53 protein-coding genes and 2 pseudogenes (1 of these 55 running past the window's edge) are annotated in these 56438 nt (G+C 72.5%); 18 read left to right on the top strand and 37 right to left on the bottom strand.

Going from position 1 to position 56438, the window contains the following annotated elements; translation table 11 throughout:
• Positions 1-20: the final stretch of a ferredoxin gene (locus IF47_RS0120850; RefSeq protein ID WP_031510418.1), read on the top strand. Its footprint begins 181 nt before the window's first position; only the last 20 of its 201 coding nucleotides appear in the window; the start codon falls outside the window, past its left edge; the stop codon is at positions 18-20.
• A 189-nt stretch (positions 21-209) separates the two neighbouring features.
• Positions 210-1460, top strand: a complete 1251-nt coding sequence (locus IF47_RS0120845; RefSeq protein ID WP_031510416.1) for a cytochrome P450 — start codon at positions 210-212, stop codon at positions 1458-1460.
• 51 nt (positions 1461-1511) lie between these two features.
• Here the strand turns inward: IF47_RS0120845 and IF47_RS0120840 are convergent, their stop codons facing one another.
• From IF47_RS0120840 to IF47_RS0120785, 12 genes are all read right to left on the bottom strand, one after another.
• The gene (locus IF47_RS0120840; protein ID WP_031510415.1) at positions 1512-2204 is read right to left on the bottom strand and encodes a ribonuclease H family protein; all 693 of its coding nucleotides are present in this window, start codon (positions 2202-2204) and stop codon (positions 1512-1514) included.
• Positions 2205-2275: 71 nt separating this feature from the next.
• Positions 2276-2542, bottom strand: coding sequence for a hypothetical protein (locus IF47_RS0120835; protein WP_031510414.1), 267 nt, complete (start codon positions 2540-2542; stop codon positions 2276-2278).
• Between the two features lie 95 nt (positions 2543-2637).
• A complete protein-coding gene (locus IF47_RS0120830) occupies positions 2638-3453 on the bottom strand; it encodes a hypothetical protein (RefSeq protein ID WP_031510413.1) in 816 nt (271 codons plus the stop codon).
• Between the two features lie 273 nt (positions 3454-3726).
• Positions 3727-4941 (bottom strand): S8 family peptidase, encoded by a 1215-nt coding sequence (locus IF47_RS0120825; protein WP_031510412.1) that lies wholly within the window; start codon positions 4939-4941, stop codon positions 3727-3729.
• 384 nt (positions 4942-5325) lie between these two features.
• Positions 5326-5913 carry a GNAT family N-acetyltransferase gene (locus IF47_RS0120820; RefSeq protein WP_051717974.1) on the bottom strand — a complete coding sequence of 196 codons (588 nt, stop codon included), beginning with the start codon at positions 5911-5913 and terminating at the stop codon, positions 5326-5328.
• 287 nt (positions 5914-6200) lie between these two features.
• Entirely contained in the window at positions 6201-6533 is a 333-nt protein-coding gene (locus tag IF47_RS0120815; protein ID WP_031510409.1) for a TcmI family type II polyketide cyclase, read from the bottom strand.
• An 18-nt stretch (positions 6534-6551) separates the two neighbouring features.
• The gene (locus tag IF47_RS0120810) at positions 6552-7037 is read right to left on the bottom strand and encodes an SRPBCC family protein (protein ID WP_031510408.1); all 486 of its coding nucleotides are present in this window, start codon (positions 7035-7037) and stop codon (positions 6552-6554) included.
• Position 7038: 1 nt separating this feature from the next.
• The gene (locus tag IF47_RS0120805; RefSeq protein ID WP_483855128.1) at positions 7039-7257 is read right to left on the bottom strand and encodes an acyl carrier protein; all 219 of its coding nucleotides are present in this window, start codon (positions 7255-7257) and stop codon (positions 7039-7041) included.
• A gap of 127 nt (positions 7258-7384) precedes the next feature.
• Positions 7385-8644, bottom strand: a complete 1260-nt coding sequence (locus IF47_RS0120800) for a ketosynthase chain-length factor (RefSeq protein WP_031510406.1) — start codon at positions 8642-8644, stop codon at positions 7385-7387.
• Complete coding sequence (locus IF47_RS0120795; RefSeq protein WP_031510405.1) at positions 8641-9909, bottom strand: beta-ketoacyl-[acyl-carrier-protein] synthase family protein; 1269 nt, start codon at positions 9907-9909, stop codon at positions 8641-8643. Before IF47_RS0120795 ends, IF47_RS0120800 begins: the two co-directional genes overlap by 4 nt.
• Positions 9906-10325, bottom strand: a complete 420-nt coding sequence (locus IF47_RS0120790; RefSeq protein WP_031510404.1) for a cupin domain-containing protein — start codon at positions 10323-10325, stop codon at positions 9906-9908. The genes IF47_RS0120795 and IF47_RS0120790 overlap by 4 nt, the downstream gene beginning before the upstream one ends.
• A gap of 128 nt (positions 10326-10453) precedes the next feature.
• Entirely contained in the window at positions 10454-11593 is a 1140-nt protein-coding gene (locus IF47_RS0120785) for a SchA/CurD-like domain-containing protein (protein ID WP_031510403.1), read from the bottom strand.
• 374 nt (positions 11594-11967) lie between these two features.
• Here IF47_RS0120785 and IF47_RS0120780 point away from each other — a divergent pair, with 374 nt between their 5' ends.
• Positions 11968-13647, top strand: coding sequence for an FAD-dependent oxidoreductase (locus tag IF47_RS0120780; protein WP_031510402.1), 1680 nt, complete (start codon positions 11968-11970; stop codon positions 13645-13647).
• 123 nt (positions 13648-13770) lie between these two features.
• On the opposite strand, the gene gudD is transcribed toward IF47_RS0120780, so the two are convergent.
• Positions 13771-15117, bottom strand: a complete 1347-nt coding sequence (gene gudD, locus IF47_RS0120775) for a glucarate dehydratase (protein ID WP_031510401.1) — start codon at positions 15115-15117, stop codon at positions 13771-13773.
• Positions 15118-15468: 351 nt separating this feature from the next.
• On the opposite strand from gudD, the gene IF47_RS0120770 reads away from it, so the two are divergent.
• Complete coding sequence (locus IF47_RS0120770) at positions 15469-16647, top strand: spore photoproduct lyase family protein (protein ID WP_031510400.1); 1179 nt, start codon at positions 15469-15471, stop codon at positions 16645-16647.
• A 76-nt stretch (positions 16648-16723) separates the two neighbouring features.
• Positions 16724-17509: a ThuA domain-containing protein gene (locus IF47_RS0120765; protein ID WP_031510399.1), complete on the top strand. Its 786-nt coding sequence runs from the start codon at positions 16724-16726 to the stop codon at positions 17507-17509.
• Positions 17510-17654: 145 nt separating this feature from the next.
• Here the strand turns inward: IF47_RS0120765 and IF47_RS0120760 are convergent, their stop codons facing one another.
• Positions 17655-18071, bottom strand: a complete 417-nt coding sequence (locus tag IF47_RS0120760; protein ID WP_031510398.1) for a CBS domain-containing protein — start codon at positions 18069-18071, stop codon at positions 17655-17657.
• Positions 18072-18219: 148 nt separating this feature from the next.
• Between IF47_RS0120760 and IF47_RS0120755 the strand changes: the two genes are divergently transcribed.
• Positions 18220-19209 carry a magnesium and cobalt transport protein CorA gene (locus tag IF47_RS0120755; protein WP_031510397.1) on the top strand — a complete coding sequence of 330 codons (990 nt, stop codon included), beginning with the start codon at positions 18220-18222 and terminating at the stop codon, positions 19207-19209.
• Positions 19210-19324: 115 nt separating this feature from the next.
• Positions 19325-19582 (top strand): hypothetical protein, encoded by a 258-nt coding sequence (locus IF47_RS0120750; RefSeq protein ID WP_031510396.1) that lies wholly within the window; start codon positions 19325-19327, stop codon positions 19580-19582.
• Here the strand turns inward: IF47_RS0120750 and IF47_RS0120745 are convergent.
• From IF47_RS0120745 to IF47_RS0120695, 11 genes are all read right to left on the bottom strand, one after another.
• A complete protein-coding gene (locus tag IF47_RS0120745) occupies positions 19548-20357 on the bottom strand; it encodes an aminoglycoside adenylyltransferase family protein (protein ID WP_051717970.1) in 810 nt (269 codons plus the stop codon). The genes IF47_RS0120750 and IF47_RS0120745 overlap by 35 nt on opposite strands.
• Positions 20358-20377: 20 nt before the next feature.
• A complete protein-coding gene (locus IF47_RS0120740) occupies positions 20378-20977 on the bottom strand; it encodes a TetR/AcrR family transcriptional regulator (protein WP_031510394.1) in 600 nt (199 codons plus the stop codon).
• Complete coding sequence (locus tag IF47_RS0120735) at positions 20962-21738, bottom strand: enoyl-CoA hydratase family protein (RefSeq protein WP_037733030.1); 777 nt, start codon at positions 21736-21738, stop codon at positions 20962-20964. Before IF47_RS0120735 ends, IF47_RS0120740 begins: the two co-directional genes overlap by 16 nt.
• Before the next feature lie 57 nt (positions 21739-21795).
• Complete coding sequence (locus IF47_RS0120730) at positions 21796-23013, bottom strand: acyl-CoA dehydrogenase family protein (protein ID WP_031510392.1); 1218 nt, start codon at positions 23011-23013, stop codon at positions 21796-21798.
• A gap of 64 nt (positions 23014-23077) precedes the next feature.
• On the bottom strand, positions 23078-25105 hold the full coding sequence (locus IF47_RS0120725; RefSeq protein WP_031510391.1) for an ATP-binding protein: 2028 nt from the start codon (positions 25103-25105) through the stop codon (positions 23078-23080).
• 8 nt (positions 25106-25113) lie between these two features.
• Complete coding sequence (locus tag IF47_RS0120720) at positions 25114-26718, bottom strand: acyl-CoA carboxylase subunit beta (protein ID WP_031510390.1); 1605 nt, start codon at positions 26716-26718, stop codon at positions 25114-25116.
• The gene (locus tag IF47_RS0120715; RefSeq protein WP_031510389.1) at positions 26715-28442 is read right to left on the bottom strand and encodes an acyclic terpene utilization AtuA family protein; all 1728 of its coding nucleotides are present in this window, start codon (positions 28440-28442) and stop codon (positions 26715-26717) included. The genes IF47_RS0120720 and IF47_RS0120715 overlap by 4 nt, the downstream gene beginning before the upstream one ends.
• Entirely contained in the window at positions 28439-29296 is an 858-nt protein-coding gene (locus IF47_RS0120710) for a TIGR03084 family metal-binding protein (protein WP_031510388.1), read from the bottom strand. Before IF47_RS0120710 ends, IF47_RS0120715 begins: the two co-directional genes overlap by 4 nt.
• A 141-nt stretch (positions 29297-29437) precedes the next feature.
• A complete protein-coding gene (locus IF47_RS31250; RefSeq protein WP_051717969.1) occupies positions 29438-30148 on the bottom strand; it encodes a TetR/AcrR family transcriptional regulator in 711 nt (236 codons plus the stop codon).
• Positions 30149-30198: 50 nt separating this feature from the next.
• Positions 30199-30975, bottom strand: coding sequence for an SDR family NAD(P)-dependent oxidoreductase (locus IF47_RS0120700; RefSeq protein WP_031510386.1), 777 nt, complete (start codon positions 30973-30975; stop codon positions 30199-30201).
• 348 nt (positions 30976-31323) lie between these two features.
• The gene (locus IF47_RS0120695) at positions 31324-32298 is read right to left on the bottom strand and encodes a LysR family transcriptional regulator (protein ID WP_245641182.1); all 975 of its coding nucleotides are present in this window, start codon (positions 32296-32298) and stop codon (positions 31324-31326) included.
• 402 nt (positions 32299-32700) lie between these two features.
• On the opposite strand from IF47_RS0120695, the gene IF47_RS0120690 reads away from it, so the two are divergent.
• Together IF47_RS0120690 and IF47_RS0120685 are read left to right on the top strand one after the other, a co-directional pair.
• Positions 32701-33678: a winged helix-turn-helix domain-containing protein gene (locus IF47_RS0120690; protein WP_245641181.1), complete on the top strand. Its 978-nt coding sequence runs from the start codon at positions 32701-32703 to the stop codon at positions 33676-33678.
• A 145-nt stretch (positions 33679-33823) separates the two neighbouring features.
• On the top strand, positions 33824-34276 hold the full coding sequence (locus tag IF47_RS0120685; protein WP_031510383.1) for an NUDIX domain-containing protein: 453 nt from the start codon (positions 33824-33826) through the stop codon (positions 34274-34276).
• 116 nt (positions 34277-34392) lie between these two features.
• On the opposite strand, the gene IF47_RS0120680 is transcribed toward IF47_RS0120685, so the two are convergent.
• The 3 genes from IF47_RS0120680 to IF47_RS28875 form a co-directional block, all read right to left on the bottom strand.
• On the bottom strand, positions 34393-35967 hold the full coding sequence (locus tag IF47_RS0120680) for a DHA2 family efflux MFS transporter permease subunit (RefSeq protein WP_031510382.1): 1575 nt from the start codon (positions 35965-35967) through the stop codon (positions 34393-34395).
• A 212-nt stretch (positions 35968-36179) separates the two neighbouring features.
• On the bottom strand, positions 36180-36653 hold the full coding sequence (locus IF47_RS0120675; protein WP_031510381.1) for a MarR family winged helix-turn-helix transcriptional regulator: 474 nt from the start codon (positions 36651-36653) through the stop codon (positions 36180-36182).
• 259 nt (positions 36654-36912) lie between these two features.
• On the bottom strand, positions 36913-37593 hold the full coding sequence (locus IF47_RS28875; protein WP_051717967.1) for a hypothetical protein: 681 nt from the start codon (positions 37591-37593) through the stop codon (positions 36913-36915).
• A 388-nt stretch (positions 37594-37981) separates the two neighbouring features.
• Here IF47_RS28875 and IF47_RS0120660 point away from each other — a divergent pair, with 388 nt between their 5' ends.
• Positions 37982-39211, top strand: a complete 1230-nt coding sequence (locus tag IF47_RS0120660) for an FAD-dependent oxidoreductase (protein ID WP_031510379.1) — start codon at positions 37982-37984, stop codon at positions 39209-39211.
• Between the two features lie 46 nt (positions 39212-39257).
• On the opposite strand, the pseudogene IF47_RS0120655 reads toward IF47_RS0120660, so the two are convergent.
• Positions 39258-40250 (bottom strand): annotated as a pseudogene (locus tag IF47_RS0120655) (RNA polymerase sigma factor); the annotation flags it as partial.
• Between the two features lie 564 nt (positions 40251-40814).
• Between IF47_RS0120655 and IF47_RS0120650 the strand changes: the two are divergent.
• Positions 40815-41696, top strand: a complete 882-nt coding sequence (locus tag IF47_RS0120650) for an RNA polymerase sigma factor SigF (RefSeq protein ID WP_078592001.1) — start codon at positions 40815-40817, stop codon at positions 41694-41696.
• Positions 41697-41940: 244 nt separating this feature from the next.
• On the opposite strand, the gene IF47_RS31095 is transcribed toward IF47_RS0120650, so the two are convergent.
• The 4 genes from IF47_RS31095 to IF47_RS0120630 all read right to left on the bottom strand — a co-directional run bounded on the left by IF47_RS31095 (position 41941) and on the right by IF47_RS0120630 (position 45380).
• Positions 41941-42081, bottom strand: a complete 141-nt coding sequence (locus IF47_RS31095) for a DUF6126 family protein (protein ID WP_169745232.1) — start codon at positions 42079-42081, stop codon at positions 41941-41943.
• Positions 42075-42743, bottom strand: a complete 669-nt coding sequence (locus IF47_RS0120640) for a helix-turn-helix domain-containing protein (protein ID WP_031510376.1) — start codon at positions 42741-42743, stop codon at positions 42075-42077. The genes IF47_RS31095 and IF47_RS0120640 overlap by 7 nt, the downstream gene beginning before the upstream one ends.
• Before the next feature lie 305 nt (positions 42744-43048).
• Complete coding sequence (locus IF47_RS0120635; protein ID WP_031510375.1) at positions 43049-44377, bottom strand: hypothetical protein; 1329 nt, start codon at positions 44375-44377, stop codon at positions 43049-43051.
• 136 nt (positions 44378-44513) lie between these two features.
• Positions 44514-45380, bottom strand: a complete 867-nt coding sequence (locus IF47_RS0120630) for a helix-turn-helix transcriptional regulator (RefSeq protein ID WP_031510374.1) — start codon at positions 45378-45380, stop codon at positions 44514-44516.
• Positions 45381-45471: 91 nt separating this feature from the next.
• Between IF47_RS0120630 and IF47_RS0120625 the strand changes: the two genes are divergently transcribed.
• On the top strand, positions 45472-47121 hold the full coding sequence (locus tag IF47_RS0120625; protein WP_031510373.1) for an AMP-binding protein: 1650 nt from the start codon (positions 45472-45474) through the stop codon (positions 47119-47121).
• A 112-nt stretch (positions 47122-47233) separates the two neighbouring features.
• Here the strand turns inward: IF47_RS0120625 and IF47_RS0120620 are convergent, their stop codons facing one another.
• Positions 47234-48256: an EamA family transporter gene (locus IF47_RS0120620; RefSeq protein ID WP_078592000.1), complete on the bottom strand. Its 1023-nt coding sequence runs from the start codon at positions 48254-48256 to the stop codon at positions 47234-47236.
• An 80-nt stretch (positions 48257-48336) separates the two neighbouring features.
• On the opposite strand from IF47_RS0120620, the gene IF47_RS0120615 reads away from it, so the two are divergent.
• Together IF47_RS0120615 and IF47_RS0120610 are read left to right on the top strand one after the other, a co-directional pair.
• The gene (locus tag IF47_RS0120615; RefSeq protein WP_031510371.1) at positions 48337-49260 is read left to right on the top strand and encodes a LysR family transcriptional regulator; all 924 of its coding nucleotides are present in this window, start codon (positions 48337-48339) and stop codon (positions 49258-49260) included.
• Positions 49261-49385: 125 nt separating this feature from the next.
• A complete protein-coding gene (locus IF47_RS0120610; protein WP_031510370.1) occupies positions 49386-50015 on the top strand; it encodes a hypothetical protein in 630 nt (209 codons plus the stop codon).
• Between the two features lie 244 nt (positions 50016-50259).
• Here IF47_RS0120610 and IF47_RS0120605 read toward each other — a convergent pair whose 3' ends face one another.
• The gene (locus IF47_RS0120605; protein WP_031510369.1) at positions 50260-50763 is read right to left on the bottom strand and encodes a hemerythrin domain-containing protein; all 504 of its coding nucleotides are present in this window, start codon (positions 50761-50763) and stop codon (positions 50260-50262) included.
• A gap of 275 nt (positions 50764-51038) precedes the next feature.
• Here IF47_RS0120605 and IF47_RS28870 point away from each other — a divergent pair, with 275 nt between their 5' ends.
• Together IF47_RS28870 and IF47_RS0120595 are read left to right on the top strand one after the other, a co-directional pair.
• Positions 51039-51746 carry a hypothetical protein gene (locus IF47_RS28870; RefSeq protein WP_051717965.1) on the top strand — a complete coding sequence of 236 codons (708 nt, stop codon included), beginning with the start codon at positions 51039-51041 and terminating at the stop codon, positions 51744-51746.
• A gap of 174 nt (positions 51747-51920) precedes the next feature.
• Positions 51921-52391 (top strand): Zn-ribbon domain-containing OB-fold protein, encoded by a 471-nt coding sequence (locus tag IF47_RS0120595; protein ID WP_051717963.1) that lies wholly within the window; start codon positions 51921-51923, stop codon positions 52389-52391.
• Here IF47_RS0120595 and IF47_RS30825 read toward each other — a convergent pair.
• Complete coding sequence (locus IF47_RS30825; protein WP_157840012.1) at positions 52370-53023, bottom strand: hypothetical protein; 654 nt, start codon at positions 53021-53023, stop codon at positions 52370-52372. The genes IF47_RS0120595 and IF47_RS30825 overlap by 22 nt on opposite strands.
• 474 nt (positions 53024-53497) lie before the next feature.
• Between IF47_RS30825 and IF47_RS0120585 the strand changes: the two genes are divergently transcribed.
• Both IF47_RS0120585 and IF47_RS0120580 read left to right on the top strand, forming a co-directional pair.
• A complete protein-coding gene (locus tag IF47_RS0120585; protein ID WP_078592007.1) occupies positions 53498-54727 on the top strand; it encodes a sialidase family protein in 1230 nt (409 codons plus the stop codon).
• A gap of 321 nt (positions 54728-55048) precedes the next feature.
• Positions 55049-55723, top strand: coding sequence for a hypothetical protein (locus tag IF47_RS0120580; RefSeq protein ID WP_031510363.1), 675 nt, complete (start codon positions 55049-55051; stop codon positions 55721-55723).
• 477 nt (positions 55724-56200) lie between these two features.
• On the opposite strand, the pseudogene dnaK reads toward IF47_RS0120580, so the two are convergent.
• Positions 56201-56438 (bottom strand): annotated as a pseudogene (gene dnaK / locus IF47_RS28045) (molecular chaperone DnaK); the annotation flags it as partial.

Here is a 56438-nt window from a genome sequence, read left to right as displayed (position 1 = left end):
CGCTGACCGAGCGGGACTGAGCGCACCCGCGGGCGTCCTCGGCCCGCACAGGTCCGGGCGGATGTGTCCGCACCGGCGGCGCCACCTCGTGGAGTCCCACGGCCTCACGGGGCCCGCCGATCCGCGACGGGGACCGGGAGAACGGAGTTCCGACACGGCCCGGCACGACCACCGGGACGTTCCACACCGGCACCACCGGAAGGACGACCATGACGAGTACGTTGGACCCGACCGGCGAGACCGACGAGACCAGCGAGAACGGCGAGAGCACTGCCGAGGCACCCGAGTACCCGATGCCCAGGGCGCGGGGGTGCCCCTTCGACCCACCGCCCGAACTGCGCGACCTCCAGCGGGAGGGACCGCTGACGCGGGTGCGGCTGTGGGACGGCAGCACCCCGTGGCTGGTCACCCGCTACGCCGACCAGCGCGCCGTGCTCTCCGACCGCCGCGTCAGCGCCGACATGACGCACCCCTCCTACCCGCGCCAGGCCCCCGGCGGCAACGCCACCTTGAGCTTCATCGGCATGGACGACCCCGAACACGCCCGGTTGCGGCGCATGGTCGGCTCCGCCTTCGCGGTGAAGAGGGTCGAGGCGATGCGGCCCATGGTGCGGCGGATCGTCGACGGCGCCGTCGACGACCTGCTCGACGGGCCGAACCCGGCGGATCTGGTGGAGGGGTTCGCGCTGCCGGTTCCGTCACTGGTGATCTGCGAGCTGCTCGACGTCCCCTACGCGGATCACGGCTTCTTCCAGAGCAACAGCAAGACGATCATCAACCGCGACACCACCCCGGCGCAGCGGGACGAGGCGTTCCGGCGGCTCGCCGAGTACCTCGGCGGTCTCGTCGCGTCCAAGGTGGAGAACCCCGGTGACGACCTGCTGTCCCGACTCGCCCGCAAGGTCGGATCCGGCGAGTTGACCATCCGCCAGGCGACCGAGACGGCCGTGCTGTTGCTCATCGCCGGACACGAGACCACCGCCAACATGATCGCGCTCGGCACGCTGCTCCTGCTGCGCCATCCCGACCAACTGGCCCTGCTCCGCGATTCCGACGACCCCACCGTGGCGACCCGCGCGGTCGAGGAGATGCTGCGGTACCTCACCATCACACACGGCGGGCGTCGCCGCGTCGCGCTGGAGGACATGGAGATCGCCGGCCGTCGGGTGCGCGCCGGCGAGGGTCTGGTGCTGCCCAACGAGATCGCCAACCGCGACCCAGAGGCCTTCCCCGACCCCGACCGTCTCGACATCACCCGCGAGGCGCGCCACCACGTCGCGTTCGGCTTCGGCGTGCACCAGTGCCTCGGTCAGCCCCTCGCCCGGCTGGAGTTGGAGGTCGTCTACCGCACCCTCTACCGCCGCGCGCCCGGTCTGCGGTTGGCGACGGACTTCGAGAACATCCCGTTCAAGCACGACGGGTTCGTCTACGGCGTGTACGAACTGCCGGTGGCCTGGTAGCGCCCCGTCCCGATCGCCGGCCGGGGCCCGTGACGGGCCCCGGCGCACGCCTCACTCCGCTCTGTCGGTGGCGCAGGCGGGGTGGCCCCAGCCCTCGGGGTTCTTCGCGATCGTCTCGCCCTTGGCATACGGCCGGCCGCAGCGGCACCGGCCCGGGAACCTGGCCTTGACCGTGCCGCCCGAGGAACGCGGGGCCCCCGTCCGTCGCGCCGCCGGCGAACCCGGCCCGCGAGTCCTCCGTGCGGCGGCGGGGCGTGGCCCCGGCTGCGGCAGGTCGTCGCCCGTGGAGGAGCCGATCGGCCGCTGGGTGCGGGCGGTGTGGCTCGCCGCCCGGTCGGCGGCGTCGTTGAGGGCGTCCCCGTCCACCCGGTGGGCCGGGGTGTGGACGAACTCCACGTCCCGGCCGGCCAACAGCTCGTCGATGCGCATCACCAGGGGCTGGTTCGCCACCGGTGTGCCGGCCGCGGTCTTCCACCCCTTCCGGCGCCACCCCGGCAGCCAGGTGGTGACCGCCTTCATCGCGTACTGGGAGTCCATCCGCACCTCCACCGGCACGGCCGGATCGAGGGCCTCCAGCAGCTCGCGCAGCGCGGTCAGCTCCGCCACGTTGTTCGTCGCCCGACCCAACGGGCCGGCCTCCCACCGTTCCACCTCGCCGTTCTCGTCGGCGATGACCCATGCCCAGGCCGCGGGCCCGGGATTTCCCTTCGACGCGCCGTCGCACGCGGCAATGATCCGTTCCACCCCGCGATCCTGCCACCACCCCGCCGGCGCCCGGAGCACCGGTGTGGCCCGTGGCCCGGCCGGCGGTGCGATCAGGGGGTGTCGCCGCGCCAGTCCCAGAATCTCGCGTCGCCCGGACGCGGTTCGTACAGCGCGCGGCCCCCGGCCCCGAAGGCGCCGAGTTCGGTGGCCAGGGCCACGCCCCGGCGCAGCCGCGCCTCTTCCCAGCCCGTCACGTCCAGCAGCAGCCCGTCCAACGGGCCGCCCACCAGTTCCCGGTACACACGCCCCGGCCGTGGCCCCGGGTCCTCCACGTCCGCCCCGTAGACCCGGCCCCGCATGAAGTCCTCCTCGTCCATGCCCGCAGCATCCCAGCCGCCACCGACATCGCCGCCCGCGGACGGTTCGGGGCGGCCCCGAGCGCCTGCGGTCCGGGCACGCCGAAGGCGCCGTGTCACCACCGCCACCACCACCGTGGGCGGCGGCCGGTCAGCGCCTGCCAGACGGCGCACTCCGTCTGCCAGGCGTCATCGGCCTCGGCGCGTCGCGTGTCCGTGCGTCGGGCCTCGACCAGCTCGTCGATCTCCCGGCGTGCCGCCTCCTCCCTCGCCGCAGTGTCGGCCTTGAGCTGCTTGATCCGGGCGTCGATCTCGGCCGCCCGCTTCCGCCGTGCGACGTGGAAGGCCTCGTCGGCGAGCGCCTTGTCGCGGACCAGGTCGGCGAAGTGTCGGACGGCGGCCTCCCGGTGGCGGGTACGCGGATACGCCGCGGTGCGTCTGGTGCCGTCCGGTCGCGTCAGGTGGATGAAGGTGTTCTCCGAGGTGGACTCGGTCCTGACGGCGAGACCGGCCAAGGGCATCTCCCCGTCGACCGCTTCGGGTTCGGGGGCCTCCTCCCCCTCCGGGGTCTCTCTCAGGAACAGCAGGACGTGCCGGTGCAGCCGCAACGGCCCCAGCTCGCCGACCTGTTCGCCCCGTTCCGGCTTCTTCGCCAGCTCCTTCTTCTCCCGCTCCAGCGCCCGGACGCCCTCCGCTCCGCTCCTGCCGATGTCCGCGAGGCGGCGTTCGGCCATGGCCACCTTCCGACGGTGCTCGCCCTCCACCGTCCGCTTCCGCCGCCGGGCATCGTGCAGGGCCTGCCGCGCTTCGCGGTGTTCGGCGCCGAAGGCGTACCGCCACTCGCCCCACGGCGCCGGGTAGAGCAGCAGCCGGCGCACCGCCCAGAGCACGCCGCACACCGGAAGCAGCAGCGGTACGACCACGATGTCCAACGTCCACTCTCCCCTGATTTCCCCTGTTTTCCCGGGTTCTCCTCGGGCGTCGGGCAGCAGTGTCCCAGCTCGCCGGGTCCGTCCTGGTCCGCTTCGTCGAAACCGTTGTGCACGGATATGCCCGTGGCATCGCGATGGGGCCGTGGACGGGGTCGTGGATGGGATCGTGGGAGAAACGCGAGGCCGTCTCCTCCGGGCCGGTGGGCCCGGAGGAGACGGCCGTGGCGGTGCGGGACGGGGAGGTGCCCCCGCGGTGGTGTCGCGCCGTCGGGATTACGGCACGAGCCGCAGCATCCGGTTCGGGGAGCCCGTGCCGACGCCGGTCAGCGTGTTGGCGGTGGCCCCGTTCACCAGCGCGCTCGACACCGCGGAGGGCGAGGCGCCGGGGTGTCCGGCCAGGTAGACGGCGGCCGCTCCGGCGACGTGCGGGGCGGCCATCGAGGTGCCGGAGATGGTGCTGGTGGCGGTGTCACTGGTCCGCCACGCGGCCGTGATGGACGAGCCGGGAGCGAAGATGTCCAGCACCGAGCCGTAGTTGGAGTAGCTCGCCCTGGCGTCCGTGCTGGTCGTGGCGCCCACGGTGATCGCGCTCGGCACACGCGCCGGGGAGGTCGACGAGGCGTTGGTGGAGGAGTTGCCCGCCGCGACCGCGTAGGTCACGCCCGATGCGATGGAGTTGGCGACCGCGTTGTCCAGCGCGGTGCTGGCGCCGCCGCCCAGGCTCATGTTGGCCACGGCGGGCTTGGTGGCGTTCTGGGTGACCCAGTTGACGCCCGCGATGACGCCCGCGGTGGTGCCGGAACCGTTGTTGTCCAGCACGCGCACGGCGACGATCCTCGCCTTCTTGGCCACGCCGTACGTGGTGCCCGCGGCGGTGGAGGCGACGTGGGTGCCGTGGCCGTTGCCGTCCTGCGCGACGTAGTCGCCGTCCACGGCGTCGTAGCCGTTCACGGCCCGGCCGCCGAAGTCGCTGTGGCTGACGCGCACACCCGTGTCGATGACGTAGATCGTCACGCCCTGACCGGCGGAGTCCGGGTAGGTGTAGGTGCCGTTGAGCGGGGTGTCGGCCTGGTCGATCCGGTCCAGGCCCCAGGGCGCGTTGGTCTGGGTGGCGGAGATGGAGACCTTCTGGTCCTGCTCGACGGAGGCGACCGCCGGGTCGGCGGCGAGCCGCTTCGCCTCGGCCTCGGACATCTTGGCGGCGTAGCCGTTGAGCACGGTGCCGAAGGTCTGCTTCACCTCGCCGCCGTACTCGGCTATGAGGTTCTTGCCCGCTCGGGACGTGGCCTTGACGCCGGAGTCCTTCTTGAGCGTGACGATGTAGCTGCCCTTCACGGCCGCGGGGGATTCCGCGTGCAGAATCCTTCCTTCAGCGGGTGTGGGGGCGGCCTGGGCCGGCAGGGCGGCGACCGTACCGAGCAGCGCGGTGGCGGCGGCCACCGAAACGGCGCCGGCGATACGGCTCTTGAGGGAACGCGATCTTGCCATTACGAGGGATCCTCCTCATTGGCGGCGCACCCCGTGGGGCACGCACTGTGGGGGGAGTACGCGGGATCGCGTACGCGACCGGGAGTCCGCGTCCGACTCACGGCTGCACAGCAGATTGATCCAACTGCCCCCGATGCGCAAGAGAGTTGACCGCTTGTCATGTCGTGGACACAAGCTTGCAACCGAACATGCGCGGATTGTCGCCGCTCGATGGGAAAAACCCCTTCGTCTCTTCCCTGCCGGGCCGACCGGGAGAATGCGGATATCGCCCGGCACGCGTTCCCCGGGCGCCACCGCGTCGAGGCCCTGGCGGTGACTCCGCCCACGGGCGCGGTCACGGGGCGGCTCGAACCGGTCCGCCCGATGCCCCGCCACGCCCGTGTGTCAGAGCCCCGGAAGAGTTCCGAAACGGTGCGGCCGGCGGAGAGGCTCCGTGGGACGGGTCAGCCGCCAGACCACGTCGATCCCACTGTCCGAGGGAGCCGCGGGCGGAGCCGCCCGTTCGCGCCCGACCTCGACGAACCCCAGCCGTCGCGGTACGGCGCCACTGGCGGTGTTGGCCGAGTCGTGCACGATGTCCAGATGCTCCACGCCCGGCAGGGCGAACGCCTCGGCCGCCATGGCGGCGACGGCTCGTGTGGCGATGCCCCGGCCCGTGGCGGCGGAACGCAGCCAGTAACCCATGGCGCGGCCGGACGGATCGCCCGCGCGGTACGTCGAGCAACTGCCCACGAGCGCGCCGTCCACGGTGATCGCGTAGTTGTACGCGTCGCCGCTTCGCCACTTGGGATCGCACTCGGCGAGGAAGGCGCGGGTGGCTTCCGGAGCATGGTGGGCGACCCAGGGCATCCACGGTCCGAGGTGTTCGAGGGACTCCTCGATCATCCGGAACAGTGGCTCGAAGTCGCTCTCCGCGCGCCAGCGCCGCAGGGTGAAGTCCCCACAGTCGACGGTCTCCCGAGGTCGGTCCATGGCCGTCATGGTCGTTCGGCGGACGGAACCTCCGCAATCGGATATCGCGCGCGACGAGGCGACGAGTCCCACCGTCCGCCGACCTCCGCCGGCCCCGGAGCGCCGGGGTCGCTGGTGCGGTTCGACGGGACAGACCGTCCGTAGAGCCGTCCGTGGCCGGTGTCCGACCGACGTGGGGTGAGGCACGGAGCGGGAAAACGGGGAGGGGGCGAGGAGCGTCCCGCCGCGGGGTGCCGCGGCGGAGCGGGTTCTCCTCGCCCCCTCCCCGTGCTGCTTCTCTCCGGTGGTCAGCCGTTGGGGTTGTCCCAGCGGTAGAAGCAGTGGGCCATGGCGTCCTTGGGGCTGCGCCAGGTGGCCGGGTCGTAGGCCTTGACGTGGGCGGACAGTTGATCGCTGATGGCACGGAACTCGGGGTGGTCCGTGACCTGGGCGATGGCGGGTCCGGGGGGTCGGCGGCTTTCGATGAGGTGGAAGTAGAGGTCGTCGCCGAAGTGGAAGAGACGGCGGTGGGTGACGCCCACCAGGTGGGGGAGTTCGCCTCGGTCCGATTCGGCGAAGATCTTGGCGATGTCGGGAGCCGATCCGGGGTTCATCCGGGCGACGATCAGCGCGTGGTGCACGAGGTGTTCTTTCCGGGGTCAGTCGGCGGTGGCCGCGGCGGCGGGGGCTGAGCGCTCGCGTGCGACGCTCTCGACGCGGTCGCGGATGAGCGCCATCTGGGTGCGGGAGTTGCGGTTGATGTTGTCCGTCATCCACGCGTCGTCGACGGGGGCCTCGGGCTTCATGGCGAAGTCCTGGATCCACCGCATCCGCACGCCTTCGGGGGTGTCGGTGTAGGTCCAGCGGATGTTCATGTACGCGAAGGGGCCGGTCTCGACGCGGCGGGCGGTGACGGTGCGGGTGGCACGGTCGGCGACGCGCTCGGAGACCCAGCTCCACACGGTGCCGTTGTCGTCGGGGTGCATGGTCAGGCGGAAGGTGGTGCGGTCCCCGTCCTGTTCCAGGATGTCGATGGAGGCGTACTCGCTGAACAGGTTGGGCCAGTTGGGAAGGTCGTTGGTGATGTCCCAGACCAGGTCCAGGGGGGCGTCGATGAGGATCTCGTTGTCGGTGTGGCCGGCCATGTCACGCTCCCGTGGCGAGGGTGTTGTTGACGCAGTCGAGGAAGGCGCGGGGGGTCTTGCACTGTTCGGCGTTGTCCGGGAGGTTGCGGCCGTGCCGCTTCTCCAGTTCGCCGACGATGCCCAGCAGACCGAGGGAGTCCAGGCCGAAGGCGTCGAAGGGGGTGTCGGCCCGGGCCGCGAGGTCGTCGGGGTCGACGGCCACGCCCGCGGTCTGCCGCATCAGGGCGGCCAGTTCCGCCACGCTCACCGGGCCGGTGGCCTGCGCCGCGGCGGGTCCGGCGGTTTGGACGGTGGTCTGATCGGTCATGCGGATGCACTCCTTCACTGAGGGTGGTCCGGTGGGGGGTTCAACGGGACGCCGAGGCGCCAGTGCGGAGGACGAGGGCCGCGTTGGTGCCCATCAGCCCCCGGCTGAGCACCAGGGCGGTGCGCAGGGGCGTGGGATGGGGGCGGTCGGTGATCAGGTTCAGGTCGCAGCAGGGGTCGGTGAGGTTGGGGGTGGGGGGAACGAGGTGGTGTTCCATGGCCAGGACCGCGGTGGCGACGTCCAGTACGGGAGCGGCGCAGTAGGCGCGGCCGATGCCGGTCTTGGGGGCGGTGACGGGCACGCGCCTGCCGTGCGGTCCCAGGGCGTCGACGAGGGCGGCGGCCTCGGCCCGGTCCGCATCGACGACACCGAGGGCGTCGGCGAAGACGACGTCGATCTCCTCGGGGGCGCAGTCGGCCTCGGCCAAGGCGCCGCGGATGGCGTGGGCCAGTCCCTCGCGGGTCCGGTCCCAGCGACCGCTGCCGGTGAAGGTGGCGGCGTGGCCGGCGACCGTGGCCCGCACCGGCGCTCCGCGCCGGTGGGCGGCCTCCTCGGACTCCACCACGAGCATGGCGCCGCCCTCGGCGGGGGCGAAGCCGCGGGCGCCCGGGGTGAAGGGTGTGTAGGCGCTCCGCGGGTCGTCGGCGGTGCTCAGTTCGGGGTAGCCGAGCTGGCAGACCATGGAGTAGGGGGCCAGAGGGGCCTCGGCCGCGCCGACCAGGACGGTGTCGGTGCCCCGGCCGACGGTGCGGGCGGCGTGCGCCAGGGCGTCCAGGCCGCCCGCCTCGTCGCCGGCCACCACCCCGCAGGGGCCCTTGAAGCCGCCGCGGATGGAGATCTGACCGGTGCTGGCCGCGTAGAACCAGGCGATGGACTGGTACGGGCCGACGTGGCGGGAGCCGGAGCCCCACAGCTTCTGCAACTCGCGCTGGCCGAACTCGCCGCCGCCGGAGCCCGCCGCGGTGACCACGCCCACCGAGTAGGGGGAGTCGAGGTCGGCGTGGCCCAGCCGGGCGTCCTCCAACGCCCAGACGGTGGCGACCATCGCGAAGTGGGTGAAGCGGTCGGTCTGCACCAGGTAGGTGTCCTCGATCACCTCGGCCGGGTCGAAGCCATGCACCTCTCCGGCCACCCGCAGCGGCAGGTGGGTGCAGCCCTCCCGGTCGATCCGGCCCAGGGCCGTGACGCCGTCGGCGGTGTTCTTCCAGAAGGCCTCCGTCCCGATCGCGCCCGGCGCGACCACGCCGATGCCGGTGATCGCCGCTCGCCGCTCCGGCTTCGGTTCCGGCTCCGCGTTCATCGTGTCCTCCCCTCGGGCCGGGTGAGGACGACGGCGGATTGGAAGCCGCCGAAGCCGCTGCCGACGGACAGCACGGTGTCGATGGTGTGTTCGCGTGCCTGGCGAGGGACGTAGTCCAGGTCGCATTCGGGGTCGGGGGTGTGGTAGTTGGCGGTGGGGGGCACGACCTGGTGGACCAGAGCCAGGACGCAGGCGACGAGTTCGATGGAGCCGATGGCGCCCAGCGAGTGGCCGACCATGGACTTGATCGAGCTCATCGGGGTGGAGTAGGCGTGGGTGCCCAGGGAGCGTTTGACCGCCGCGGTCTCGTGGCGGTCGTTCTGTCGGGTGCCCGAGCCGTGGGCGTTGACGTAGTCGACGTCCGTTCCGTTCCGGCGGGCCTGGTCCAGGGCGGTGTCGATGGCCCGGGCCATCTCCAGTCCCTCGGCGGTCAGTCCGGTCATGTGGTAGGCGTTGCCGAATCCGGCGTAGCCGGCGATCTCGGCGTGGATGCGCGCGCCTCGGGCCCGGGCGTGCTCCCACTCCTCCAGCACCAGGACCGCGCCGCCTTCGCCCATGACGAACCCGTCGCGGTCGGCGTCGAAGGGGCGGGAGGCGTGGGCGGGGTCGTCGTTGTTGGGGGAGGTGGCCTTGATCGCGTCGAAGCAGGCCATGGTGATCGGCGAGATCGGGGAGTCCGAGGCGCCGGTCACGCAGATGTCGGCGCGGCCGTCGGCGATGGCGTGGAAGGCGTAGCCGACCGCGTCCAGGCCGGAGGTGCAGCCGGTGGAGACCGCCTGGACCGGGCCGTGGGCGCCGATGTGCTCGGCGACGGTGGCGGCCAGGGTGCTGGGGGAGAACGCGCGGTGCAGGTGCGGTCCGGCGCGGTGGTGGTCCACCGCCCACCGGGTGCCGCGCTCGCTGACGGCCACGTAGTCGTTCTCCAGCCGGGTGGTGCCGCCGACCGCGGTGCCCAGGAACACCCCTGTCCGCCAGGGGTCCTCCCGTTCGACCTCCAGACCGGCGTCGGCCAGGGCCTCGGCGGCGGCGACCAGCGCGAACTGCACGTACCGGTCGCAGCGCTCGGTCTGTTCCACGGTCAGGCCGTGGGCGAGGGGGTCGAAGTCGCACTCGGCCGCGATCTGCGACCGCAGGCCGGCCGGGTCGAAGAGGCTGATCCGCCGGGTGGCGGTCCGGCCCGCCGAGAGCAGGTCCCAGAACGCCGGGGTGCCGATGCCGCCGGGGGCCACCACCCCCAGGCCGGTCACGGCGACCCGACGGGTCACGACCCCACCCCCGAGGGTTCCACCGAAGCGGTGGTGTCCTCGGTGTCGACGTGGCCGAGCTCCGGCCGCGGCGCCAGCGGGCCGAGGTGGAACACCAGCCGGGCCGGGGTGTCGCCGACGTTGCGGAACCGGTGCCGCACGTTGATCGGGATCAGCAGGGCCTGCTCGGGGCGGAGCGGGTGCGGCTCCCCGTCCAGGTCCACCTCCCACTGCCCGTTGACGACGTAGACGAACTCCTCGGAGTAGGGGTGGTAGTGCTCGCCGATGCGGTCTCCGGGGTCCACCAGGGCCACTCCCATGAATCCGCTGGTGGTCCCCACCGTCGCCGGCGTGAGCATGGCGCGCAGATCGCCTCCACGCCGACGGTTGGGCGGAATCTGGTCCAGGTCCACGATGCACGAACGCAGCTCGGTCATGATCAATCACTCCATGGGGGTGAGGGGCGCTGCCACGGCGGCAGGCGGTGCGGAGGGGGAACGGCCGGTGCGCCGGTGGTCGAAGGTCCGGCGCCGCACGGTCGACGGTGGGCCGTGCGCGGCGGCGGTCAGGAGACCGGCGCGCCGCGGTCGGCCAGGAGTCGCATGTCGGTGTGGGCGAGGAGGCGTAGGAGTCGGCGGTCGTCGGTGAGGGGCCCGTCGATGCCGAGGGCGTCCCGGTCGAGCAGGGACGCGGCCTCGGTGGCGGCCTCGGGGGTGGTCAGGCCCAGGGTCGCCGCGGGGACCGTCTCGGGGTCGCCGTCGATCTCCACCAGACGGACGACGAGGTCGTCGCGGTGGAAGACGGTGGCGGCCCGCAGGGGACCGTGCGGGTCGGCGGCGGCCGTCTGGTCCTGCCGCGCCAACAGGCGCGCCAAGGCCTCGCCGTGACCGGCCGCGGCCGGCCAGCACAGGGCTCGTCGGCACGTCCGGGACGAGGTCGGTCGGTCGGCGGCGACGTGGTGGACGGCCGGCAGCGCGGCCCGGGTGAAGAACTCCCGCGCCGCCTGTACCTCCGTCAGGTTCCGCTCTCGTTCCAGGTGTGGGGCGAGGGCCTCCTCCACCGCGCGCACCTCGGGCAGGGAGACGAGGTGGAGCAGGCAGGTCAGCAGGTCGCCGCGCGCCCGCCGCAGCTCGAAGGTCTGCACCACGCGGTCGCCGTGCAGGAACAGCGCGGTGCGTCCCAGCCGCACCGGGTCCTCCTCCCGAGGGACGGGCAGCGGGTGGCCGGCCAGGATCTCGGCGACCTTGGACTCGCTGCCCGGGGTGACGGTGTAGGTGAGCGCGTGCCGGACGACGCCGTCTCCGACCCGCACCGGAACCCGTGCCTCGGTCGTCTCGGTCACGTCGGAGCCGGTCTCCCGTACGATGCCGAACCGCAGCGATCGCATGTCCGTGACGCAGGCCCGCAGCGGCTTGACCAGTTCCAGGTGTTCCTCGCTGTTGACCCACGCCAGGAACGGGGGCGCGCTCTCCCACTCGCTGGTGATCAGCCACTGGGACGGGTCCTCCACCGACTGGCACACCTGGTCCCGGATGTGTCCCGGCGTGGACGCCACCTGTCGGCACATCCGCTCGTAGGCGTCGAGGAACCGTTGCCGGGCCCCGTCCTCGACCTCCAGCAGCAGCACGACCCGGAGCCTGGAGCCGTCGAACGCCGACTGTGAGACACCACCCGACACCTGCGGTCCACGGCCCGAGGCAGTCATCCGGCACACCTCTCCTTCACAAGGGGATCGAAAACTTCGAGATCTTCGGAGTCCTGGAATCTCCGGGGGCACGGGGGATCCGGGGAGCGGAGGGACCGACGCCCCTTCGCCCCGGCGCCGGCTGCCGCGATCTTGATCGTGTGACGGGTCCGGCCGCCCCGCAAATCCTGCGGATCATCCAGGTGACGGCGTGCCAAGCGCTCTCGGGGAGTCGACATGTGACGGCCCCCCAGCCGCCGGCTCCCCGACCTTCCGGCTCCCCGGCGGACTCATCCGGGTGATGTGGGGGCAAGGCCGGGCGGTGCGGTGGCATGCATCACCACCGGTGTCCGTGCTCGCGGGTGCCGGTGGATGCGATGTGTTGGAGGCCAGTGATGCACAACGAAGCCGACCTGAAAGTCCCGGTCCTCATCGTCGGCGGTTCCCTGGTGGGCCTGTCCGCCTCGCTGTTCCTGGGGCGCCTGGGCGTGCGGCACACCCTGGTGGAACGGCACTCGGGCACCTCCACCCACCCCCGCGGACGCGGCAACAACGTGCGCACCATGGAGCTGTTCCGGACCGCCGGGGTCGAGGCGGCGATCCGGGAGGCCGCCTCGGTGCTGGCCGACAACCACGGCATCTTCCAGGCTCCCTCGCTGGTGGGCGAGGAGGGCACGTGGTTGTTCCAGCAGATGGACCCGGACGGCAAGCTGGCCCGTATCAGTCCCAGTTCCTGGTGCCTGTGCAGCCAGAACGACCTGGAGCCGGTCCTGCTGGAGTCCGCCCGCGCCCTCGGCGGCGACCTGCGTTTCGCCACCGAGCTGATCTCCTTCGCGCCCGACTCCGACGGCGTCACCGCCACTGTCAAGAACCGACACACCGGCGACCACACCACCATCCGCGCCGATCACCTCATCGCCGCGGACGGCCCGCGCAGCCCCATCCGCGAGCAGTTGGGCATCGGTCACAGCGGACCGGGCGAGCTGTTCCACAACGTCAGCGTCACCTTCGACTCCCGCCGGCTGGCCGAAGTCGTCGGCGACCGCCGGTTCCTGATGTGCTACCTGACCCGTCCCGACGCCGACGGGGCCCTGCTGCCCGTCGACAACCGGGAGCGGTGGGTCTTCCACCTGCCCTGGCGCCCCGATCGCGGCGAGACCCTGGAGGACTTCACCGACGCCCGGTGCACCGACCACATCCGCCGCGCCGTCGGCGACCCCGACCTCGACATCGAGATCACCGGCCGCGCGGCCTGGCACGCCGCCGAACGCGTCGCGCTGTCCTACACCGCCGGCCGCGTCCACCTCGCCGGGGACTCCGCGCACGAGATGTCCCCCACCGGCGCGTTCGGCGCCAACACCGGCATCCAGGACGCCCACAACCTCGCCTGGAAGCTCGCCGCCGTCCACCACGGCTGGGCGGGACCGGAGCTGCTGGCCACCTATGACGCCGAGCGTCGCCCCGTCGCCCAGGCCACCGCGACCCGTGCCTCCGACCGTTCCGCCGAGCACCACCACCCCGGCTACACACCGCCCCCCGCCGCCGGCGGCGGGCCCGATGGCCCCGGAGGCCCCGGAGGCAAGCCCGGCGGGGGCGGGCCCGGGGCCGCCATCCTCGCCACCGCCCTGGCCTACCGCTACGTCCGCGGCGCCGTCCTCGGCGTCGACCCCGCCACCCCCATCCTTCCCCCCACGCCCCGACTGACCGGCGAGCCCGGCAGCCGCGCGCCCCACCTGTGGCTGGACCACGACGGCCGCCGCGTCTCCACCCTCGACCTGTACGAACGCACGCCGGTCCTCCTCAGCTCCGACACCGCTCCCGAGTGGCACACCGCGGCCCGACAGCTCGTCCAGCGCCTGTCCGTCCCCTTGGCCTCCTACCGCGTCGGCACCACCCCCGACGCCGACCTCGTCCCCGCGGACGACGCCGACTGGGCCCGGCACCACGGCGTCACCCCCCAAGGCGCCGTCCTCGTCCGCCCCGACGGGTTCGTCGCCTGGCGCTCCCCCGGCCCCGACTCCCACCCCCGCGACACCCTCCACTCCGTCCTCACCACCCTGTTCGCGCTCGCCTGAGCGGACCGGGCCCCGACGACGGCGACCGCCGCGAGACGCACGGAGGTCTCGCGAACACCGAGGACGTCGTCCGCCGGCCCCGCGCCCGGCGTACGGGCCGGGCGCGGGGCGGGGTCTTTCCGCTCAGCGGACGAGGGCCGGGCGTTTGCGGTCGAACCGCCAGCCGGGCACCAGGTACCGCATGGCCGCCGCGTCGTCCCGGCCTCCCAGGCCCAGACTCTCGTACAGCTCGTGCGCCGCCTCCACCCGTTCCATGTCGAGGTCGACGCCGAGGCCCGGTCGTCGGGGGACCTCCACCATGCCGTCCTCGATGACGAGGGGGTCGGTGGTCAGGTGCTCGCCGTCCTGCCAGATCCAGTGGGTGTCGATGGCGGTGATGTCCCCGGGTGCGGCCGCCGCGACGTGCGTGAACATGGCCAGGGACACGTCGAAGTGGTTGTTGGAGTGCGAGCCCCAGGTCAGCCCCCAGGCGTCGCAGAGCTGGGCGACTCGGACCGATCCGCCCATCGTCCAGAAGTGGGGGTCGGCCAGGGGGATGTCCACCGCGTCGCCGCGGACGGCGTGCCCGAGCTGCCGCCAGTCGGTGGCGATCATGTTCGTCGCCGTGCGCAGGCCGGTCGCGCGGCGGAACTCCGCCATGGTCTCGCGGCCCGAGTAGTCGTTCTCCGGGCCGCAGGGGTCCTCGGCGTAGGACAGGACGTCGCGCAGGGCACGGCCCAGGGCGATCGCCTCCTCCAGCGACCAGCACCCGTTGGGGTCCAGCGTGACGCGGGCGTCCGGGAAGCGTTCGGCCAGCGCTCGGACGGTCTCCGCCTCCTCGGCCCCCGGCAGGACACCGCCCTTGAGCTTGAAGTCCCGGAACCCGTACCGCCGCCGAGCGGCCTCGGCGAGCCCGACGACGGCCTCGGGCGTGAGGGCCTCCTCGTTGCGCAGCCGGAACCAGTCGTCCCGCGCGTCGGGCTCCGTCCGGTAGGGCAGGTCGGTGCGGTTCCGGTCGCCGATGTGGAAGAGGTAGCCGAGCACCGGGACGCGGTCGCGCTGCCGGCCCTCGCCGAGCAGGGCCGCCACGGGCACCTCCAGGTGTCGCCCCAGCAGGTCCAGCAGCGCCGACTCCACCGCGGTGACCGCGTGCACGGTGACGCGCACGTCGAAGGTCTGGACGCCCCGGCCGCCGGCGTCGCGGTCCGCGAAGCGTTCCCGGATGGACCGCAGCACGGCATGGTGGTCCGCGATCGGCCGGCCGACGACCAGGTCCCGCGCCTCCTCCAGGGTGGTCCGGATGCCCTCGCCGCCCGGTACCTCGCCGACCCCGGTGCGCCCTTCCGAGTCGGTCAGGACGACGAGGTTGCGGGTGAAGTACGGGGCGTGGGCTCCGCTCAGGTTCAACAGCATGCTGTCGTGGCCCGCGACGGGAACGACCCGCATCCCGGTCACGACCGGGCGGGCGCAAACGGATGTCGGGTGGGGCATGGGGCGTCCTTCCACGGGTGGGTGGGCGGGAGGCTGTGGACGGAGGGCTGTGGACGGGGCGGGATTCGTCGGCCGTGCTCGGCGGTTCCGTCGACGCGGTGCGGCGCACGCCCCGCCGTCGCGCGGTCGGCGGGCGACGGGCTCACGAGCGGCCGACGGCGGTCACGCAGACCGTGACGACGCCCACCGCGCGACCGGTTCCCGGAGTCGCGGCCCCGCGCCGGCGCGCTCCGGGCTCGGTGCCTCCCGGCGCTCGCCACGGGGCGTGGGCTCCGGAGCCCACGCCCCGTGGCGAGCGCTCCCGTAGACTCGACGGTGCGTCCGTCGTCCGCGAACCGTCCGGAGCCCTCCGTGCAGCACCACCCCGACCGGGCGGACGGCCTGTTCCCCGTGGAGGACCTGCTGCCGCCCCTCCCCTCCGGAGCGGTCCGCCGCCCGGCGTCCGGGACGGCCTTCCGCGACTCCCCCGCCGCGGCCCGGATGCTCGACGTGCGGGAGATACACGCCGAGCCGGAGGCCGCCGCCTCGGACCGCGGCCGGGAGATCATCGCTCGTTTTCCCCGGGCCCGGGTCGTGGAGGTCGCCTCGCACTGGCGGATCCCGCGGCTGCACGGAGACGAGGACAACGCAGCGCGCTGGGTCCGGGTGAAGACCGAGACGCTGGTCCTGGGGGTGCGGAAGACCTTCGCCCCGCGTCCCAACGGTCGCTCGGCCGACTGGATCGCACCGGGCCTCTCCAACGGCTGCGCCATGGCCTGCGCCTACTGCTACGTGCCCCGGCGCAAGGGCCACGCCAACCCGATCACCGTCTTCGTCAACACCGAGGAGATCATCGGCCGCATCGCCCGCCACGTCGCGGCGCAGGGGCCCAAACGCGTCCCCAACCAGTGCGACCCCGCCGCGTGGGTGTACGACGTCGGGGAGAACGGCGACTGCTCGGTGGACGCCCTGATCTGCGACGGCACCGCCGAGCTGGTCGCCGCCTTCCGGCAGTGGCCGACGGCGAAGGCGTCCTTCGCGACCAAGTTCGTCAACCCCGACCTCCTGGCGTTCGATCCGCGCGGCCGAACCAGGATCCGCTTCTCCCTCATGCCGGCCGCCGACTCCCGGCTGCTGGACCTCCGCACCAGCCCGGTGGCCGAGCGGATCGCCGCCGCGGGCGACTTCCTGGAGGCCGGGTACGAGGTGCACTTCAACCTCTCGCCGGTGGTGGTGCGTCCCGGCTGGGAGGCCGCGTGGGCAGAGCTGCTGCGGGAGCTCGACGACGTCCTGCCTCGAGCGGTGAAGGAGCAGGCGGCGGCCGAGGTGATCATGCTCACCCACAACCGGGACCTTCACGAGGTGAACCTGAACTGGCATCCGCGCGCCGAGGAGGTGCTGTGGCGGCCGGATCTCCAGGAGGTCAAACGCTCGGAGAACGGGAGCCTGAACGTGCGCTACCGGGCCGGCGCCAAGGGCGCGGCCCTGGAGCGGCTGCGCGGACTGGTCGCCGCCCACGCCCCCTGGTTGAACATCCGCTACGCCTTCTGACCCCCCGTCCGGTTTGGACCGGGAGCCGCCCCGGGGAGCGTAGTGGGCGTCGCGTCACCGACCCCTTGGAGCGATCATGGCGCCACGGCCGCCCTCCCCCGAAGCGCCCCTGCGGGTGACCGTGTGGAGCGAGGGCCGACACGAGCGGCGGGACGCCCAGGTCGCCGAGCGGTACCCGAAGGGCATGCACGGCGCCGTCGCCGAGGGCATCGAGGAGAACCTCGGCTCCCGGGTGCGCGTCCGCACCGCGACGCTGGACGAGCCGGACCACGGGCTGACCGAGGAGGTGCTGGCCGCGACGGACGTGCTCACCTGGTGGGGGCACCTCGCGCACGACGAGGTGTCCGACGAGGTGGTGGAGCGGGTCCACGAGCACGTCCTGGCGGGCATGGGACTGATCGTGCTGCACTCGGGCCACTACTCCAGGATCTTCCGCCGATTGACGGGGACGAGCTGCACGCTCCGCTGGCGCGACGAGCGCGACCGCGAACTGGTGTGGACGGTCGCCCCCTCGCACCCCATCGCGGCCGGCGTGCCGCAGCCCATCGTCATCGGGGAACAGGAGATGTACGGCGAGTTCTTCGACATTCCGGTCCCGGACGAGTTGGTGTTCGTCAGTTCCTTCTCCGGCGGGGAGGTTTTCCGCAGCGGGTGCGTCTTCCGTCGGGGCCACGGGAAGATCTTCTACTTCAGTCCCGGTGACCAGGGCTACCCCGTCTACCACCATCCCGATGTGCGGCTGGTCGTCTCCAACGCGGTCCGCTGGGCCGCGCCCGAGGGGGAGCGGCGGGTCCCGACGTCGGCCCGCTGCGAGACCGGCTGGTTCGAACGCGGGGCCGGGGACGGGACGGGCCGGGCGTGAGCGCCCGCGTCACACACGCGGCGGGGGCGCCGAGGCCGGACGTGGGCCACGACGGAACCGACGGAACCGATGAAATCGAGCGGGCGGCCCCGCCCCCGCGAGGTCCACGAGGTCGGAGCCGCCCGGCGCGAGCGGTGGTGGGGAGTCAGTCGGTGGAGAGGGCTTCGAGCACGTCGCCGACCGCGCGGTCGGGCAGGGCCCGCGCGACATCGGCCAGCGCCACGATGCCGACGAGCCGGTGCCCGTCGATCACCGGCAGGCGGCGGACCTTGTGCGAACTCATGGTGTTCAGGATCTCGTCCGCGTCGTCGTCGGCGCCGATGGTGACCGCCTCGCCCTGTGCCAGGTCACCGGCCTTGATCCGGGCGGGGTCCTGCCCCGCGCCGAGCACCTCCACCACGATGTCCCGGTCGGTGAGCACACCCTCCAGCCGGTCGTCGTCACCGCAGATCGGCAGGGCGCCCACATCGAGTTCGGCCATCCTCCGCGCCGCGTCCAGCACGCTCTCCTTCGTCCGCACGCACTCGGCACCCTCCGTCATGATCTCGCGTGCCGTCGTCATGCCGCCCTCCTCGACTGTCGTGGTTCAGGGACGAGAAGGCGGATAACCCCTGAAACACCAGCCAAACACAACGGACGTGACTCATCGGCATTCACCGGCTGTTTCGGTCACCGTGCATGGAACCGGCACGGTGGCGCAGGCGTGAGGCATGAGGTCTGTGATCTACCGCGAGCGGTCGGGCGATGGGGAACAGGTGGACTGCACACCGGCGGACGGCGGTTGTCAGGCCGTCCTGAGCCGCCTGGCCGTCCTGGAGGAGGACGAGTTCGGGTGGATCCACCTGGACGACCCGCAGCAGCACGAGTTGGAGGAGCTGGCCGAATACCTGGGGCTGCATCCACTGGCGGTGGAGGACGCGATCCAGGCTCACCAGCGCCCCAAGCGGGAGCGGTACGGGGACGTGCTGGCGGTGGCGTTGAAGACGCTGCTGTACATCGAGGACGGTTCGGAGGTGGAGACCGGCGAGGTGATGGTCTTCCTCGGGCCGCGCTTCGCGCTGACCGTCCGTCACGGCCCGGTCGACCCCACCGTCGAGGCCGCACGTCGGCTGCGGGCGGAGCCGGGAATGCCGCGCTTCGGCCCGGTCGCCGTGTTGCACGCCGTGCTGGACGTGGTGGTCGACTCCTACAACGACGCGGCCGCCCGGGTCCGCGCCGACCTGACCGACCTGGAGCGGTGCGTCTTCTCCTCCGTCCGTGACGACGTCACCGAGGAGATCTACTCCCTCAAGCGGGAGGTCGTGGAGTTCCGCGACGCGATACGGCCGCTGGTGCCGGTGGTGCGGGAGCTCGTCACGGGGCTCGACGGGTGGCCCAAGGGCGTCCTGCCCTACTTCCGCGACGTGGCCGACCACACGCACCGCGCCGACACCGAGGTCCGTTCCCTGGACGAACTGCTGAACTCGGTGCTCGACGCCCACCTGGCCCGAGTGGGCACCTGGCAGAACGACGACATGCGTCGCATCTCCGCCTGGGCCGCCATCCTCGCCATCCCGACCATGGTCGCCGGCGTGTACGGCATGAACTTCTCCCACATGCCGGAGCTGGAGTGGACCTACGGCTATCCGCTGGCGATGGCCGCGATGGCCGTCTCGGCCGCCCTGCTGTACCGGGCCTTCCGCCGCAACGGTTGGCTCTGACCGCGCCGACGGGGCATCGGTGGGAGGAGCCGGTGGGAGGGGTGGGTGGTGGTTTGCGGAGCGGCGGTGCGGCAACGCGGCACAGGGTGAGGACATCCGCTCGAAGGAATCCCCCATGATCATCGCCATCGCCCTGCTGCTGCCCCTCCTCCTGCTGTGCGCCATGCTGGCGTTGGGGCACTACGAGGACCACGTGCTGAAGCGGCCGACACCGGCGCGCCATGCCCGTTCCCGACGGCATCTCCGCGTCGTGCCCGGGTCCGACGAGCCTTTCCCCTCCTCGGCCGTGGCCCCCGCGGACCGGGGCGACGCGCCCACCGTCAAGGACGCGCCCACCGTCAAGCCGGCCCGTCGCGCCCGTCGCGCGGCCTGACCCGACCGGCCCACCCGTCCCGCCCGGCCAGCCGCTCGATCACTCCGACGGCGTGCTCGACATGCGGTCGCAGGCGTGGTCGGAGGTCCTCCCAGCGCTCCTCTTCCTCCCCGAGGTAGACGGCACGCGCGTGGACCAGGACGGGCCGGTGCTCCGCCGGGAGACGGTCGAGCACCCAGGCGGCCGCCGCGTCCTTGGAGGTGACGGTCCCGGTCTCGAGGGTCGTTCGGACCCGGGCGAGGGTCAGCAGGACATTGCGCGTGTCGTGTTCCCAGTCGTCCAGCAGCTCCGGCACCCCGGCGACGATCGCCCGGCGGAGATCCTCGTGCGGGACGGGGTCGAGCACCTCCCCCGGCGGCGGCCCGAACAGCGGGGCGTTCCCGGCCAGCACCATGGTGATCAGCGGGGCGAGATCGGGACTCGGCGTCGGCGACGGCGTCATGCCGCCCTCGTACTCCTCGCGCAGCCACTCGCCGTACTGGAACTCGCAGGACGGCGGGTAGCGCCAGGGCCGGACGTCGGTTCCGACGACGAGGGTCAGCTCGACGGGGCGGGCCGGGCCCGATCGGGCCTTCTCACCGGAGAGTTCCAGCAGCCCGTCGACGAGCGCCCGGCGCTCCTCCTCCGTCGTGTGCCGCCGTACGACGACGAACACGTCGACGTCACTGTGCGGTCGCAGACCGCCCAGGACGGCGGAGCCGTGCAGGTACGCGCCGACGGCGTCCGGGCCGAGCACCCGGCGAACCAGACGCACGACGTCCTCCACCTGGCTCACACGCTCCTCCTTCCGGCCCGTCAGGCGCGCAGGGCCGTGTCCACGATCTCGGCCCACTGTGCCACGACCCGACGGCGGCGGGCGCCGTCGTCGGTGAGGAGGTTCGCCAGGCCCAGGCCGCGTGCCATGTCCAGCAGGCCCTGCACCGTCTCCCGCACGCCGGGCCTGCTCTCGTCCGCGTCGAGCAGGCGCACCGCCATCCGGTGCGTCTCGCGTCCGATGCGCGCCTCCAACGCGGTCACCCGGGGTGCGAGCTGTGGCTCGTTGGAGGCGGCGACCCACAGGTGGAGCGCGGCGCGGAAGAGCGGCCCGGTGTAGAGGTCGACGATCGCCTCGACGGCCTCGCGCGTGCCGGCCGGTCGCGGGAGGTTCCGCAGCGCGGCCGACCGTTCCTCCGCGACGTGTTCGACCGCCGCCGTGAAGAGGTCCTCGCGGGTGGGGAAGTGGTGCTGGGCCGCGCCGCGGGTGACGCCCGCGTGCTCGGCGACGGCCGTGACCGTGCTTCCCGTCCAGCCGTGCTCGGCCAGGCAGGTCACGGCCGACTCCAGCAGCCGTCGGCGGGTGGCGCGACTGCGGTCCTGCTTGGGCGCGTTGCCCCGTGCGGTCAGTGGTGCACCCATCCGGGGTCCCGTCGTTCGAGGAAGGCGGACACGCCCTCGCGCGCCTCGTCCGAGGCGAACAGCCGCGCGGAGAGCTCCGCCAGGCTACCGGTGTCCCGGTCGAACACCCGCAGCACCTCCGCCGTGACCAGGCGTTTGGACGCCGCGAGGCCCTGCGGCGAGCCGCGTCGCAGTCCGTCGAGGATCGGGGCCAGGGTCTCGTCCACATCGTCGGCGGCGGCCGTCACCAACCCGATGCGGGCGGCCTCGGCCGCGTCGAACCGCTCACCGGTCAGGTAGTAGCGTCCGGCCGCCCGCGGGTCGAGCCGGGGCAGCAGGGGCATCGAGATCACCGCGGGCGCCACTCCGATCCGTGCCTCGGTGAAGGCGAACGTCGCGCCCGGTCCGGCCACCGCGATGTCGCAGGCCCCCGCCAGCCCGGTGCCGCCCGCCCGCACGTGTCCGGTGATCCGGGCGACGACGGGCTTGGGGAAGGCCACGATCGTGCGCAGCAGCCGGGCCAGGGCCAGTGGCGCGTCGGTGGGTCCGTCGGCCGCGCTCGCCTCGCCCAGGTCGGCGCCCGCGCAGAACGTGCCGCCGGTGTGCGCGAGGAGCACCACCCGGGTGTCCGGGTCTCCTTCGGCGTCTTCCAGGCGCGCGTACAGCTCCCCCACCAGGCGGGTGGAGAGGGCGTTGCGGTTGTGGGGCGAGTCGAGGGTGAGCGTGGTGACGCCCCGTTCGGTCGAGCGCCGCACCAGGGTCCGCCGCCGTGTCTCCGTCACTTTGTGTCGCTCCTCTCGGTGAGTCCCCTCCCGCGTCCGTCCCGAAAGCGGAGGGAGTCAGTAGGACTTGGGCAGTCCCAGGGTCCGGTGGGAGACGAAGTTGAGGATCATCTCCCGGCTGACCGGTGCGATGCGGGCGACGCGGGCCGCGGTGACCAGGGAGGCCAGCCCGTACTCGCGGGTGAGGCCGTTGCCGCCGAGGGTGTGCACGGACTGGTCCACGGCGCGGGCACAGGCCTCTCCCGCCGCGTACTTGGCCATGTTGGCCGCCTCGCCCGCGCCCGTGTCGTCGCCCGCGTCGTGGAGCTGTGCCGCCTTGCGGGTCATCAGACGGGCCAGTTCGATCTCGATGTGCGCCCGGGCCAGTGGGTGGGCGATGGCCTGGTGGGCGCCGATCGGTTCCTTCCACACCTGTCGGGTGCGGGCGTAGTCCACGGCTCGTTCCAGCGCGAACCGGCCCATGCCGATCGCGAACGCGGCGGTCATGATCCGTTCGGGGTTCAGTCCGGCGAAGAGTTGGAGCAGGCCCGCGTCCTCCTCGCCGACGAGCGCGTCGGCGGGCAGCCGTACGTCGTCCAGGAGAAGTTCGAACTGCTTCTCCGGGGCGGCCAGTTCCATCTCGATCCCGCGGTGGGAGAAGCCGGGGGCGTCTCGGGGGACGATGAACAGGCACGGCTTGAGCCTGCCCGTGCGGGCGTCCTCGGTGCGGCCGACGACGAGGGTGGCGTCGGCGATGTCCACGCCGGAGACGAAGACCTTGCGGCCGGTGAGCACCCAGCCTCCCTTGGAGCCCGTCCGGGGGTTCCCCCGGCCATCGCGGCGGGCGGTGGTGGTGATGCGGTGTGAGTTGGAGCCGGCGTCCGGCTCGGTGATGCCGAACGCCATCTTGCGGCTGCCGTCGGCGAGTCCGGGCAGCCAGGCGCTCTTCTGCGCGTCGGTGCCGAAGCGGGCGATGACGGTGCCGGTGATGGCGGGGGTGACGATGAGCATGAGCAGCGGGCAGCCGGCCGCGCCCAGCTCCTCCAGCACGATGGACAGCTCGGTGATGCCGCCGCCACCGCCCCCGTACTCCTCGGGGAGTCCGACGCCGAGGTAGCCGAGTTCGCCGGCCTCGCGCCACAGCTCGTCGGTCTGGCCGCCGGCCAGACGCACCCGTTCGAAGTACTCGCGTCCGTACCGTCGGCCGAGCGCGGCGACGGCCTCGCGCAGTGCCCGCTGCTCCTCGCTCTCCAGCAGTGTCGTGTCCGTGCCCGTGGCACGTCGGTTGCCGGTCATGCCCGTCTCCTTCGTCGGGTTCGCCGGGTCGGGAGCCTCCCGGTGTGGGTGCCGAGGTGCCGGCTCACGGTGCGACCACGGCGAGGACCGTGCCGACGTCGACCTGTTGCCCGGTCCTCACCCGCAGTTCCCGCAGCACCCCGTCGGTCGGTGCGGTGACGGGGTGCTCCATCTTCATGGCCTCCAGCCACAGCAGTGGCCGGCCCGCCGTCACCGTGTCGCCGACGGCGAGCCCGTCGGCGACACGGACGACCGTGCCCGGTGTCCGCGCCAGCAGCGAACCCGGTTCGGTGCGGTCCTCCGGTTCCGGGAAGCGCGGCAGTACCGTGAACGCGCGGGAGCCGAGCGACGAGTCGACGAAGACCCGGTCCCGTCCGTCCGGACCGTCCCCGTACGCCGCGACGTCGAAGGCGCGGCGTACGCCGTCGACCTCCAGCTCCACCCGGTCGGCGCCGGCCCGCAGCGTCCGTACGCCCGGCAGGTCCTCGGGTCGGGGCGGGCCGCCGCGCACCGGTCGGTAGCGGACCTCCCACTCCGTCCCGTCGGGCTCGGCCCGGTACCGCTTGCTCTGCGGTGTCGAGGGGAGGTTGCGCCAGCCGCCGAGCCGTCCGGAGACGGTCCGCGCGGCGGCGGTGCGCGCCGCGGCGTCCGCCAGTGCCGCCGCGAGCGCGGCGATCCGCGTGTGCCGGTCGTCCTCCTCGCGTCCGTCCCCGTGCCCGTCGCACAGCTCCGGCAGCCGGCGGTCGTAGAAGCCGGTGTCGAGGCGTCCGGAGACGACGTCGGGGTGCCGCAGCGTCCGCACCAGCAGGTCGCGGTTGGTGGCCGGGCCATGGATCCGGGCCCGCTCCAGGGTGTGCGCGAGTCTCCGCAGGGCCTCGTCGCGGGTCGGCGCCCAGGCGACGACCTTGGCGAGCATCGGGTCGTAGTGCGCGGTGATCTCGTCGCCGTCGGCCACGCCGGAGTCCAGGCGCACTCCACGGTCGGCGGGCGCGGTCTCGAACGCGGTGTCGGCGGGCACCGACAGCCGGTGCAGGCGTCCGACCCGGGGCCGCCACCCCCGGGCCGGGTCCTCCGCGTAGAGGCGGGCCTCGACGGCGTGTCCGCGCGGTGCCGGGGGTGTGGCGTCGGGCAGGGCGGCGCCCTCCGCGATCCGCAGTTGCAGCGCGACGAGGTCGATCCCGTACACGCACTCGGTGACGGGGTGTTCGACCTGGAGGCGGGTGTTCATCTCCAGGAAGTACGCCCGCCCGTCGTCCGCGACGAGGAACTCCACCGTGCCCGCGCCCCGGTAGCCGACGGCGCGCGCCGCCCGCTCGGCCGCCTCGCGGAGTTCGGCGTCCAGGGCACCGTCCGGGGAGGGGGCGGGGGCCTCCTCCACCACCTTCTGGTGACGGCGTTGGAGCGAGCAGTCGCGGGTGCCCAGGGTCCACACCGTGCCGTGCGCGTCGGCCAGTACCTGCACCTCGATGTGCCGCCCGCGTTCGACGTAGGGCTCGACGAAGACCTCGCCGTCCCCGAACGCCGCGGTCGCCTCCGCCGACGCCGCGCGGATCTCGCCGTCCAGCGCGGCCGGTTCGCGCACGATCCGCATGCCGCGCCCACCGCCGCCCGCCGCCGCCTTGACCAACAGCGGCAGGTGTTCCTCCCGCGCCTCCTCGGGCGGTACCGGCGTCAGCACCGGCACCCCGGCCTCCGCCATCAGCTCCTTGGCGCGGATCTTGGAGGCCATGGCCTCGATGGCCTCGGGCGGTGGGCCGATCCAGAGCAGGCCCGCGTCCCGCACCAGCCGCGCGAAGCCGGCGTTCTCGGAGAGGAAGCCGTAACCGGGGTGGACGGCGTCCGCTCCGGCCGTCAGCGCGGCCTTGACGATCGACTCGCCGCGCAGGTAGGTGTCGGCGGGCGTGTGGCCGGGCAGCCGTACGGCCGCGTCGGCCTCCCGTGTGTGGAGGGCGTCCGCGTCGGTGTCCGAGTGGACGGCGACGGTCGCGATGCCCAGTCTCCGGCAGGTGTGGAAGACCCGCCGGGCCACCTCGCCTCGGTTGGCGACCAGGACGGATCCGATCGTCCGCCCGTGCACGTGTGCCTCCGCCATTCCCACCCTCACATTCGGAAGACGCCGTAGCCGCCCCGCGCGCCCGTCACCGGCGCGGTGTGCAGGACCGACAGGCAGATGCCGAGCACGGTGCGCGTGTCGCGCGGGTCGATGACGCCGTCGTCGTAGAGCCGTCCGGAGAGGAACATCGGCAGCGACTCGGCCTCGATCTGCCGCTCGACCATCGCGCGCAGCGCCGCGTCGCCCTCCTCGTCGTAGGGCAGGCCCTTCGCCGCCGCGGATTCGCGCATCACGGTGGAGAGCACCCCGGCGAGCTGCCGTGGTCCCATGACGGCGGACTTGGCGCTGGGCCAGGAGAAGAGGAAGCGGGGGTCGTACGCCCGGCCGCACATGCCGTAGTGGCCGGCGCCGTAACTCGCCCCCATCAGCACCGACAGGTGCGGGACCTTCGAGTTGGACACCGCGTTGATCATCATGGCGCCGTGCTTGACGATGCCGCCCCGCTCGTACTCCCTGCCGACCATGTAGCCGGTGGTGTTGTGCAGGAAGAGCAGGGGGATGTCGCGTTGGTTGGCGAGTTGGACGAACTGGGCGGCCTTCTGCGACTCCTCGCTGAACAGCACGCCCCGGGCGTTCGCCAGGATGCCGAGGGGGTGGCCGTGGAGCGCTGCCCAGCCGGTCGTCAGGCCGGCGCCGTAGCGCGGTTTGAACTCGTCGAAGTCGGAGTCGTCGACGATCCGGGCGATCACCTCGCGCGGGTCGAACGGCACCCTGAGATCGTCGGGCACGATGCCCGGCAGTTCCTCCTCGTCGTGGCGCGGCGGCCGGACGGTCGCCGGGTCGGGGGCGGGGTGCGCCCTGCGCCGGTTGAGGCGGGCGACGACGCGACGGGCCTGGCGCAGCGCGTCCGGTTCGTCCACGGCGAAGTGGTCGGCGAGCCCGGAGACGCGGGCGTGCATGTCGGCGCCGCCCAACTCCTCTTCCTCGGCCTCCTCGCCGGTGGCCATCCTCACCAGCGGCGGGCCGCCGAGGAACACCTTGGCGGCCCGATCGACCATGATCACGTGGTCGGACATGCCCGGTACGTAGGCGCCCCCGGCCGTGGAGTTGCCGAAGACGACCGCGATCGTCGGGATGCCGGCCTCGCTGAGCCGGGTGAGGTCCTTGAAGAGCGCGCCGCCCGGGATGAAGACCTCCTTCTGGCCGGGCAGGTCCGCGCCGCCCGACTCCACCAGACTGACGACCGGCAGCCGGTTGGCCCGCGCGATCTCGTTGGCCCGCAGCGCCTTCCGCAGCGTCCAGGGGTTGCTCGCGCCGCCGCGCACCGTCGGGTCGTTGGCGGTGATCAGGCACTCGACGCCCTCGATCACGCCGATGCCGGTGACGAGCGAGGCGCCGACGGCGTAGTCGCTGCCCCAGGCCGCCAGCGGGGACAGCTCCAGGAACGGGGTGTCGGGGTCGAGCAGCAGCTCGACGCGCTCGCGGGCGAGGAGCCTGCCCCTCGCCCGGTGTCGGGCGACGTACTTCTCGCCGCCGCCCGCCAGGGTCTTGGCGTGCTCGGCCTCCAGCTCGGCCAGTTTGGCGAGCATCGCCTCGCGGTTCGCGGTGTACTCCGGTGCCGAGGTGTCCAGCGCCGATCGCAGCACGGTCACAGCGGCTCCTCGGGTATGTCGATGTGGCGGGAGCGCAGCCACTCCCCCAGCGCCTTGGCCTGCGGGTCGAAACGGGCCCGGGAGGCCGCGCCCCCGCCGAGGATCGCGTCGATCGTGAAGTTCAGGGCGCGCAGTCCGGGCAGCACGTGCCGGGTGACGGGCAGCGGGGCGACCTCCGGCAGCAGTTCGCGGAGCGCGTCGACGGTGAGGGTGTGCGCCAGCCAGCGCCACGCCTCCTCGCTCCGCGCCCACAGGCCGATGTTGGCGCTGCCGCCCTTGTCGCCGCTCCGGGCGCCGATCAGGGTGCCCAGCGGCACCCGGCGCGTCGCGCGCGGCGCCGGCGGCGGTTCGGGCAGTGGCGGTTCCTCGACCGGCGTCAGGGGGCGGGTCTCCCGCGGCGGCGGCACGGTGATCCGCCGTCCGTCCGGCAGCACGGCCGTGTGCGGCACCTCGGCCGCGTCCAGGAAGGCCGCCTCGAACAGCACGTACGGCACGCCCTTCCCCGGTGGGGCGGTGACGTGGAAGCCGGGGTGGCTGCCGAGCGCCAGCTCGACCGCGGCGGCGCCGACGGTCCGGCCCACCCGGCCCTCCTCCGCGTCCCGCACGACGAGCCGGAGCAGCGCGCTCGCCTCCTCCTGCACGGGAGCGTCCGCGTGGTCGGTGCGGGCCAACGTCCAGTGGACCTCCCGGGGGCGTCCGCCGGGCGCGGTGTCCAGACGGGCCTCCATCTGCTCCCGCACCAGGGCCGCCTTGGTCTCGATGTCGAGGCCGGTCAGCACGAACACGACCTCGTTGCGGAAGCCGCCCAGGCGGGTCAGGCCCACCTTGAGCGTGGGGGGCGGGGCCTCGCCGCGCACGCCCTCGATCCGTACCCGGTCCTCCCCGTCGGTCCGCAGCCGCGCCGTGTCCAGCCGCGCCGTCACGTCGGGACCGGCGTAGCGCGCGCCGTCGGTCTCGTACAGCAGTTGGGCGGTCACGGTGCCGACGGTGACCGCGCCGCCGGTGCCGGGGTGCTTGGTGATCACCGAGCTTCCGTCGTCGTGCAGTTCGGCCAGGGGGAATCCGGGGTGGCGCACGTCGATCCGCTCGGCGGCGAAGAAGGAGTAGTTTCCGCCGGTCGCCTGGGTGCCGCACTCCAGGACGTGTCCGGCGACGACGGCTCCGGCCAGTGCGTCGCGGTCGCGGGGATCGTCCACGTCCCAGCCGAAGTGGGCGGCGGCGGCTCCGGTGACCAGCGCGGCGTCGGTCACCCGGCCGGTCACCACCACGTCGGCGCCGGCGTTCAGGCAGGCGGTGATGCCGGCGCCGCCGAGGTAGGCGTTGGCGGTGAGGACGCCCTCGCCCCAACCGCCCCGGTCCGACAGGTCGTCGCCTTCGACGTGTGCCACCTTCGCCGGTACGCCGAGCCGGTCGGCCAGCTCGCGTATCCGCTCGGCGAGGCCTGCCGGGTTGAGTCCGCCGGCGTTGGTCACCAGGGCGACGCCGCGTTCGACGGCCAGGCCGAGGGTGTCCTCCAGTTGGCGCGGGAAGGTCCTGGCGTAGCCGAGCCCGGGGTCCTTCAGCCGGTCCCGGCCGAGGATCGCCATGGTCGCCTCGGCCAGGTAGTCGCCGGTCAGGACGTCGAGTTCGCCGCCGGTGAGCATCTCGCGCACCGCGTCGAGGCGGTCGCCGTAGAAGCCGGAGGCGTTCCCGATCCTCAGCGCGCCGTTCGCGGGGGCGCTCATCGCGGGCCCTCGACGTCGCGGGTTCCCGGTTCGCGTCCGGCGCCGGGCGGTCCGGCGAAGGCCTGGGCGATGCCGAGCCAGCGTTCGGCGTCGGCGCCCTCGGCCCGCAGGGCGGTGTCGTCGCGGTGCACGCGCCGGGTGACGAGGAGGCAGAAGTCCAGCGCCGGTCCGCTGACCCGCTGTGGGGCGTCCTCGGGGCCGTACGCCCAGCGGGCGCGGGTGTCGGGGACGGCTTCCGGGGGCGGGGTCAGCTCGACGCGGAACGGTTCGGCGGGCGGTTCCAGTCCGTTCACCGCGTAGGCGAAGTCCCGGGTCCGTGCGCCGAGCCGTGCCACGTGCCGCAGCCGGGCGGTCGGCGCGCGCCGCACGCCCAACGTCTCGGCGACGTCCTCGCCGTGCGCCCACGTCTCCATCAGCCGGGCCGTCGCCATGCCGGCCACGCTCATCGGCGGTCCGTACCAGGGGAGGCGGTGTCTCCCCGGCCGCGCGGCCGACTCCTCCAGCGCGGTCGCGAGCGCCCGGCGGCCGGCGCGCCAGGTCTCCAGCAGTTCACCGGGCGGCAGCGCGGCGCCGCGCCGGGCTCCGTCGTCCACAAGGGTGTCCACGGCGCCGGGGTCCGCGAACGCATCCTCCGCCTCCCGCCGGAACGTCTCCGGGTCCCGGACGGCCGACAGGGCGCGTCGGTCGGTCCAGGCGAGGTGGGCGATCTGGTGGGCGACGGTCCAGCCGGGCGACGGCGTGTCGGCCCTCCACCGTTCGTCGGCCGCCTCGGCCAGGGGCGCGACGAGCGCGTCCAACTCCTCGCTCTCGTCCCGCAGGTCCCGCAGCACCTCGTCCGCCGCCGTTCCGGACACGCCGTCCTCCCGTCGTCCGACCCCGCGTCACAGCCCGTTCGGTGAGCGTGACAGTGCCGGGAGGAGGAATCAAGCATGCGTGCATGATTTTTTGAGGGCGCGGACGGCCCGACCGGACCGCCCGCCGGACGTCCCGGCGTCTCAGCGCGACGTCTCGCCGCCCGGGACGGGTGGACGCCGGGGGGCGTCCGACGCCGGGGCCGGGACGGCCCGCGGGTTCACCGGCGTGTGCGCGCGCGGCCACCAGCCGGGAAGCTGCGCGGCGATACCGACGGCAGCCGCCTCCACGTCGGTCTCCTCGCCGACGGCCCAGGCGTGGAACGCGGTCACCACTCCCCCGGCCACGAACAGGGCCGGGTATCCCGAGGCGCGGGCGGGCACGTCGACGCCCAGCCGGGCCAGGTGCGCGATCGCCGCCTCGGCGCGCTCGCGCAGGGCCTCGGTGAGACGTCGGTGGAAACCCGCGTCGACGTCGGAGGAGAACAGGACGCGGTAGGTGTCCCGGCGGTCCAGGAGCTCCCGCAACTGCCGGCGGAGGGCGACCAGATAGACCGCCGCCAGGTCGACGGGGGTCCGGGCCGCCGCGATCGCCTCGTCGGACACGCCCGCGAGACGGTCGACGGCCTCGGCGAACACGTCGGCCGCCAGGGTGCGGATGTCCGGCCAGTGGCCGTAGAAGGTCACCCGGTGCACACCGGCGCGGCGGCACAGGTCCGCGACCGACAACTCCTCCAGCGGGGTTTCGGCGAGGGCGTCGAGGAGAGCCCGTACCACGCGCTCGCGGGTCCGTACCGCGCGCGGCTCGGCACGGTCGGCGGCGGCGCTGCCGCGCCGCACGGGGGTGCGGGACATGCGGTTCCCTTCCGGGGGTGCGGGCCGAAGGCGCGCACCCCCGGCCGGACTCAACGTACGGAAGCCTGACCGCCGTCGACCGGAAGCAGTTGTCCGGTGACGAAGCGGGAGGCCTCGGAGGCGAGGAAGACCATCACCGGACCGAGGTCGCGGTCGGGGTCCCCGTACTTCTGCCCCAAGGCGATCGACTGCTCATTCTGCCAGTAGTGCGCCGTGAGCTGGTCCTCGGTCATCCGCGCCTTGGCCTCCTCGTACATGGGGGTGGCGATGGCCGGCAGGATCGCGTTGACCCGGACGCCGTCGGCCCCCCAGGCCGCGGCGGCGGTGCGGGTCCAGGAGTGGACGGCGCCCTTGGACGCGGAGTAGGCCGGGGCCACCGGCTCGGGGCGCAGGCCGGAGACCGACCCGAAGTTGATGATGGAACCGCGCTTCCGCGGCGCCATGAGACGGTGCGCGGCCTGGTTGGCGAGCATCGTGCCCCGCACGTTGACCGCCATCATCAGGTCCCAGTCCTCGACGGTGACGGTGGAGGCGTCCCCGGGGCGCTGGATGGCGGCGGGGTGGGCCAGGACGTCGAGTCCGCCCATCTCCTCCGCCGCGGCGTCGAACGCCCGCGTCACCTCGTCGGCCTTGGAGACGTCGACCTTCATGAAGCCGGCCGATCCGGGACCGGCCTGGGTGGCGTCCCGGGCCACGCGCTCGCCGGCCTCCTGGTCAAGGTCCATGCCGATGACGCGCGCTCCGGCGGTGACGTACGCGCGCACCGTGGCGGCTCCCATCCCGCGCGCGCTCCCCGTGACGATGATCTTGTAGCCGTCGAGTTCCACCGGTGACTCCTTCGTCGGTTCGGTACGGCGGTCGCCCGGACGCGCCGTGGTGTGCGGAAACCGACTCGGCGAGCCCGCCCCCCGTGCGACCTCCCTTCCTAATTTACACATGTATGACAGATGGGGGTGGGCGGGTGGCGGGTGGTGCTCACGGGGGACGGCGGTCTCGCTCGGCGCCGGCGGTGCCGTTCGCGGCGCGGTCGCCGGCGGATCGGTCGGGGGCGGGTGTCCGGATGGAACGCGTGCGACGGGAGACATCCGTGGCCGCCCGGTGGCGCACACCCCGGTGGGAGGCGACGGCCCCCACCGGGGCAGCCGCTGGTCACGACCGGCGCGGCGGTGGCGGGGTCACCGCCCCAAAGCTCCCCGATCGTCGCCCCGGGGCCCGTCCGGGCGGGTGTCCGAGCGTTCCTCGGCGGCCATGGCCTCGACCGCGGCCTCCCGTACGGCCCGCACCACCGGGCGGTCGCGGTGTTCGGCGAGCCAGCCGAGGACCGAGGCGCACGGGGGGAGGTCGGCCACGGCCAGGTAGCGCACACCGGGGCGCGGGAAGAGAGAGCGGGCCGCCGCGGGCAGGAAGCACATCCCCTCCCCCCTGGCCACGGCGAGCAGCAGGGCCTCCATGTCGTGGGCGACGGGTCCGTAGCGCACGCGTGTGCCGTCGGGACGCGGGTTCGCCGTCCAGAAGTCCCACCACTCACGGGGCGCCTCGGGAGGGACGTCCACGAACACGCGGTCCGCGAGGTCGGCGAGGAGGACGGCGCTCCGGTCGCTCAGGGGGTCGTCGACCGGCAGGCAGGCGACACGTGGTTCGGTGGCCAACTCCAGCAACTCGACGGTCGGCGGCACCGGAGGTCGGAGGAAGGCGACGTCGACGCCGCCGGTGAGCAGTTGCGCCTGCTCCGCGAAGTCCAGGTTGCGGACCTCGACGGTGAGACCGGGATGGCGGGCGCGAAGGCGTTCGAGGACCGCGTGGGTGTGGGGCATCGCGGACTCCGCGCCGATCATCCCGATCACGACGCGCCCCGTGAGGTTGCGGCCCCACTGACCGGCGCGGACGCGCAGCCGTTCCATCGCCTCGAGCACGGCACGCGCCTCGGCCACCAAGGCGCGCCCCGCGTCGGTGAGCCCCACCGTGCGACTGTCCCGGCAGAACAGGGCGACGCCCAGCCGCTTCTCCAGGTCTCGGATCTGACGGCTCAGCGCCGGCTGGGTCATGTACAGACGTGCGGCCGCCCTGCCGAAGTGCAACTCCTCACTCAGCGTCAGGAACAGCCGCAGTTGATGGATGCTCGGTTCGGGTGATCCCGCCGTCCCCGGCACGGCAGAGGCCCCCTGCCTGCGGCCATATACGTCACTTCATCGGTCGGAGGGATTCTCTCATCACCGAGGTCCCTGACAACCGGGCTCCGTCGTGTCACCCTCCGGAAGGGTGACACGACGGGCGGCCCGTCGACGTCACGGCTCGGGCGTCCGCGCGTCCGTCGACGGGGACGGGCCAGGACTCTCGACGCCCGCCGGCCATCGGGGGCGAACGGGGGAGGCGGGAGCGGGAACGGGGGACGTCCTCGACGAGCGGCGCCGTACGGGGCGGCACGCGCTCGTCGAGGACGTCGACGACCGAAGGCGCACACACTGGGAACGGCCGGTGTGTGGGGGAACGGCACACGGGGGAACAAGGTGCTGCGCATTCACTTCACGGACAGGGATCTCGCGCGTGTTCACGTGGCTCGAACGCCGGACCCTCTCTGGGAGACGCTGCTCGGGCTGAACCAGTTGACCGCGCCGCGACGCACGGTTCCGGTCTTCGCCGACTGGCGGCAGCGTGCCCGCGCCACGCTCGTCGAGGAGGGCCTGCTCGGTCCGGCGCGGCTGTTGTCCGATCTGGCCCCGGCCTCGGCGGACTACTGGCCGGACTTCCTCACCCCCGCCGAGTCCGCCGACGGGTTGGAGGCCGGGTTGGCAGCACTGCGTGCCACCCCACGGCAGCGGATGACAGCGGAGTTGGCCCGCACGGCCCGCTCTCGCCGGTTGCCGCAGTGGGCACGGGCCCTGGCCACGGGGGAACGGCAGCGGGTGGAGGAGGTCGTGGCGGCCTTCCGGTCGGTGCACCGGGCGATCATCGGTCCCGACTGGACCTCGGTGGCCACGACCACCGAGGCCGATCGGGCGCTGCGGACCCGTGCGTTGCGCGACGGGGGAGTCCACGGGCTGCTCCACTCCCTGCGTCCCGTGATGGACTGGCGACCACCCGTCCTGTACGTGCGGTACCCGAAGGACCGCGACCTTCACCTCGCGGGTCGCGGCCTGCGCTTGGTGCCCTCCCACTTCTGTTGGCACACCCCGATCTCCCTCGCCGACCCCGCGCTGCCCCCGGTGCTGGTCCATCCGATCGAGCATCCGGTGTCCCGGGAGCCCGTCGCGGCCCGCGCCCACCCGTCGCAAGCCCTCCCCAGGCTGCTCGGCCGCACCCGTGCGCGGGTGCTGGCCGGGCTCGGCGCCGCCGCGACCACCGGTGAACTCGCCCGGCGTCTGGGCATCTCCGCGGCGTCGGCCAGCGAGCACGTCTCCGCCCTGCGGGAGGCCGGGCTGGCGTGCAGCCGGCGCACCGGCGCCCATGTGGTGCACGTGCTCACCCCGCTCGGTGTCGCGTTGCTGCGCGGTGCCCCCTCCCCCACCGGCTCGATCGTCTCGGCGTCCTGACCCCGGCGTGGGCCGCCGGCCCTGTCGGCGGTCCGGGCACTCCTCGCCTCGCCCCTCCGCACGGTGGCGGTGATTTCCCCACCGCCGTCGAACGCTGCGACGCTGGTCCGGTGACGTGGACGGGCCCCTCTACCGAAGGAACGGCGTGAAGAAGCTCATCGCCCGGCTGTGGCATCTCCTCCGCGGACCGCTGCAATGGCGCCTCCAGTGGCTCGCGCACGCGAAGTTCATGGTCGGCGTCACCGGTGTCGTGCGCGACGCGGACGGCAACGTGCTCCTCCTCAGGCACCGCCTGTGGCGGAAGGATCGCCCGTGGGGGCTTCCCACGGGGTACGCCGACAAGGGCGAGACCTTCGAGGACACGGTCGTTCGCGAGGTGTGCGAGGAGACCGGGCTGGAGGTCCGCGTCGGCGAACTCGTCCTTCTCGGAAGCGGGTACCGGCTGCGGGTGGAGGTGGCCTACGAGGCCCGGCTCGTCGGCGGCACCCTCGACATCGACCCCTTCGAGATCCTGGAGGCGAGGTGGTTTCCGCCCGACGCCCTTCCCGACGGATTGCAGGAGTCCCACCGTCTCCTGATCGAGCGTCGGCCGGGTTGACGCGTCGTCAAACCGGCGGGCGCGGACGTGCGGCGCGGACGCGACCGGCCGGGGCGGGACCGCCGTTTTCGCGAGGATCCACGCTTCCCGGCCGAGCCGCGCCCGTCCGGCGTTCCTCAGCGGCCGGCGGCGTGCCGGGGCTTGTGGCGCAGGCCGGCCGCGGCCAGGACCGCGCCCGCGAAGCACAGCACGGCGGTGACGAGCACGGCCGAGTGCACCCCGTTCATGAAGGCGTTGCCGCTGCCCTCGACGACGGCGGCCCTCAACTGCGCGGACATGCCGTCCGAGACCGGCGAGACGCCCATCGACACGGCGTCCTCGGCCGCCTCGAAGCCGCGGGCCGCGGAGGCCGAGAGCCCGGCGTCGGTCAGTTCACCGGCGAGGGTGGCGCCCACCCGGCCGCTGATCAGGGAGATCAGCACGGACGTGCCGAGCGCTCCGCCGATCTGCAGGGCCGTGGACTGCAGACCACTGGCCACACCGCCGTCCTCCTTCGGCGCGTTGCCGACGATCGCCTCGGAGGAGGCGGACATCACCATTCCGACTCCGAAGCCGAGCGCGAGGAACGGCGGCCACATCGCGGCGTAGGAGGAGTCCGCGTCCCAGGTCAGGATCCAGACGGACGCGACGGCCTGGAGCAGCATGCCGATCGGCATGGACAGACGCGCGCCGAACCGCCCGGTCAGCGCGGCGCCCAGCGGCGACGCGACCACGGTGGCCAGGCTCAGCGGCAGGGTGCGCACACCCACCTCGACCGGGGTGAAGCCCTGGACGTTCTGCAGGAACAGCATCAGGAAGAAGATCACGCCGAGCAGCACGAAGAAGTTCAGCGCGGTGACGATCGTGCCGATGGTCAGTGCCGGGCTGCGGAACAGCCGCATCGGCAGCAGCGGGTGCCGGACGCGGGTCTCGTACCGGCAGAAGATCACCAGCACGATGACGCCCACGGCGAGGGAGCCCAGCGTTCCCGCGGAGGCCCATCCCCAGGTCTCGCCCTTGATCACGCCGAAGACCAGGGCCGACAGGCCCAGCGCCAACAGGATCACGCCGGGGATGTCGAAGCGGTGGTCGCCCGTGGAGTCCTTGCTCCTCGGCAGCACCAACGCGCTGAGCGCGAGGGCGACGACGCCGATGGGTGCGTTGATGTAGAAGACGGACTCCCAGTTGACGTGGGCGACCAGCAGTCCGCCGACGATCGGTCCGAGCGCGGTGGAGCAGGACGCCACCATGGCCCAGATGCCCACCGCCATGCCGAACTTCTCCGGCGGGAAGACCGCGCGCAGCAGACCGAGCGTGTTGGGGATCAGCAGCGCGGCGAAGACCCCTTGCAACGCGCGGAAGGCGATGACGCCCTCGATCGTTCCGGACAGGCCGATCGCGACCGAGGCGACGACGAATCCGGCGGTGCCGATCACATAGTACGTGTGCCGCCCGAAGCGGTCGCCGAGCTTGCCGCCCAGGATCAGGAGGGCGGCCATCGCGATCAGGTAGGAGTTGGTGACCCACTGCAGGTCGGCGGTGGACGCTTTCAGGTCCCGGCCGATCTCGGGATTCGCGATCGACACCACGGACGCGTCGAGATTGACCATGAAGAGACCGATCGCGACGGCGATCAGCGTCAGCCAGGGGTTGGAGCGCCTGCCCCGTGGTGTCTCCGACGGGAGGTCCACGGACGGGGTGGCGTGTGCCACGCCGGCAACGGCGGTAGAGGACACGTCAAAGCCTTGTCTACGAGGGAAAGGGCGAGCTTCGAAGAGGACGAACCGGACACCACGAGGCGGCCGCGGACACGCGGCGGCGCTCGGTCACGGTCGTGAAGACCGCCGCCGGCCGGCACCCGGCCCGTGTGCGCGTGCGGAACGCGTACGCGGGCCGGGTCGCCGGCCGGAGATCGGGGGTGGGATCAGTCGGCGGCGGGGTGGAGCCGGCGGGCCAGTGACGTCAGCGCGCCCAGGGCCGAGCCGAGGGCGTCCAACTCCCCGTCGGTGAGGGCGTGCAGCGCACGCGCCATGTGGGCTTCCTTGAGCTGCCGGGCCTCGGCGAGCCGCTGTCGGGCCGTGGCCGTCGGATACAGGTGGGCGACCCGCTTGTCGGCGGCGTCCTGCCGGCGCTCCAGCAGTCCCGACTCGGTGAGGTGGGAGACGAGGGCGCTGACGTTGTTCGGCTTCATCAGCAACGTCTCGGCGGCCTCGCGGACCGTGATGCCCTCGCGCTCCTCCACGAGCCACAGCAGTGCGAGTTGCCCCTCCGGAAGCCTGGGATGCGGGAACTCGCGGTCGATCTGCCGCTCAAGAGCCCTGTTCAGCACGGGCAGGGCGACCACGAGCGCGGCGGCCACGCGGTCGATGTCCTGAACGGACGTGCTGGAGAAGGGCATGAGCCAGAGAATAGGTATGGAGGTATACCTATGTCAAAATACCGAAACCGAATGCTGTGTAGCGTCGCCATTACACAACACTTGACGCCGTTGAGGGCAGGCCCTCTGCGGAAGCACCGCTTCGGACGCCCAACTCGCCCGCTCGGCAGCCTCGTTGGGCCCGGACTCCGCCTCGACGGCCCCACCGCCCCACGGTGTCGCCATCCGCCCCTGACGGAGGTCGGGCACCGTGGCACCTCTCACACGGTCGGCGCGGGGATCAGTGGCCGGAATGGTCCGAGTGGTCGGAGTGCCCGTGATCCCCTTGGCCTCCGTGGTCTCCGTGGTCGGGAGGCCGCACGGAAGCGTCCGGCACGACACCGGAGAACTGTCCGGCCATCCCCTTCCGGGCCCCCTGGGGCCAGACGAGCACCTGGTAGCCGACGGCGACGATGTCCGGCACCACCCAGGCGCTCAGCTCCGTCGCGCTCTCGCCGGGCGCCAGTTCGCCCTTGAACCCGCCGTCGTCGGTGGCCTTCTGCGCCATGCCGCCGACCTTGACCCCCACCCACTGGAGTTCCACCTTGTCCAGGTCGACGGGGGCGTCGCCGGTGTTGGTCAGCTTCACCCGCAGCCCCAGCGGTTCGCTCCGCCGGCCCAGCAGCTTCTCGCGGGCCTCCTCCAGCCGCGCTTCGTCCACCACGCCGCCTTGGAGGTCCGTCCGGTCCGCCGGGCGCAACCGCCCCGACACGGTCGCCGTCGCCTCGATGCCGTCCGGCCAGGCGAAGGTCTTCCCGGTCGGCACCGGCGTCGGCCCGGCCAGGGCCGACGTGGACGGCTCGGCACCGGCCGAGGCGGAGGTCTCGGAGGCGGTCGGCGGCGCGGGGTCGTCGTCCGCGCCGCATCCGGTGAGGGATAAGGAGAGGGAGACGAGAGCCACCGCGAGCACGGTTCGACGCATGAACACTCCAGCGAGCGGCCTGGGGGACGCGGCCTTTTTCGGGGGGACGTGGCGAGGCCGACGGTAGCGTCCCGCCGACGGCCCCGTAAAGATCCGTGGGGCGCCCCGTCCGCACTCCGAGACCCCGCCTTCCCATGGAGCCGGCCTCCTGCGAAAGGGCGGTGCGGAGCGGTCCCTCCCGCCGGGACTCCGGTCGCCCGTCGCCCGTCGCCCGTCGCCCGTCGCCCGTGGAATCCTCGCTTCCAAGCCGGCGTGGGGCGAGAATTCCCCCAGCGGACGTGACACCCGCCCGGTCGCGTGCGGTGGATCGCCGCTCGACGAGCTCGACAAGCGGCACCCCGCGGGGCGCCTCTCTCCCACGATCACGACACGATCACGAGGAGTTCCGGTGAGCGAGAGAACGACGTGCGCGGTCATCGGCGGCGGCCCCGCCGGGATGGTCCTGGGGCTGCTGTTGGCCCGGGCCGGTGTGGAGGTCACCGTACTGGAGAAGCACGCCGACTTCCTGCGCGACTTCCGTGGCGACACCGTGCACCCGACCACGCTGCGGCTGCTGGACGAACTGGGCCTGCGCGAGAGGTTCGCCGCCCTGCCCCAGAGCAAGGTGCGGAGTGTGTCCTTCCCCCTGGGCGACGGGCGTTCGGTGACTCTGGCCGACTTCCGCAGGCTGCGTGGGCAACCCCACCCCTACATCGCGATGGTGCCGCAGTGGGACCTGCTCAACCTGCTCGCCGAGGCCGGACGGGCCGAACCGTCCTTCACCCTGCGCATGAGCACCGAGGTCACCGGGCTGTTGCACGACTCCGACACGGTCACCGGCGTGCGCTACCTCGATCCCGAGGGACCGGGTGAGCTGCGCGCCGATCTGACCGTGGCCTGCGACGGCCGCTGGTCGGCCGCTCGCGGCCAAGCGGGGCTCGAACCCCGCGAGTTCCCGGTGAACATCGACGTCTGGTGGTTCAAGGTCCCCACCGAAGGCGCCATCGCGCCCTCCCTGCTCCCGCGCACCGGGCGCGGGAAGATGCTCGCGGCGATTCCACGCGAGGGCTACCTGCAGATCGGCTACCTCGGCCCCAAGGGCTCCGACGCCCGCCTGCGGAGGCGGGGCGTCGAGGCACTGCGCCACGACGTCGCCGAACTCCTGCCCGAGCTGGCCGACTCCGTCCACGCGATCGGGTCCATGGACGACGTCAAACACCTGGACGTGCGGATCAATCGGCTGCGCCGCTGGCACACCAAGGGGCTGCTGTGCATCGGCGACGCCGCGCACGCCATGTCCCCCATCGGCGGCGTGGGGATCAACCTCGCCGTCCAGGATGCCGTGGCCGCCGCCACCCTGCTGGCGGGGCCTCTGCTCGAACACCGAGTCACCGAGCGGCACCTGGCCGCCGTCCGCCGACGCCGCCTGTTGCCCACCGTCGTCACCCAGTCCCTCCAGCGGCTCCTGCACCGCGGGTTCGTCGGTCCCGTCCTGCACGGCAGGATCGCCGCCCCGCCCAAAGTGCCGCTGACCCTCCTTCGGCTCCTGCCCCGGCTCTCGGCCGTCCCCGCCTACCTCATCGGGGTCGGCGTCCGTCCCGAACGCGCTCCCGGCTTCGCCCGCCGCGCTTCCGTGTGAACGGGCCGCCCCGGCGACGGGATCGGCCGGGACGACGGCTCCGAGGTCAGCCGGCGTCGAGGTAGTCGCGCAGCACCTGCGAACGCGAGGGGTGACGCAGCTTGGACAGCGTCTTGGACTCGATCTGGCGGATGCGCTCGCGCGTCACCCCGTAGATCTCCCCGATCTCCTCCAGCGTCCTCCGCTGACCGTCGGCGAGGCCGTACCGCATGGAGATCACCCCGGCCTCTCGCGCGGTCAACCCGTCGAGGATGCCCCGGATCTCCTCCCTGAGCAGGAGGAACGTGACCGTCTCCGAAGGGGAGACGGTCTCGCTGTCCTCGATCACGTCACCGAGTTCGCCGTCGCCGTTCTCCCCCAGCGGGGTGTGGAGCGAGATGGGTTCCCTGTTGTACCCCTCGATCTCCACGATCTGCTCCGCGGTCATGCCGGTCTTCTCCGCCAGTTGCTCCGGCGTGGGATCGATGCCCAGGTCCTGGAGCATCTCGCGGCGCGCTCTGGCCACCTTGTTGATGACCTCCACCATGTGCACCGGGATGCGGATGGTCCGGCTCTGGTCGGCCAAGGCGCGCGTTATCGCCTGGCGTATCCACCAGGTCGCGTACGTCGAGAACTTGAAGCCCTTGGTGTAGTCGAATTTCTCGACGGCACGGATCAGGCCCGCGTTGCCCTCCTGAATCAGGTCCAGAAAACCGAGTCCGCGTCTGCTGTAGCGCTTGGCGATGGAGACGACCAGCCGGAGGTTCGCCTCGACGAGATGGTTTTTCGCCTGGCGCCCCTCCTCGGCGATGATCGACAGTTCGCGCCGATACCGGGGTTCCGAATCCGGCTCCTCCTCCAGCTTCTTCTCGGCGAACAGACCGACCTCGATCCTCTTCCCGAGTTCCACTTCCTGCTCGGCGTTGAGGAGCGGTACGCGGGCGATCAGCCGAAGGTAGTCCTTCACCTGGTCGGATGTGGCGCCTCCGGACGTGACCTGGGGTTCGGGGGCGTCATCGTCGGATCCATGGGTCAGCAGGAAGGTCTCCTGCCGCCGCTCCGGGACGCCCGTCTCCACAGCGCTCAACTTCCGCACTCCGTTCTCCGCGCACCCGACCCGACACGACGTGCTTCCGATTCCTCCGGACATCCGGACGGAATCACGCGTCGATAATCGAGAGAGCCGCCCGGTCGCCGGCGATCCGGAAACGAGGCAGCTTCCCGGTGAATTCTTCGAAGCTGATGTCGCCCCGGATGCGTCACGGCCGCCCAGGCCCCGGATCCAGGGAGTTCTTCCCAAAAGAGTACACCCGGTCGGTCCCGTCCCGCCCGCCGCGCATTGCACCGCAAAACCAGTGAGATGCGTCACCCCCGCTGTGCGATTGATTTTCCCGAGGTTCTCCGCTCTTTCCGCCGGGCCGGGGCGGGGGTCCGCCCGAGGTCCCGACGGTCCCCCAACCGTCCCGGTCTCGCCCGGAGTTCGGTCCGCCCCGAGCCGTTGTGCCCCGGCTCACTCGCGTCGCCGCGAACACGTCCGCATGCCTGTCGTGCATCGGGGTAGGCGCGATGCCATCGGCCCCTTGGAAGACAGGGAAGGGGCTGAACCGACGAGGGAGGGGAGAGCATGACGGCGACGACGGTTTCTCGGACGGGCAACGACCACGCGGTGGGTTCACAGACGGGCGATGGCCACGCTGTCGTTCGACTGCCGGAGATTCCCGACCCCTCGAAGGTCGCGCCGAAGGACGCGCGGGAGCTGTCGAAGCTGTTCTTCGAGGAGCTGGCGGTCCTGGAGGAGGGCACGCACGAGTACCAGTACGTGCGCAACACCCTCATCGAGATGAACATGTCCCTCGTCCGCTACGCCGCGAGCCGGTTCCGCAACCGCGGCGACGGCGAGATGGAGGACATCGTCCAGGTCGGCATGATCGGACTGATCAAGGCGATCGACCGGTTCGAGTTGTCGCGCGAGGTGGAGTTCACCACCTTCGCCGTGCCGTACATCGTCGGCGAGATCAAGCGGTTCTTCCGCGACACCTCCTGGGCCGTTCACGTGCCGCGCCGCCTGCAGGAGGCCCGCGTCGAACTCGCCCGCGCCACCGAGGAGCTGCGCAGCCGCCTGGGCAGGTCGCCGAAGGTGAGCGAACTGGCCGCCCTGATGAACCTCACCGAGGAGGAGGTCATCGAGGTCCGCCTGGCCTCCAACGGCTACAACTCCTCCTCCCTGGACGCCGCCATCAACGGCGGTGAGGAGGGCGAGACGGCACTGGCGGACTTCATCGGCGCCGAGGACGCCGCCATGGAACTGGTGGAGGACTTCCACGCACTGGCTCCGCTGATAGCCGAACTCGACGAACGCGACCGGAAGATCATCCACATGCGCTTCGTGGAGGAGCTCACCCAGTCGCAGATCGGCGAGCGCCTCGGCTGCTCCCAGATGCACGTCTCCCGCCTCTTGTCGCGCACCTTGAAGCGTCTGCGCGAGGGCATGCTCACCACTCGCTGAACGACCGACCATACCGCGATCACCGCGATGGGCCGCCCGGCTCGCGAGCCGGGCGGCCCATCGCGGTGCGGTGCCGTCGCCCCGTTCCCCCTTCCGCGGCACACGGCGTTCCGCACCGGGGTCCGGCGCCGTCGTGAGGCTCGACACCGCTTGCCGCTTCGGCCGAGGCTGTGCGCGGAGCGGCGTCGGGGTCGGGGTCGGTGTCAGGGGTGGCGCGACGGGCGGCGGGTCGGTGCCGCGGGGATCACTCCGCCCCGAGGCTGAACAGCAGGTAGAGGAAGAAGCCGAGGACGTGGCCCGCCACGATGTAGGCGAACAGGCGCAGGGCCACACCGCGGGGGAAGCGGCCTTCGCCGCGCTCGAGGCCGGTTTTCTCACTCAGCATGGGTCGTCACCTTTCGAGGGTTGCGAGGGATTGGCGTGCCGCGGGGCACCTTGCCCGACCGGGCGGTCCTCACCGCCCAGGCACAGATCGCCGGCGGGGCTCCGCAACAACGTGTGCACGAAGAGCAGGTCGGCGCCCTCCGGAGGAACGGCGGTGATCCGGTGAGGGGTGAGGCTGTCGTAGTGGGCCGAATCGCCCGGCTCGAGAACGTACTCCTCCCCTCCCAGGGAGAGGTGGAGACGCCCGGTGAGGACGTGGAGCCACTCCTCGCCGGTGTGGGAGCGGACCAAGTCGTTCTGGGCGCCCGGGGGCACGTGCACGCGCAGCGCCTGCATGGCCCGCCGTGACCCGCCGGCCTGCCGGTAGATCCAGCCGCCGGCCTCGACCGGCTCCACCTGCCCGGCCCGGATGACGGCGTCCCGGTCGGGCGGCGTCTCGCCCAGCAGATCCGAGACCGTGGTCCCGTAGGTACGGGCGAGCGTCAGCAGCAGCGGCAACGACGGCTGGCGCTGCCCGGTCTCCAGACGGGACAGATGCGCGGGGGACATCTCCAGCCGTCTGGCAGCCGCCTCCAGGGTGAGGCCTCTGTTCTTGCGCAGATCACGCAGGCGTGGCGCGACGCCGGACAGGGTCACACTCGAGGCGGGGGGTTCTTGTCCCATGCACTCATTGAGCCACAAACATGCCTCTCAGGCAAACGGCTTACCTCAAAGACAAAAAAAATCCGGCTCGGCCCACCAGGCGTTCCTCATCACCCGTGATTGTCCCAAATACTCCGGTCGGGCTCGCATCCGACCGGAGCCGGCGGCACGAGGGAGCCCACCCCCGTCGGCCCACCGGTCCCCTCGCCACGGCGCGCACTCGTCCCGCCCCGCCCTCGCGCGGGAAGCCCTCGACGGCGGCGCGCCGGGCCCGCGCGCCCCGGACGGCACGACGGACCTCCGACGACCGCGGGCGGCCTACCGGATCAGCCGGCCGCCGAGGTACGGGAGTTCAGGGAGTTCAGCCTCCTCTGGGCGACGGGCACGTGGCGCGGGTCGAGGGCGGGGAGCTGCCTCAGCAGCGCGAGCAGTTCCGGCCCCAGCTCCCGGGCGGTGCCCTGGTCGGTGACGTGGTGCCAGCAGTAGTGGGCGCCCTGGGCGGCGGCGAGCACTTCGGGGGCGTCGTGTGTCTGGAGGGCGAGGCGGGAGCGGGCGGCGGCGATCCACAGCCGGGTGGCGAGCGGGTAGTTCTCGGCGATTCGTGCCAGGTCGGCGCGGATCTCGGCCCAGTGGGTGGCCTCCGCGGAGTTCGGGCCGTGGCGCCGCATCGCGTGCTGTTCCCATGCCGCGGCCATCGCGGCGGCCTCGTTGTGCCGGCCCGCCTGCGCGGCCTCCCAGATGACCGGGCGCGGGTCGGCTTCGGGGACGGTCGACTGCTGCGGGACGGCGGGCAGGGACGTCGTCGACGTCGGAGGCCGGTCGGTGCCGCCGGAGGCGCCGGCCTCGGTGACGGGTCGCGGAGCCGCTTCGGGACGCGGGGGCACGGGCTGCCGGAGCGCCTGCGGTTGGCCGGCCGGGGTCGCGTGGTCCCGGTCGCCGGTCCCGGACGCCACGGCCTCGGGAGTGATGGTGAGCTGCCCGGTCCGGGGCAGGACCAGGGTTCCCGGCGGCAGGCCGGCGACGGCCACGGTCGTGGCGTGGAGGTGGGCGTTGCCGGGCCGGGCGGGCTGCCGGTGCAACTGCTCGACCAGGTGCCGGGTGTAGGGGCTGACGCCTTCGGTGCCGGCGAGACCCGGCGGCAGGACGACTCCGCAGACCGGCAGGTGCTCGCCGAGGGCGTCGGGGCGGTCCTGTAGTTGGGCCCAGGCGTGCTTGTCGGCCGCGAGGTCGACGAACACGGCGGTGGTCCCGGATGGGCGGGGACGCAGTTCGTTGCGGAGCCAGGACCACGGCAGCGCGGTGTAGCGGACGGCTCCGGTGGTGGTGCCGGTGAGGGCCAGGTGCAGTTCGTGCCGCCGACGGTCGGCGGTGAGGCGTCCCGAGAGGTACAGCAGCACCGGGCCGGACGCCGCGACGGCCGCTCGCAGCCGCAACAGGACCGAGTTGGGATCGTGGACGCCGTCGAGGTGGACCAGGTCCGTGGGCAGGTCGCTGCCCAGCAGCACGGGGGTGGGGACGGTGGCCAGGGCCGCCAGGTTGGCGCTGGGGGTGATCTGCGGGCGCCTGCGGTGGGTGGCCCGATCTCCCGCGATCAACAGGACGTGCCCGCGCCGCCGATACTGCTGTGCCTGTGTCTCCGCCCCTTTGACATGCATGGACGCACCGTACGCCACGGACCGTCTGACAGGACATCGAGTCGGGGACAAGAAGGAGCAAGCCGAGAGGTATCCGGCCGGCCGGAGGGCCGGAGTCGTCCGCGGCGGACCGCCGGTCCGCCGCGGAGGGCGGAACTCAGGGCAGGAGACCACGCCGGCGCGCGGCCACCACGGCCTCGAAGCGGTTGTGGACGCCGAGTTTGCGCATGGCGTTGCGCAGGTGGGCCTTGACGGATTCGGGCCGCAGGGACAGGCGTCCGGCTGCCTCCGCGTTGCCGCACCCCAGCGCCACCTGCGCCAGGACGTCGATTTCCCGGGGTGACAGCGGCGAGGGCACGGCCGGTCGCGTCTGCCCGGCACCGAGGCCGGCCAGGCGGCGGGAGGCCGTCAGGATCCGGTCGCGCAGGGCATCGTCCTCCACGGAACCGGCGATGGCTCGGAGTTCCGCGTGCACTTCGCGGATCTCCTCGGTGGCGACCCGGTCCCCCGCGAAGCCCCTGTCGGCCTCCGCGACGTTCAGGAGTCTCAGCCGTCGGTCGACCTCGTCCCGCACGGCGATCTCGCCGGCCAGGCGCCGAGAGGCGTCGACCATCGTGTCGGTCGCGCGGTCGCCCAGGGGCGTCGAGCCGCGCGAGGCGCCGTAGAGCACGCCTCGTACCGAGCCCGACACCACGACCGGGACGGCGGTGATCGCCCGGATGCCCTCGGCGGTCACCACGGCGTCGTAGTCGTGCGTGATGGAGTCGGCCGACCGGTAGTCGGCCACGGCGGCGGGCCGCCGTGTGGCCAGGGCCCGGCCCCCGATCCCGGTGCCGGAGAAGACGTCGAGCCCGTGCATCCCCGCCGTCCGGGTGCCGATGAACTGCGACAGCCGCAGGACCCCGTCGCGCACCTGCCCGGCGAAGACGACGGGGAGGTCGATGCGCCGCCGGGTCAGCCGCAGGGCGCTCCGGAAGGCGTCCCCGTCGTCGGGACGCGCCGACGCGTCCGGAACGACGTTCATGTGCCCCTACCTCTTTCGGGGGTGGTCGACCATGTGTGTGACGCGGATCATAGGACGCCGTAACCCCGCCGTAAACGTCAGGAGGTACATCGTGCCGTCACCGCGGATCGCGCCGAGCTACGCGTCGGGAGCCTGTGACGTGCCCCTGCTGGGGGAGACGATCGGCGAGAACCTCGACAACACGGTGCTGGCCTTCCCCGACCGGGACGCGCTGGTGGACCGGGCCACGGGCCGCCGCTGGACCTACGCCGAACTCGCCGCGGACGTCGACGCGCTCGCCCTCGGCCTGCTGGACCTGGGCATCGCCAAGGGCGACCGGGTGGGCATCTGGGCCCCCAACTGCGCGGAGTGGACGCTGACCCAGTACGCCACCGCCAAGATCGGGGCCATCCTGGTCAACGTCAATCCGGCGTACCGCGTCCACGAGTTGGAGTACGTGCTGAACCGGTCCGGAGTGCGACTGCTCGTCGCCGCGGAGCGGTTCAAGACCTCCGACTACGCGGGCATGATCGACGAGGTGCGGCCGCGCTGCCCGGACTTGGACCGCGTGGTCCTGCTCGGGAGCCCCGACTGGGACTCCCTGTTGGAAAGGGGGCGGCGGGGCGACCCGGCGGCACTGGCCGAGCGCGGCACCACGCTGAGCCCGGACGACCCCATCAACATCCAGTACACCTCGGGGACGACCGGCTTCCCCAAGGGGGCGACGCTGTCGCACCACAACATCCTCAACAACGGCTTCTTCGTCGGCGAGCTGTGCCACTACACCGAGAACGACCGCGTATGCATACCGGTGCCCTTCTACCACTGCTTCGGCATGGTGATGGGGAACCTGGCGTGCACCAGCCACGGCGCGACCATGGTGATCCCGGGGCCCGCGTTCGATCCCAAGGCCACCCTGGCGGCGGTCGCGGAGGAGGAGTGCACCTCCCTCTACGGCGTCCCCACCATGTTCATCGCGGAGTTGGCCGACCCGGACTTCGACTCCTACGACCTCTCCGGCCTGCGTACGGGGATCATGGCCGGTTCACCCTGCCCCACCGAGGTGATGAAGCAGGTCATCGACCGCATGGGCATGGCCGAGGTGTCCATCTGCTACGGCATGACGGAGACCTCTCCGGTGTCGCTCCAGACCCGCTCGGACGACTCCCTGGACCGCCGCGTGTCGACCGTCGGCCGGGTCGGTCCGCACCTGGAGGTCAAGGTGGTGGACCCGGTGACGGGCCTGACCGTGCCGCGCGGCGAGCCCGGTGAGCTGTGCACCCGCGGCTACTCGGTCATGCTCGGCTACTGGGGGGAGCCCGAGAAGACGGCCGAGGTGATCGACGCCGCCCGGTGGATGCACACCGGCGACCTGGCGGTCATGGACGACGAGGGATACGTCTCCGTCACCGGCCGCATCAAGGACATGGTGATCCGCGGTGGGGAGAACGTGTACCCGCGGGAGATCGAGGAGTTCCTCCACGGCCACCCCGACGTCCTCGATGTCCAGGTCATCGGGGTGCCCGACCCGAAGTACGGCGAGGAGTTGATGGCCTGGGTACGCATGAGGGACGGTGCCGAGCCGCTCACCGCCGAGGCCCTGCGGGAGTTCTGCGAGGGCAGGCTGGCCCACTTCAAGATCCCGCGCTACGTGCACGTCGTGGACTCCTTCCCCATGACCGTCACCGGAAAGGTCCGCAAGGTGGAGATGCGGGAGATGGCGGTCCGGATGTTGGAGGCGTCCTCCGAGGGCGGCGTCTGACCCCGACGACCGGGCCGCGCGCCCGACGACGGCAGCCTGCCGGAGTCGGGCGTCCGGGCGGCGCTGGAGGTGCACCGGACCTGAGAAGGCTCCGAGCGTCCGGCCGGTGCGCTCAACCGGCCCGCCCCCGGGCCGGCGGGCGCGACGGCCGGGCCGTGGTGCGCCGTCCTCCGCCCCGGGCGATCGGGGCGGAGGACGGCGCACCGTCCGCGTCCCCGCGGCCGGGCGTCTTCCCGTGCCGTGCCTCCGCCCGTGCGGCGCCGATGCCGGCGGTGACCACCAGGGCGGTGCCGACGATGTGGAGGGCGGTGGGGTGCTGGGCGACGAGCACCATCCCGGCCACCATGCTCACGGCCGGTTCGAGGCCGGCCAGCGTGCCGTAGGCGGTCTTCCCGATGCGCTGGAGGGCCTTCATCTCCAGCAGGAACGGCACCAGCGGCATGAGCAGCGCGATACCGGCCGCGGCGGCGGCCGTCTGCCAGGTGAGGGCGGTCAGGGCGCCCGGGGCTCCGAAGGGCGCGGCGGTGAGGGAGGCGACCGTGAGCGACACGGCCAGGGCGTGGGGCGCGGAGAACCGGCTGCCGACGTGCGCGGTGCCGATGACGTAGAGCGCCCAACACGCCGCGGAGCCCAGTCCGAAGAGGACACCGGTCGGACTCGCGGCGCCGCTCCAGGGCGAGGTGAGCGCCAGCACCCCGCCCGCGGCCAGCCCCAGCCAGGCCAGTTCCCTGCGCCGGCGGGACGCGGCGACGGCGACGACGAGCGGGCCGAGGAACTCCAGCGCGGTGGCGGTGCCCAGGGGCAGGCGGGCGGCGGCCTCGGAGAACAGCAGCATCATCCCGGCGCTGACCACGCCCAGCAGGACGGTGGCCAGCAGATCGGCTCGGGGCGCCGCCCGCAGCACTCGCCACAGGGAACGCCCGGTGAGGGCCAGGAGGAGCGCGGCGGCGAAGGTCAGGCGCAGCCAGGTGGTGCCGGCCGGGCCGAGGGCGGGGAACAGCTTGGTCGCCAGGGCGCTGCCGGTGTGCAGGACGGTCATGGCCACCAGGACGAGCACCGCGCCCGGTACGCGACGGGGCGCGGAACGCCCGAGGGCGGCGTCGGCCGAGGTGGGTACGGTCGGGGTGGTCACCATGCCATTGGAACGATATTCAATCGTTTCTGTCCACGATCCGATCGTGGATATAGCATCCGCCTTCAGTGGACAATGGCGAGATGGCGGTGAACGACACGGGAAACCTTCCCGACCTGGGACGGCTGCGGCTGCTGGTCGAGCTGGACCGGCTGGGCACCATGGCGGCGGTGGCCGCGAGCACCGGCTATGGAACGTCGGCGGTCTCCAAACACCTGGCCGTACTGGAACAGGAGGTCGGCGTACGGCTGTTGGCCCCGGTCGGCCGCCGCGTGCAGTTGACGTCGGCGGGCAAGCGCCTGGTGGAACACGCCGTGGGCATCCTCGCCGCGGTGGAGGAGGCGCGGGCGGAACTGCGCGGCGGCGGCGAGCCCGTCGGGCGGGTGCGGCTGGCGAGCTTCTTCAGCGCGATCGAGCCGGTGGTGCTGCCCGCTCTGGCCCGGCTGCGGGACCGGTGTCCGCGCGTCGAGGTGGAGGTGCTCGAGCACGAACCGGAGCACACCGTCGGCCTGCTGCGCTCCGGGGAGATCGACCTGGGCGTGGTGTACGACTACAGCCTGGTGCCGCGCGCCGTTCCTCTGGAGCTGAGCGCGCGACGGCTCGGGGAGCAGCCCCTGTACCTCGCCGTCCCCGCGCACCACGAGGACGCCGGCCGGCCCGTCGCCGTCTCCGCGCTGGTGGACTTCGCCACCACCGGCTGGATCGGCAACTCGCGCGGCACCGACGACGACGAACTGGTGCAGCGCGTGTGCGCGATCGCCGGGTTCACTCCGCGAATCACCCACCGCGTGGACAGCCTCCATCTGGTCAACAGCCTGGTGGGGGCGGGGTTGGGTGTGGCGCTGCTCGCCGAGTCGGGGATCGAGCGGGATCGCTCGGACGTCGCCTACCGTCCCTTGGACCCGCTGGCCGGCACGCGCCGCACCTTCCTGCTCGCCCGCACCGGTCAGTGGGCGTGGCCCCCCATCGCCGCCCTGGCCTCGACGCTCGCGGAGTGCCATCCCTGACCTCGGCGGGTGGACGCGTCCCGGCCGGGCGTTCCGAACGGCCGCGAAATCCGGGCGCGCCACGGCCCAACCTTTCGCCGCCGTGGAGTGTCGTACCCGGTGAACACACCAGAAATGGGGGAGACATGAAAGCCGACACCCGTACCGGTCGCATCGGCGTGGCCGGTCTCACCTCACTCGCCGTGGCGATCGCCGCTCTCGTCGCCACCACGTCCGCCACCACGCCCGCCGCCGCGAGCGACTCGCCCGCCTTCCTCTCTCCGGAGGAACTGCCGCCCCACCCCTTCTCCCCCTGGTACGCGGGCGAGGTCACCGGCGGCGTCCCGGACCCGCTGCCCTTCTGCTACGGCGAGGCCCTTCCCGGGGCCACCTCCCGGTACCGCGAGTTCCGGACGGAGTACGACACCGGGGCCGAGCAGGTCACCGTCGTGGAGCGCGACGAGGCGAGGGCCCGGAAGCTGGCCGCGCTGCTGAACGACGCGATCAGACGGTGCGCGGAGCGAGTCGAGCGGCGGGACCCCGAGGCCACCGCGGAGTTCAAGGCCTTCGGCAAGCTGCGTGTGGAGGAGGGCGCCCACGTGTACGGCGTGCACACGGCCCACTCCTGGGGGGCCACCGACATCCACCTGTTCTCGGTGGGCCGGGACGGAAGGACCGTCACGGTCGTGCACTGGGGTCAGATGGGCACTTTCCGGGACGCGCCGGTGACCGACTTCAAGAGGACGACGGTCACCGCCGTCGACAAGCTCCACTGACGCGCGACAGGTCCTCGGGGCGCTTCGACACTTCGAATTCTCTTCTCGCACCGGAGGCGTGACCTTTCCGCGCCTCGTGGCGTTGTAGGAGTGTCACGTGCACAGCACGGTCCGCTCCCCCGCGGATCCGCGATCGAGGGGTCCCGAGCCCACCCCACCCCCCTCCTCCGGCTCGGGCCCCTCGGTCGTGCACGGTGGGTCGGTGCTCGCCACCGCCCGTGCCCCCGCGTCCCGTTCCGCGACTTCAGTCGCCCTGGGACGCCACGAGCTCGCGCACGTGGTCGAGGCTCCCGCAGTCGGCGGCCAGTCGCTCCTCACGCGCCCGGAGGAACTGCTCCCCGAGCTGTGCGCGACGGTCGTCCTTCACGTTCTCCCGCGCGTCGTTGAGCAGGGTGCGCTCCTCCTCGTCCGCGTGGTGGTTGACCGCCGTCACGAGTTCCTCGAGTTTCTCCTCCCACTCCTCGGAGGTGGTGTCCTCCACCTCCAGCAGCGCGAGCAACGCCTCGTTGGCCTCGTGGTGTTCGTGCACGCCGTGCTCGACGTCCTCGTCGTCCACGTTCTTGTAGCGCCGCAGCGCCGGGTAGACCTTCTCCTCCTCGGCGGCGCCGTGGGCTATCAGGAGCGCGGCGAACTCCTTCAGCGCGGCGGCCCGGTCGGCCTCGACGTTGCGCATCGTCCGGAAGAGTTCCTCCATCCTCCGGTGGTCCCGCAGGATCAGTTCGACGACATCGGTCGTGGCGGACGGCATACCGACTCCTCCAAAACACGGGGTGATGGTGATGGTTCGAGCCGGCGGATACCCCGTATCCCCCACCCCAGACGTTCCCGCCCGCCGGGCTCCGGTTCCCCCGACCTTCCCTGCTCCCGGCATCATGGGAGCCCGGACCGGACCGCGAGGCGTCTCGCGGAGGCGCCGTCACGGTCGGCGGAGAACCGACGGGGAATCGACAGGGAATCGGCGGGGAGTCGACGAGGATTCGGCGAGGAACCGTCAGGAGCAGTCGGGTATCGACGGGGAGGGTCATGGAGCCGTCCGCCAAGACCGGATCGGGCCACCTGGACCGGCTCGCCGAGGCGACCGTGGTGGCCGCCTGCGAGTTGGCCGACGCCGTGGAGGTGGAACGCTGGAGCGCCGGGGCGGTCGAGGACGCGGCCTGCGCCCTGGAGGTCCTGGCCGGAGCCCTGGGACGGCTCGATCCGGAGTCCGCCGACATCCTGTCCGTGGTACCGGTCGCCGTCGCGGCCCTCCTGGAACGCACCGAGCAGGCCCATGCCGAGGCCGCCGCGCCGGACGGCGAGGAGGCCGGGGGCGCGACGGTCACCGGCACCGAACTCCGTCGGGCGCTGGCCTTTCACGGCATCACCCGGTCCCGCGTCCACCGACTCGGCCCCGCACTCGTGACCGTGACCCTGGCGCCGGCGGACGCGCAGGCCCTGGCCGCGCTGCTCCTCCCGCGCGGCGCGCTCCCCCGCCGGGCGCGCCCCGTCGAGGCTGAGGAGTTGTGGGGCGGCGGGCCGGCCCGGACCGCCGCCGCCGCGCTCGCCGAGGCGCTCGTCCCGCACGGGGTCGGCACCTATGCCCGTGTCCTCGGTTCCGGGCAGGTCAGCGCGGGGCTCACACCCCAGGCCGCCCGGAGCGTCGTCGCCGCCCTGACCTCCTCGTCCGCTCCCCGTCCGCGCCGCCGTGGTCTCGGCCCCGGGTACATGGGGTTGAACTCCGGCGGACGGTGACGGCGCCCGGCCGCTCCGCACCGTGCGGAGCGGTTTCGAAGGAACACTTTCCGACACCCAGTGCCTTTACGGTTGTCACTCAGTGCCATATCGTATGGGTGCCGCTGTTGTGCGAACCGGCACACCCCACCCACGCAACACATCGGTTGCCCCGGCTGAGCGCAGGGAGACGACATGGTGTCCAGTACCGCGATCGACGTCCGCGAGAGCGACACGGCCGCCGTCGAAGGCGACCGCGTCCCGTTCCCTTCCCCCGTGTCCTCGAAAACCGCCGCGAACGCCCACGGCTCGGGTCGCGACGGGCTCTACTTCCAGCGCTGCCGCTGGTGTCGGACCGCCGTCTTCAGGCGCCTGCTGTGTCCCGTGTGCGCGTCCACCGACTTCGATCGGGAGCCCAGCCGCGGCACCGGAGTCGTCCGTCGCGTCGTCTCCGTCGATCGGAGCGCCGGCGCGCCGCGCACCGTCGCCCTGATCGCCATGGACGAGGGGTACCAACTGCGTTCCACGGTGACCGGCACACCGCCCCACGCCGTCCACACCGGGGCCCGGGTCCGGCTGGCTCCGGAGACCACGCACGAACGCCGGGAGCCTGTCTTCCGGCTCTGCGAGGACCAGTACGCCGATCAGCACGCCGGGTGGCGTTGACCGGCGCCCGACGCCCGCCGGGAACGGCCCCGCACCGGCCCCACCGTCGAGACCACCCGCACCAGGGAGGGAACGCGCGGGGTCGAGCCGAACCCGAACCGCACCGGAGGATCGATCGGCGCGAGCCGTCCCAGGTCCGCGCCGTCGAACGAGGCGGTCACCGCGGTGATCGGACGCAGATCCCGCGCCCCGTACCACTCCCGACGCCCCGCCCCCGCGCTTCCCCGAGTGCGCACCCCCGGCAGCAGACGGGCCGGAAGGTCGGTCAGCGCGACCCAGGCCGGTCGGGCGGCGAGCACACCCGGCACACAGCGCAGCAGCATGCCGAGGGGGCCCCTCCGGCCGACGGTGAACCGCAGGGCCAACGGTCCCGCCACGACGTCCCAGACCGCTCCCTCCACGCGCACCGAGACCGGCACCACCCGCACCCGGTCGAAGCGGTAGACACCGGTGACGAAGTCCGCGACCTCACGGGTCGGGGCGAGCAGAAGCCGCGTCCCGTCCGGCTCCTCCAGCATCACGTCGCCGAACCGACCGAACGGCGACCGCGGCCAGTGCCCCAGCACCACCCGGGTGCCGGAGGAGGTGCCGACACCGGCGATCCACCCGTCGAACCGCAGCGCGCCCTTCACCGTGACGGCCTCCTTCCCCGCTCCGCGTCCTCTCCCGCGCGAACCCCGGCCGCGCGGGAGGGCCGGAACGTCCATCGTCGAGCCGGTGCGCCGGGGGTCGCCACCGGACCGCGCGGCCCGTCCCCTGCCGGTGGGCGGCGTAACCTTTCTGCGCGGTGCGTCGTTGGAGGGATGTCACGTGCACAGGAATTCGCTCCCCCGCGGATTCGTGACCGAGGGACCCGAGCGCATCCCCCTCCCCCCGGCTCGGGTCCCTCGCCGTGACGTGCGCCGCCTCCCGTGCCCTCCAGGAAGGCGGTCCTGGTCGGACGAACGGGGCGCGCGGGACGGCCGGGCCACGGACCGGACCGACGCCTCGTTCACCCCGGTGGCCGCGCACGGTTCGGCCGGGGCGGTGGCCGTGGGGGTCGGAGCGGTCGGGTGGCACGGCGTGCCTCCCGTTCCGGTCACCCGGTCGTCCGCACACTGACCGTCATGACCTCCACGTCCCGCCGTGCGGTGGGAGCAGTTCTGTCGACGCTGTTGGGCGGCCTTGTGGGCAGCCTCGTCGCGGGGCCTCCGGCGCACTCGGCCGCCGCGGCCGACCCCTGCACCGAGTCGGTCCCGTTCACGGCGCGCACCGATGGCTACCGCGGTTTCCGCATCCCGGCCGTGATCGAGGCCGGCGGTGACGGCGGGCGCACCGGCCCCCGCGTGCTCGTCGCCTTCGCCGAAGGGCGCGTCCACTCCCTCGCGGACGACGGTGACATCGACGTGGTGGCGCGCCGATCACTCGACGGCGGCTGCACCTGGGGCCCGCTGCGGGTGGTGGCCGACGCCGGGGAGGACACCATCGGCAACCCCTCCCCCGTCGTCGATCCGGCGACCGGCCGGATCGTCCTGCTGAGCTGCCGCAACGCCCACGGCGTGATGGGGAATCGTCGGGTGTTCGTCCAACACAGCGACGACGGCGGCGCCACCTTCTCTCCTCCTCGGGAGATCACCGGGCAGGTGAAGCCGGAGCACTGGAACTGGTACGGCACGGGCCCCGGACACGGACTGGCCCTGCGGCACGGCCCGCACGTCGGCCGCCTGCTGGTGCCGGCCAACCACAGTCACCGCACGACAAACTCCGCACACCGGTCCGGCGCCCACTCGCTGTACAGCGACGACGGCGGGAGGACCTGGCACGTGGGCTACGTGGCCCAGCCGGCGGACGAGAACCTGCGCCTGGAGGAGAACACCTTCGCCGAACTGCCCGACGGCCGGATCTACAGCAACGTCCGCAACCAGAGCCCGGCATCGACCGCGACCCGCGCCGACGCCTACCTCGAACCGGGGGGAACGGCTCTGCTGACCCCCTACCGCCCCCGCCCCTCCCTGGTCGGCCCCGTGGTGCACGGCGGCCTGCTGTGGGTCGAGCCCCGGCCACCGCTCCCCCCGTTCCTGCTCTTCTCGGGACCGGCCGACCCCGGAAGCCGGAGAGCGATGACACTGCGCGTCAGCCACGACCGGGGACTCACCTGGCACGCCGGCCCTCGGTTGACGGAGAATCCCGCCGCGTACTCCGACCTGGTACCGCTCGACCGGGACACCGTGGGCGTCCTGTACGAGACGGGCGCCGGCTCCCCGTACGAGACCATCACCTTCACCAAGGTGCCCGTCAGGTCCCTCGTGCCCGAGGACCCCGGGGACGCGGACACCCGAGCCCCCTCCGTTCCGTGACGCCGGCGCCGAACGCCACCCGGGCGCGGACGTCGTCTCCCGGAACGGGGCGAGCCGACTCCGGCACCGGCACCGGCACCGAGAAACACGCGAAACCCGGCGACACGGCAGTCCGCCGAGCGACAGGGATTGAGCCGAAAGAAGGCGTCCGAACGGGCGAACCATCCACACGTGAATTGGCGCTGTGAGCTGCATTCCCCCACCGAACGAGCGAATCGGTGTCCGTGTTGGGTCCATTTTCCGTATTCCGAGGCAGTAAAAATCTGTGCCTACCGGATCCGTTTGGGATTCGGCCCATCTCTATGGACAAGGATTCATGTGATGCGCAAGCTCACTCGTCGGGCCGTCGCCGGCGCCTTCACCGCCCCGCTGCTGCTGATCGCGTCCGCCGGCGTGGCCGTGGCCGACTCCTCCAGCTTCACCAAGTACTCCACCAAGGCCGACAAGCACGGCGCCTGGACCGAGCGGGTAAGCAGCCATGCCGAGACCGACAACGGCTGCGGCTGCGGTCACGACAACGGCCACGGTGGCGACAGCTCCAGCTACCACAAGAGCAAGACCAGCGCCGACAAGCACGGCGCCCACACCAAGAGCGTGAAGTCCCACGCCTCCACCGGTGACAACGGCGGGCACGGCAAGGACAACGGATACGGTCACGGTGGCGACAGCTCCAGCTACCACAAGAGCAAGACCAGCGCCGACAAGCACGGCGCCCACGCCAAGAGCGTGAAGTCCCACGCCTCCACCGGTGACAACGGCGGGTACGACGAGGGCAAGCACGACAAGGACAACGGGTACGACCACGGCAAGGACGACCACGACAAGGACAACGGCTACGGCCACGGCCACGGCCACGGCAAGGACGACCACAAGAAGGACTACGGCCACGACGACAAGCGCGGCGGGTACGGCAAGCACGGCGGGTACGAGATCTACACCGTGGGCAGCTACCGTCACTCCGACCTCGACGCCCTGTTCAAGGGCCTGTTCGGCTGAGGTCCTCCCTGCCGGACGGATCACCGGACCGGAACGTCTCCGGATCGGGTGACCGCGAATCCGATTCCGAGCGCCCGGCATTCGGCAGCGATTCGCCTCCCGCGTTTCCGGGAGACCTCCCGGCCAGGAGATCCGTTGCCGGCGGTCCGCTCACATGACTCCGGCCGTCGCGACGGACCGGGCGTCACCACTCGGGTTCGCATGGAATCCGCACGCCCTTGGGGGTGGCCACGCCGGGCCGCCCCCAAGGGGCATGCGACGGCCGGCGGAAATCACCCGGGAAAACACGCCGACCCCGTTCCGGGTCCGCTTTCCGGCTTCTCTCCCCGGTCGACTCGATCGGCGGCACGGTGAATTTCCCGCTCGCGGATCGTCCCCCACTCGTTTCCGAATTCGGGGACCGAGGTGTCCGCCGGAGTGGGACCTCTCGGACCGGTTCCCCGGTTTTCCCGAGAGGCGTTCACCCGACGGCCGCGCTCACGCCGCCTTTCCCCTGTCCTCCCTGTCGTCGTCGACGATCTCGGCGTCCACCACGTCGTCTCCCTCGGTCCTGGTGTCGCCGCTGTCGTCGGCGTTCCCGGTGTCGGTGGTCTGCGCACCGCCGGCGGCCTGCCGGCCCTGGGCGTCGGCGTACAGCGCCTGCCCGAGCTTCTGGCTGGTGGAGGCCACCTTCTCCGACGCCTCCCGGATCGCCGCGGTGTCCTCCCCCTTCAGC

The sequence above is a fragment of the Streptomyces megasporus genome (assembly GCF_000718985.1).
In the GTDB taxonomy this organism is placed as follows: Bacteria; Actinomycetota; Actinomycetes; order Streptomycetales; family Streptomycetaceae; genus Streptomyces; species Streptomyces megasporus.
This window is presented reverse-complemented; position numbering and strand designations above follow the sequence as displayed.

Bases quoted from the DNA above. Each gene is read 5' to 3' on its own strand.
- IF47_RS0120845 (WP_031510416.1), top strand. From the start codon at position 210: ATGACGAGTACGTTGGACCCGACCGGCGAGACCGACGAGACCAGCGAG.
- IF47_RS0120835 (WP_031510414.1), bottom strand. From the start codon at position 2,542: ATGGACGAGGAGGACTTCATGCGGGGCCGGGTCTACGGGGCGGACGTG.
- IF47_RS0120825 (WP_031510412.1), bottom strand. From the start codon at position 4,941: ATGGCAAGATCGCGTTCCCTCAAGAGCCGTATCGCCGGCGCCGTTTCG.
- IF47_RS0120820 (WP_051717974.1), bottom strand. From the start codon at position 5,913: ATGGACCGACCTCGGGAGACCGTCGACTGTGGGGACTTCACCCTGCGG.
- IF47_RS0120810 (WP_031510408.1), bottom strand. From the start codon at position 7,037: ATGGCCGGCCACACCGACAACGAGATCCTCATCGACGCCCCCCTGGAC.
- IF47_RS0120805 (WP_483855128.1), bottom strand. From the start codon at position 7,257: ATGCGGCAGACCGCGGGCGTGGCCGTCGACCCCGACGACCTCGCGGCC.
- IF47_RS0120800 (WP_031510406.1), bottom strand. From the start codon at position 8,644: ATGAACGCGGAGCCGGAACCGAAGCCGGAGCGGCGAGCGGCGATCACC.
- IF47_RS0120790 (WP_031510404.1), bottom strand. From the start codon at position 10,325: ATGACCGAGCTGCGTTCGTGCATCGTGGACCTGGACCAGATTCCGCCC.
- IF47_RS0120785 (WP_031510403.1), bottom strand. From the start codon at position 11,593: ATGACTGCCTCGGGCCGTGGACCGCAGGTGTCGGGTGGTGTCTCACAG.
- IF47_RS0120780 (WP_031510402.1), top strand. From the start codon at position 11,968: ATGCACAACGAAGCCGACCTGAAAGTCCCGGTCCTCATCGTCGGCGGT.
- gudD (WP_031510401.1), bottom strand. From the start codon at position 15,117: ATGCCCCACCCGACATCCGTTTGCGCCCGCCCGGTCGTGACCGGGATG.
- IF47_RS0120765 (WP_031510399.1), top strand. From the start codon at position 16,724: ATGGCGCCACGGCCGCCCTCCCCCGAAGCGCCCCTGCGGGTGACCGTG.
- IF47_RS0120760 (WP_031510398.1), bottom strand. From the start codon at position 18,071: ATGACGACGGCACGCGAGATCATGACGGAGGGTGCCGAGTGCGTGCGG.
- IF47_RS0120755 (WP_031510397.1), top strand. From the start codon at position 18,220: ATGAGGTCTGTGATCTACCGCGAGCGGTCGGGCGATGGGGAACAGGTG.
- IF47_RS0120750 (WP_031510396.1), top strand. From the start codon at position 19,325: ATGATCATCGCCATCGCCCTGCTGCTGCCCCTCCTCCTGCTGTGCGCC.
- IF47_RS0120740 (WP_031510394.1), bottom strand. From the start codon at position 20,977: ATGGGTGCACCACTGACCGCACGGGGCAACGCGCCCAAGCAGGACCGC.
- IF47_RS0120730 (WP_031510392.1), bottom strand. From the start codon at position 23,013: ATGACCGGCAACCGACGTGCCACGGGCACGGACACGACACTGCTGGAG.
- IF47_RS0120725 (WP_031510391.1), bottom strand. From the start codon at position 25,105: ATGGCGGAGGCACACGTGCACGGGCGGACGATCGGATCCGTCCTGGTC.
- IF47_RS0120715 (WP_031510389.1), bottom strand. From the start codon at position 28,442: ATGAGCGCCCCCGCGAACGGCGCGCTGAGGATCGGGAACGCCTCCGGC.
- IF47_RS31250 (WP_051717969.1), bottom strand. From the start codon at position 30,148: ATGTCCCGCACCCCCGTGCGGCGCGGCAGCGCCGCCGCCGACCGTGCC.
- IF47_RS0120675 (WP_031510381.1), bottom strand. From the start codon at position 36,653: ATGCCCTTCTCCAGCACGTCCGTTCAGGACATCGACCGCGTGGCCGCC.
- IF47_RS28875 (WP_051717967.1), bottom strand. From the start codon at position 37,593: ATGCGTCGAACCGTGCTCGCGGTGGCTCTCGTCTCCCTCTCCTTATCC.
- IF47_RS0120650 (WP_078592001.1), top strand. From the start codon at position 40,815: ATGACGGCGACGACGGTTTCTCGGACGGGCAACGACCACGCGGTGGGT.
- IF47_RS31095 (WP_169745232.1), bottom strand. From the start codon at position 42,081: ATGCTGAGTGAGAAAACCGGCCTCGAGCGCGGCGAAGGCCGCTTCCCC.
- IF47_RS0120640 (WP_031510376.1), bottom strand. From the start codon at position 42,743: ATGGGACAAGAACCCCCCGCCTCGAGTGTGACCCTGTCCGGCGTCGCG.
- IF47_RS0120635 (WP_031510375.1), bottom strand. From the start codon at position 44,377: ATGCATGTCAAAGGGGCGGAGACACAGGCACAGCAGTATCGGCGGCGC.
- IF47_RS0120630 (WP_031510374.1), bottom strand. From the start codon at position 45,380: ATGAACGTCGTTCCGGACGCGTCGGCGCGTCCCGACGACGGGGACGCC.
- IF47_RS0120620 (WP_078592000.1), bottom strand. From the start codon at position 48,256: ATGGTGACCACCCCGACCGTACCCACCTCGGCCGACGCCGCCCTCGGG.
- IF47_RS0120615 (WP_031510371.1), top strand. From the start codon at position 48,337: ATGGCGGTGAACGACACGGGAAACCTTCCCGACCTGGGACGGCTGCGG.
- IF47_RS0120610 (WP_031510370.1), top strand. From the start codon at position 49,386: ATGAAAGCCGACACCCGTACCGGTCGCATCGGCGTGGCCGGTCTCACC.
- IF47_RS0120605 (WP_031510369.1), bottom strand. From the start codon at position 50,763: ATGCCGTCCGCCACGACCGATGTCGTCGAACTGATCCTGCGGGACCAC.
- IF47_RS28870 (WP_051717965.1), top strand. From the start codon at position 51,039: ATGGAGCCGTCCGCCAAGACCGGATCGGGCCACCTGGACCGGCTCGCC.
- IF47_RS0120595 (WP_051717963.1), top strand. From the start codon at position 51,921: ATGGTGTCCAGTACCGCGATCGACGTCCGCGAGAGCGACACGGCCGCC.
- IF47_RS0120585 (WP_078592007.1), top strand. From the start codon at position 53,498: ATGACCTCCACGTCCCGCCGTGCGGTGGGAGCAGTTCTGTCGACGCTG.
- IF47_RS0120580 (WP_031510363.1), top strand. From the start codon at position 55,049: ATGCGCAAGCTCACTCGTCGGGCCGTCGCCGGCGCCTTCACCGCCCCG.